Here is a 50,139-nt window from a genome sequence, read left to right on the forward strand (position 1 = left end):
ACCAGGGTTTCCGTCCTGTGCCTTCTCCGGCGAGGACTGCGAACCCTTACCGGAGCTATCCGGCGCAACAACATCGGGCGGTGCTGGCGCCACTACAGGGCACGACTGCTGGGCGGTGATCCGCACATCGTGCATAATCTGCTGGGCATCCTTACGCGACTGTGTTGCGATGCCGCTCTTAAGCTGGGTCTGGGTGTATTCGGGCAGCGCCTCGAGTGGAATCTTCGATTCGGTGTCCACACTCGACATCTTGATAGGGCCAAGGTCCTGGGAAATACCCTTAAACATCGCGACCTTACCCTGGTGGACCCCCACGTAATACTGGGTTTGGGTCCAGGCGTACCCCAAGTAGCCGCCCGTGAGCAGGATCAGCACCAAAACAACGAGCGTGGTAGGCAAAACCCACGCGAACCGACGCCGTGGCGGCTCCTCATCAAGTGCCGCGAGCGCCAGTTGGCGTTCACGCTCGGAGGAGCGATGCTGAAGTAGCGCGGCCGCGCGACGCTCACCGGAACGCTGCGTGACAATCGGGATCTGTCCCGACTCGGTCGCCAGCTGCGCGGCGCCAACGAGTTCGTGCGGGCGGTTAGCCATCGCGTGACGCAACAACGCCTGATTAGCGGCGAGGTCACCGCCGCGAGCGACCTCGATCTGACCCGTGTCAGGGGTTGGGACCTCTATGTTGCTGAACTCTTCCGACAGTGGTTTGTCAGCATCGTCCACGATGTCCACAACAGCGACAGTGACGTTATCTGGTGAACCGAGCTCGAGGGTCCGCTCAACCAAGCGGTCCGCGGCTTCCCGCGGGGTCGCGGCGCTACGAACGATCTCCTCGGTTTCTTCCTCGGAAACCACGGCGTTCACGCCGTCGGAGCACAGCATCCAGCGTTCCCCGGCGGTAGCGGGGATTACAGACATATCGAGTTCGGGGGAAGCATCAGAGTCCCCCAAAACACGCATGATCACGTTGCGATGCGGGTGGATTTTCGCTTCGTCTTCGGTGATGCGCCCCTCAGCGAGGAGCTTTTCGACGAACGTGTGGTCCTTGGTGATCTGTTCCCACTCGCCGTCACGCAACCGGTATGCGCGTGAATCGCCGATGTGGGCGAGGTGAAGTTTGGAACCTTCCAGCAAGATAGCGCTGACGGTGGTTCCCATACCGGAGAGTTTGGGGTTTTGTTCAACGAGTTCGTTGAGGATGATGTTCGCTGACTGGATCTCGTCAGCGAGGATCGTGTTGGGTTCCTCGACATCGGGCCGGTCCAGGTGCACGAGGTCCAACACGGTCGATGCGGAGGCGACGTCACCGCCTACGTGGCCGCCCATACCGTCAGCGACGACCGCGAAGTGACGGCCCGCGTATCCGGAGTCGTCATTTTTGCGGCGTACACAGCCCACATCGGAGTGGGCGGCAAAGTCGAAATATAGGGCCATTATGGGCGCAGCTCCATCACGGTTTTGCCGATGCGGATGCGTTGGCCGACCTCGATTGGCTGGGCGCGGGTCAGCTGCACTTCATCCACGTAGGTTCCGTTGGTTGATCCGAGGTCTTCGAGGAACCAGCGGGTTCCTTGCGGGAACAATCGGGCGTGTCGGGATGATGCGTAGTCGTCCATCAGCACGAGGCTCGCTTCCTGCGCGCGGCCGAGCAGGATAGGGCTGGCAGCTAGACGTACTGACGTGCCGGCCCCGGGGCCTTCAACAACAACGAGGGCGTGGGCGATGTTGCGGGGCGCCTGTGAGGGCTGGCTGGGCATACCGGCGCCTGGTCCGGATGATCCGGACGGGCCTGCTGGGGCGCCGGCTGGCTGTATGCGTGCACGCTTTCCTACCCCGAGGTCTCGGCGCATCGACATCACGATGATGAGGACCAAGATCCAGAGGAATACGAGGAAAGAGATACGCAGTAGCGTCACTACCAAGGGGACCATGCGGTTAGCTCATTCCTTCGGGGGCGTCCTGCCAGGAGAAGGTCAGGCGGGCGTGACCGATCGAGATGATCGTTCCGTCGAGTAGCTCTTCGTCGCCTTCGATGCGGGATCCGTTGACGTAGGTTCCGTTGGTGGAGCCGAGGTCGCGGATGAATACACGGTTTCCGCGGCGCACGATTTCGGCGTGCCGGCGGGAGGCTCCTTGGTCGTTGATGTGGAGTCCGGCATCGCCTGCGCGGCCCATGACGACGCTGTCGCCGCTTAGGGCGTAACGGCTGCCGTCGATTTCGATGACGGGTGTCCGGTTGCCGGTGGGACGGATGTGTTGGGTGCTGGCTTGTTGTTCCGCGGAGCTCAGTTGTGGGCGCGCAGATGGGCGGGGCTGTGGCGTGCTTGGTGCTTTGGTTCCGCCGAGGGAGGCATCGACTTCGATCTGTGTTGGCTGGATCGATTCGTCTTTGCGGAAGGTTACGGTTACGGCGTCGCGTAGTGAATAGTCCTGGCGTTGCGCGTGTTCGAGTGCGACGTCAGCGAGTTCTTGCGCTAGCGCGGTACCCCATTCGCGTGCCTGGTCGAACGCGTCGGCGCCGAGCCGGACTGTGAAGGAGTGCGGTGCGACGGTGCGGCCTTCTGAGATCGAGAAAGATTCGTCATCCATGGTGTTACGGATTAGATTGGCGATCTCTACGGGTTTGATGGTCCCGTTGGAGTTGCCGCGGAATGCGCGTGAAACGAGGCGCTCGAGTCCTTTTTCGAATCCTCTGACAATTCCCACAACGAACCTCCTCTCAACTGTGTTTGCTGTGTGCTCGCGGTTCACGAGGCGCTACGGTGTGTCCCGTGTTCTGCCGTGATTCTGGTTTTCAGGCACGGCGGATGTGGGGCACATCGTTCTCCGATCTTACCTAAAGCACCTGTTCATGCCTCAACCTGTCTGAAATCAGTGAAGTTTCCGCGCGTTACAGCCGCCCCAATGTGGCACTAAATGCGGCACTGTGACGGGGTTGCGGATGTGTCGATTATGAAATCTAGGCATCCTCAGTTAAGCTTTTCTCTGTTGTCTTTCACATGATGTGTTCACATCGAGCGTGGAGGGAACGAATAAGTTTACGCGCGAGTGGCGGAATTGGTAGACGCGCTGGCTTCAGGTGCCAGTGCCCGCAAGGGCGTGGGGGTTCAAGTCCCCCCTCGCGCACGTTTTCTGAGCGGTGTTGTAACGCAGACCGAATAGGTCTGGTTACAACACCGCTCTTTTCGTTTCTGCTCTTTTTTAGGCTGCTTGGTTGCACTGCTTATACGCGGCCTGCTTGCGCTCCCTTCCGGTAGATCACGCGCCAAATTCACCTTCCTCGAATCGACTACGAGCTATCCCTGTTTGCAACTACGGCGCATCGAACATTATATTTAGGCATGCCATCATGATGCGCTCTGGGCGGGGCACATCAACAGTCCTAGTGGGTGGAAATCCCTTCACCCACTTACTGACATTGGAAGGTTGCCTCTCTTGAAGCACATCAAGAAACTCCTCTCTATAATCGCGATCACCGTACTTGCCACATTCGGGCTCACAGCATGCTCTGACAGCGGTTCCAACACCGAGGCGGGCGGTGACGGCAAATCGATCAAGGTTTACGCGACCACCGGATACCTCGCTGATGCGGTCAAGAACATCGCGCCCGATGCTGAAGTCACGACCATGGTCGGCCCCGGCGGCGACCCACACACCTACCAGCCGTCCACCAAAGACATCGAGACCATCCAGAAATCAGATCTCGTGTTCTGGAACGGCCTACACCTGGAAGCCCAGATGACGGACCTGCTCACAAGCCTCGGTGACAAGCAGGTGGCCGTGGGGGAGAGCCTCCCCAAGAACCTCTTGCTGGACTGGCCTGAAACTGATGATCAGGGAAATGCGTTGCATGACCCGCACATATGGAACAGCCCTGACGCGTGGTCGCTCGTTGTGAAGAACGTCGCCGATAAGTTCGCCGAAGTGGACCCGGACAACGCCGAAAAATACAAGGCGAACGCCGACAAGTACCTCAAGGAGATCGATGCAGCGGTAGATGAGGCACGCGGCCTTCTAGCAGAGGGCAAAATCAACCCCCGCATCCTGGTTACTGGTCATGACGCTTTCAACTACTTCGGTAAAACCTTCGACCTTGATGTTCACGCGACCGACTTCGTCTCCAGCGAAGCGAAACTCAGCGCCTCTGAGCTGGCGAAACTCGCGAAGTTCATCGCCGATAAAAAGGTCCCGGTGATCTTCCAGGACAACCAAGCTAACCCCCAGGCGATCACGAGCCTTAAAGAAGCTGTCCGCTCCCATGGCTGGCACGTCAAGGTCTCCAACCAGGAGCTGTACGCAGACTCCCTGGGCGCTGAGGCACCCATGGACACCTACATCGGTGCCCTCAAACACAATGCCCGCGCTATCGCTGACGCCCTGAAAACCTCAGGAGAGTAGACGTGACCAACCTGAGCGATCCACGCGGGCCTGCCGCAACACCAGATCCACAAGAGGGTAGCCCTCTTCACGGCGCCGCCACGCCTGCGTGCCGTACCCATAACCTCTCGGTTGCCTACGATGCGGTGCCGGTTCTACGCAACGTTGACTTCACGGTCCCGCAGGGGGTTGTGATGGGAATCGTTGGCCCGAACGGCGCAGGGAAATCAACCCTCATCAAAGCGATGCTCGGGCTCGTGAAGCCGTTGACTGGCACGTCCGAGTTCTTCGGTAAACCGCTGGCGCGTGCGCGCAAACGGGTTGGTTATATGCCTCAAACTACGAGTGTCGATTGGGATTTCCCGACCACGGTGCTCGATGTGGTCACGATGGGCACGTACGGATCGCTCGGTTGGATTCGTCGGCCAGGTAAGAAGGAACGCGCCCGCGCTGTCGCTGCCCTCGAACAGACGGGGATCGCTGATCTGTCTTCGCGGCAGATCGGTGAGCTTTCCGGAGGGCAGCGACAGCGCGTGTTCCTCGCCCGCACACTCGTGCAGGCCCCCGACCTGTACTTCATGGACGAACCGTTCCAAGGCATCGACGCGAAAAGCCAACAAGCTATCGTCTCGGTTCTGCACACCCTCAGAGAGCAAGGCAGGACCGTTGTGATCGTGCACCACGACCTCGCAACCGTACGCCAATACTGCGACTACGTGACCCTACTGAACCGGCGCGTGATCGCCTCCGGCCCGGCCGAACAAGCCTTCACGCGGGAGAACATCCGCATCGCTTATGAGGTTTCAGTAACGGATGAAGCGTTCCTGGAGTCCGCGTCGTGAGCCTTATCGAATTCTTCAGCAATCACACCTACCGGATGGTGTTCTTCGGCACCATGACCATCGGGCTTGTCGCGGGCGCGCTCGGTTCCTTCGCTTATCTGCGTAAACAGTCGCTCATCAGCGATGTGATCTCTCATGCCGCTCTGCCAGGCACGCTGCTCGCGTTCCTCACCGCGGTCGGCGTGCTGGGCGCTGACGGCCGCAACATGCTTGGCCTGATCCTCGGCGCAGTCATCGTAGGCACCATCGCGGTGCTGATCGCCAACGGCATCAGCCGCATCTCCAAGATCCGTATCGACACCGCGATGGCGATATCTCTCACCGTTTTCTTCGGTGGCGGGATGCTTTTGATGCGCATCATCGCCAACGGCGCCTACCCAGGCAAAGGCGGCATCCAAGACTACCTGTTTGGTAACGCCTCCGTGGTCACCGTCGCGGACCTGGTAACCAGCATCAGCATCGGGGTGATCGTGCTCGCCCTCGTGGTGGTGTTCTGGAAAGAATTCACGCTACGGACCTTCGACCCGGACCACTCCACGGTGCTCGGGTTCCGGGCCCGCACCATCGACACCCTCATGTTCGCGACCATCGTCATCGCGACCGTGATCGGCGTCAAAGCCGTGGGTCTAGTGCTCATGGTTGCTTTCGTGGTCACCCCACCTGCAGCGGCTAGACAATGGACTAGGACCCTGCCCGGCATGGTAACGCTCTCGGCCGTGATCGGTGGCGTCGGCAGCGGGGTAGGGGCATACCTGTCGATTGTGCTCGGCAAAGTTCCAACCGGGCCGCTCATCGTTCTCACACTGTTTACGATCTTCCTGTTTTCGCTCTTGTTCGCGCCACGGCGCAGCATCATCACTCGTGCCGTTTCTCGCGCCCGTGCACGCGCGAGCCTTAAACAGGAACTGATCGAGGAAGGCGGGCACGCATGAGCTTCTTACTCGGGACCATGTTGCTTGCGGTAGTGACCGCGCTCGCCTGCGCACTGCCCGGCGTTTTCGTTGTGTTGAGGCGAAACTCGATGCTCGTGGACGCCATCAGCCACTCGATTTTCCCCGGGATCATCTTCGGATATTTCCTCACCCGCAACTTCAACTCGCCTTTGTTGATCCTCGCGGCTGCACTGGCAGGGTTAGCTGTAGTCTTGGGAAGCGAATGGCTCGCCCGCACCGGCTTACTGTCCGGTGACGCCCCGCAAGGTCTGATCTTCCCCGCCCTGTTCAGTGCCGGCGTGATCTTGGTGACCCTCGAATTCGCGAACATCCACCTTGATACCCACGCGGTTCTGGCAGGCGACCTCAACATCGCGGCCTGGCAGCCCCTCATCATCGCAGGAACACACTTAGGGCCTGCCTACCTCTATGTGATGCTGGGTGTTCTGCTGATCAACATCGTGTTCCTTATGTTGTTCTATTCAAAGCTCAAGGTCACAACCTTCGATCCCCAGTTCGCAACCAGCCTCGGCATCCGCTCCGGGCTCATGAATACTGCGTTCATGTTCCTCGTCTCCGTCACCGTGACTGCCGCGTTCAACGCAGCCGGCGCGATCCTGGTTATCGCCCTCGTGGTTGTTCCGCCCGCGACAGCTTACCTGCTCACCACCCGTTTACCGGCAATGATCGCGCTCACTGTGCTCATCGCCATCGTGGGCGCGCTGGCTGGGTTCTGGATAGCGTATGTGCTCGATGCTGCAACAAGTGCGGGTATGTCGCTGTTCTATGGGCTTGTGTTCGGTGCTGTGCTGTTAGCTACAAGGCTTCTACCCAAACGGCATCAGAAGCAGCACGCCCTAGCATGAGCCGTTCGGTTTGCCCCTCAACAAGAAGCTCCACGGTTTCTGAATAAGGCGCGCTCGGGTGCACTTCGAGCAGCGTGCCGAAATGTATGCCGTTTTCTGCAAAGAACTGCAGCAGTTGCGGATCATCGTCAGAGATCCGCTCGACCCGAGCTTTCGAGCCCGCCGCGAGCGTGGTGAGGAGCGTTGCGTTGGGGCGTGCCACATCGCCGTCGGTCGTTGGGATCGGATCGCCATGCGGATCACGAGCAGGGTGGCCCAAGAATTCGTCGAGGCGCTCGATCATGAAATCAGACACCGCGTGTTCGAGTGTCTCGGCCTCATCGTGCACTTGATCCCATCGGTATCCAAGGGTTTCTAGCAGGAACGTCTCGATCAGACGATGCCGGCGTACCATCGCAATCGCGTGCGCGCGCCCCGTATCCGTCAACGTCACTTCGCCGTACGGCGCATGATCAAGAAGACCTTGTTCGGTGAGTTTGCGCACCGCATCCGATACCGAGGACAGCCTCAGCCCCATCCGATCCGAAATCAGTTTCGGCGTGACCGGGGCATCTGACCACTCACCGAGGTACCACACGGTTTTCAGATAGTCCTGGGTGCTCGCAGACAACTCAGAAACAGACATAGCGAACAGTCTAGCTGTCCAAAGACCTGCGAAGGCCTACGCTTAAGGTATCGAGGCAGCGTCCAAGATGAGTCTGTATATGAGGAGTAAGGGTGTCGCCGGGACAGGTTAATAAGCCGCATAGCGATCCGTTGATGAGGCAATACGATATTTCGACGCTGGGCGCGTTGAAGTCTCCGCGGAAGCTGGTGCGCGAGGTTTTGGCAGGTCTCGTGGTGGCGTTGGCTTTGATCCCGGAGGCGATCTCATTCTCGATCATCGCGGGCGTGGACCCTGCGGTGGGCCTGTTTTCTTCTTTCATCATGGCGGTCGTGATCGCGATCGCCGGTGGCCGTACCGCGATGATTTCCGCCGCTACGGGGGCTGTCGCGTTGGTGATTGCGCCGCTGATGCGGGATTACGGTTTTGACTACTTCATTGCCTGCGTCTTATTGGCCGGAGTTTTCCAGGTTGTTTTCGCGCTCCTGGGTGTATCGAAGCTGATCCGGTTTGTGCCGCGTGCGGTGATGGTCGGGTTCGTGAACGCGTTAGCGATCCTTGTGTTCATGGCGCAGATGCCGCAACTGATTGATGTGCCGTGGGTTGTGTATCCGCTTCTGGCGGCAGGGATCGTGATTCTGTGGCTTTTCCCCAAGATCACCGGCGCTGTTCCGCCGCCACTGGTAGCGGTGGTCGTGATTACCGCTGTGGTGATGATCTTCGATATCAAGGTTCCGACGGTTGGCGACCAGGGCGAGTTACCGCATGGGTTACCGCAGCTGTTCATCCTGAATGTTCCACTCACGTGGGAGACCCTGCAGATCATCGCCCCGTATGCCGCGGCGATGGCTTTGGTGGGTCTCATGGAGTCATTGTTGACGGCCCAGCTGGTTGACAACATCACCGGTACTTCTTCAGATAAGAAGCGTGAATCCTGGGGTCAGGGTCTCGCCAACATCACGTCCGGATTCTTCGGCGGTATGGGTGGTTGCGCGATGATCGGGCAGACCATGATCAACGTCAAAGTGTCAGGTGCACGCACACGTATCTCTACATTCTGTGCCGGCGCGTTCCTGTTGGTTCTGGTTCTGGTATTCGATCAGTGGGTGGCGCAGATCCCGATGGCGGCATTGGTTGCGGTCATGATCATGGTGTGTATCGCCACGTTTGATTGGCACTCGATTCAGCCACGTACGCTGCGCACTCTCCCGAAGTCAGAGACGGTAGTCATGCTGGTGACGGTCGCTGTGGTTTTGATGACTTCGAACCTTGCGATCGGCGTGATCGTGGGTGTTTTGACTGCCGCTGTGGTGTTCGTGCGTCAGGTTGCTCACGTGGTGCGGGCCGAGCGGGAACTGCAGGACGAGGAAGGCAACGTCCTTTCTGCGGATACACCAGCGGATCAGGTGGCCCAAGCCGTCTATAAGGTGCGTGGGGCGTTGTTCTTCGGTTCGAGTAACGATTTCACGACGATGTTCCGGTACGGCGAGGACCCGGACCTCGTGTGCTTGGACTTGTCTCAAGCGCAGGTCTGGGATGCGTCATCGGTCGCCGCGCTCGACAGCGTTGAGGCAACATATGCCGAACAGGGAAAGCGTCTGGTGATTGCGGGCATGAGTGAGAAGAGCCGCCGGATCCATGACCGTTTGAGCGGTGAGCTAGGGGAGAGCTAGCTGTCGCGAATTCGCGCGGTGTTCACGTGATATTTACGTCCTATCTGCGCTCGGATTATTCCCCGCAGGTCCGATTAACGTACGCTGTCGGACGTAGTACGGGACTACTTTTTGCGCGACGAATAACGTGTGAAAGGTAGTAGCGTCATCATTTTGGTATGAACTCTAAGGAGAGATTGTGAAAGCTTTCACCAATACTCGTCGCCCAGGCGCCCGCCTCATCGCTGGCCTGTCCATGGTGGGCCTTGCAGGCGCGCTGCTGACCGGTTGCTCGGGTGATAACAACCCAGATGGCAAGCTGTGCGATGACGCCACCAAGGCGCTCAAGGATGCTGGCATCGAAAAGCCTACTGAAGTCCTGCAGATCGAGGACAGCGCTAAGATGTCCAAGCTCGGCCAGGATCTCAAAGCAGCAGCTGAAAACAGCAAATCGGACCTTGCAGAACCTGTCAACCTCTTAGGTAAGTCAGCCGAGCTCGCCGCTAAGGTGAAAGAAGACCCATCGAACGCTGATCAGCTCAAGTCTGAAATGGATGAGATCGGTGAACAGCTCCGGGACGAGGATAACGGAGAGAAGGCTAAGGAACTCTCTAAGAAGTGCGACGCCTTCAAGAACTAGTGGAACCTAGCGCAGGCTAGGTGACATGCTCCCCGTTGGCTGGACTGAGAAATCAGTACCTGGCTAGCGGGGAGCATCTTTATGCGATCCGTGCTGAGATGAGTAGAGATCAGTTTTGAGTAGGGCTGAGTTGCCTAGGAAGTTGAGGAATGGATCATCGCCGCACGTTCTAACGCACGCAGTGCCCAGCATTCTGGTGCACGCCTCATCGCAGGGTTATCGGTTGCTGGTCTTGTGACTGCCTTCCTCGCTGGATGCTCGGCTAAGGACCCAGATGAGGCCTTGTGCGAAGACATGGTCAAAGCAGTAAACGCGACCGGTGCCAGAAGTTCCGACGAGCTCGAGGACAGCGACAAGAAACTTAAGGCCGGGAGGAACCTTCAGATAGCGGCTCACAATAACAAGGGTTCGCAGTACTCAGATGCTCTGGAACTTTATGGTCGCTTCACAGAGGCTGAAGCCAAGGCGGATCACGAGAGCTCGAACCCTGAATATCGTGAAGAGAAATGGGTGCTTGAAGTCAGGATGAATGAAGAGCGCACAGAGGAAAAGGTGGACGAGTTCTACAAGAAGTGTCTGGCCTTCCGGGACGAGTAAACAACTGAGCGTGCATGACCACTTCAATATGAAAGTTGATGGTCGCCACACTAAAGTGCCCTGTTATTGGTGTGAAGTAACAACTAGCATCGTTTTTAAGCAGGAAGCAGGGAGAAGGTCATGAAAACACGTTCTAGTGCACCCAGTACCCATCGCCCAGGCATTCATCTCATCGCGGGCTTGTCCGCACTTGGCCTTGCGGCCGGGCTTCTGACTGGTTGCTCGAACAAGGACCCCGATGAGGGTCTGTGTGAAGAGGCGACCAAGGCACTCGAGTCCGTTGGCTTGGACAACGGGAACGATATCCCGAACCTCGAGAAGGCTGAGAAAGTGAGTCAGCTCGGCGAAGGGTTCGTTGATGCAGCCGAGAAGTATGACGATTCTGAGTACGCTGAACCCATTGAAGTCGTAGGCAAGATGGCGGTTACTTCCGCCAAGCTTGACCAAGACCGCGAGAATCAGGAACTTCAAGCGGAGTTATACAACCTGTCGCAGCAGGCCGCCCAGCCAGAGCTAGGGGAGAAGGCTAAGAAGTTCGCTGAGAACTGCCCTGCCTTCGATGAGGACTAGCTACCAGCGTTGTTCCCCCCCAAAGCGTTGTTCCCTGAGTAGGAACTTAAGGAGTAGATTATGAAAGCACGTTTCAACACACGCGGCACCAAGCACCCAGGTGCCCGCCTCATCGCTGGCTTGTCCGCACTTGGCCTTGCGGCCGGGCTTCTGACCGGTTGCTCAAACAAGGACCCCGACGAGGCCCTGTGTGAAGACTTCTCTCAGGCGCTGAAGAATGCAAACATCGAAAGTTTCAGTGACTTCATGCGCATCTCAGACTCCGAAAAGCTGGCTCAGTTCGGCCAGGACCTCAAAGGTGCCGCTGAGAAGAACAGTACGTCGGAGCTGTCCGATCCGATCTACCTGCTTGCCAAGATGATTGACGTTCAGGTCAAGATCTCAGAAGACATGTCGAACACTGAAGCTCAGGCTCAGATGCGTGAACTCGGGGAACGAGCCACAGACCCAGCGATGGACGATAAAGCCAAACAGTTCGCTGAGAAATGCCCTGTCTTCGAAGAGGGACGCGAGTAGTTCCCGCAACGGGCCAACGTTTTTCTTGTTTAGGACTGTTCTCACACGTGTTCTGCGGTTAGTATCAGTTCAAGACTGACCTGAAACAGATACGGAGTACACCATGGGCACCTTCATCGTCGGCGTTGACGGCTCGCAGACTGCATTCAAAGCTGCATCCCGCGCAGCGCATGTAGCGGCACGAACTGGCGACACCCTCGTTGTGGTTTCGGCTCACTCCAAAGACAACACTGAGGTTGTCAACATCGGTACCGACACCTGGGTTCTCGACGACGCCGACCTCGCAGGTGACCTTGCTCGCCGCGTGGCAGACCGACTCCTCGAAAACGAGCCCGACCTCAAAGTAGAGACCGCCGCGATGTTCGGCAAGCCCGTGGATGCCTTGATCAAGGCCGCTAAAGAACACAAGGCTGACGTGATCTTCGTAGGTAACGTAGGCACTCACGGCCTGGGCCGTGTGCTCGGCTCCGTAGCCACCGGCATCGTGCACAACGCACCGTGTGACGTCTACGTTGTCCGTACCTCCGGAAACTAGTATCCCGCACCCTTCTGAGATGCCCGCGCAGCTGAACCGCCTGCGTCTGTGGTGTGCACCTGGAACCAGCCCTGACAAGTGGCTTAAGCGTTTTGGTGACGCACGCCCTGATGTTTCGGTCCAGCTGACCGCGGGCACCTCTGATTCTGAGGCAATCGAGGCGCTACTGAACTTCCGCTCGGACGTCGCTTTGGTGCGCCACAGTGTTGACGAGGTCCTCACCCGCCGCGAGTTCCCCCGGGGCGTCCGCCTGCACGCGGTGAGGCTCTACGACGAGGATGTTGCGGTTGTAACGGCCCGCGAGCATGACGCGGAATACTGGGATGAACACGATTCAATCCCGCTAGAGGAAGCCGCGGCGTGGGCGCGTCTTGACCCTGCCGATTACCCAGATGATGTTGCGGGCCAGCGCATGATGGTCGAGGTCGCTGCCTCGGGTGCTGGCGCGGTAGCTGAGCTACCTTTTCCGTTGGCGCGCATGCTCTCCCGCAAGGACGTTGTGGTGCGCCGCCTGCAGGCAGAACCTCGAACACGCGTCTCCGTTGTATGGGTGCACCCGGACGCGGTCCCAACAGTGAGTAACGGGGATTGGAGCCTGGCTGAGCGCGAGACGCGCGAGGCTGTGATCCAAGACTTTGTTGGAGTGCTCAGAGGCCGCAGGGCAGGGTCATCCCGCGGATCAACATCATCTCGCGGATCAACCCAGACTTCCCAGCAAGAGAGCTCTTCGCAACAGAGTTCTTCTCGGCGGTCTTTTTCTCAACAGAGATCTCTAAAGAGCCGGGCTTTACGAAGAAATACAGCTAGTTCTCGAAAATTACGTAGGAAGCGCTAATTTTCCACATATACGATAAATCCACGCGCTTGCTCATGTGGGCTTAATGGTGACCCTGAAAACGCGTGCTTATTCCGAATAAATCCATCTAACAAATTTCGTTCGTCAAAATGGGAGCGATATTTGCCCAAGGTATGTGGGAAATAAGTCAGGTCGGATAGTGACACCTATCAGCATCAAATGACTGGCGGCTCATAGCTATCCGTGACCTCACACAAGAAAAACATCAGGAGAATTCAACCAAATGGCCACAGCTGACCATGACAATCTGAAACAGACCATCAATGAGGGCATAGGATCTTCCTCGCACGTTCTGCGCAACACGGTTGTCGCGAACCTTGGACGGCGCATCGTTCATGGCGAGATCGGCGCTGGCTCACGCTTCACGCTCGATGACATCCAGGACCATTTCGACGTGTCCCGCACGGTGGCACGCGACGCGATGCGCATCCTGGAATCTATGGGCCTGATGTACGCCAAGCGCCGCGTGGGCCTCATTGTTACCGGCCTGGAGCACTGGCGTGTGCACGACCCGCAGGTCATCACGTGGCGATTGTCCGGCCCAGACGGTGACACTCAGTTCCGTGAGCTGACGGAGCTGCGCCGCGCAATCGAGCCGATGGCGGCTGCTGGTGCCGCGATCCACGCCCCACGCGAAGTCAAGAACGACATCATTGCGTTGGCAGGCCAGTTGCGTGACACCGCTGCATCGAATGACATGGAAGCGTTCGTGCGCACGGACACCGAGTTCCATGAGCTGATTTACCGTTACAGCGGAAACTCATTGTTCCGCATGTCTGGGCATGTGATCCAGCAGATCATGCGCCGCAGCTTGACCGTCAACGGTGAGCTTGTGTCTCCGAGTGAAGCGGTGCTGGATCAGCATGACGCTCTCGCTCTTGCGATCTCTTCCGGTAGTGCTGAGCGCGCTCGTGAGGCGAGCGAATGGATTACGAGCGAAGCCAACCGCACCGCGCACACTGAGCGTGAGGCCGCCTAGCAGCCTTGCTACCGCGACACCCTTCTAGGTATTACTTTCTAAAGGTGACAATGGGCACACTTCGGTGCACCCTGGTAATAGTCAGGAAGAATCGATTGCTCATCCGGCAGAAGGTGAACCATGGAATTTGGGGAGTTCTCAACAGTAAACGTTTCTGAGCGTGGAAGCGCTTTGCTTGTGAGCATCAACAGGCCGCGGGCGATGAATGCGCTCTCGACCCAGGTGGTCGCTGATCTCGATGCCGTGGTCACCACGTGCTCCCAGTTGCTGGAAACAGCGCCTGAGTCCGGGTGGCCGTTCCGTGCTGTAGTTATCACCGGCGAGGGTGAGAAGGCTTTCGCGGCAGGGGCGGACATCGTTGAGATGAGCGAGTACGGCTCAGAAGAAGCACGCGCCTACGCCGAGTCGATGCATCAGGTCACGCTCGCGTTGGAGGCGTTGCCGGTTCCGGTGATCGCTGCGGTGAACGGTCACGCGCTCGGTGGCGGCTGCGAGCTGGCGTTGGCGTGCGATTGGATCATCGCGTCTGAGAACGCCTCGTTCGGCCAACCTGAGATCACGTTGGGGATCATCCCGGGTTTCGGCGGCTGTGTGCGTTTGCCGCGCCGCGTCCCGTTGGGTGTGGCTCGCGAGATGATCCTGACGGGTAACCCGTTGCGCGCACAGCGTGCTCTGGAGGTCGGCCTGGTCAACTGCGTGTGCCCAGATAAGGATGCGCTGCTTGAGTGCGCTGATGAGCTGGTTGCTTCGGTTGCACAGCGCTCCCCGGTTGCTGTTGCCCAAGCTAAGCTAACGATGGCCAAGGCGGATGCGCTCACGGTCCGTGATGGTTTGGATGTTGAGTTGGGCGCGTTCTCTGCCGTGTTCGGTTCTGAGGATTCGCGTGTAGGGCGGCAGGCTTTCGTGGATAAGCAGACCGCTCAGTTCCCGGGTCGGTAACCAAGACGGTGAGTGATGGTTACAGGGATACTGGCATGTTGGTGATCGGTGAGGCGCTCGTCGATATTCTTCAAAAGACTGACGGCAGCGTTGCGGCGTACACAGGCGGTTCGCCGCTGAACGTCGCTATGGGTTTGGCCCGTTACGGGGCCCAGGTGACGTTTGCGACGCGTCTGGGTGATGACGATGCCGCGCACGTTGTTTTGGAGACGTTGGCGCGTGAGGGTGTTGAGGTTTTCACTCCGCCTTTGCGTGGAGCCACGACTGTTGCGCGCGGCCAGGTTGGGTCCGATGGTCAGGCGGATTATCTTTTTGAGTCACTCACGTGGGATCTAGGCCCGGCTGATGATGAGTTGGCTGCGTTGGCGACTGACGCGTCGGTGGTTCATTCGGGCTCGCTTGCGGTTTCGTTGGATCCGGGGCGCTTCGCCGTGTTGAACGCGATGCGGGCGGCCCGTGGGCGTGCGTTGGTGACGTTTGATCCGAATGTGCGCCCTGATACGGCGGGGACCCGTGAGGTCGAGGCTGAGCGCATCGAGGAGGTTGTTGCGCTGGCTGATGTGGTGCGGGCCTCTGACGAGGATTTGGAGTGGCTGTATCCGCAATGCCCTGCTGTTGATACCGCACGCAGGTGGCTTTCGATGGGCCCTTCGCTTGTTGTGGTGACGAGCGGGGGCAGTGACGCGTTGGCTATGACTCACGAGCATCTTGTGACGCGTGCGGCTCACTCGGTTGATGTGGTGGACACGGTGGGTGCAGGGGACGCTGTGATGGCTGCGTTGATTTCTGCCTTGGTGGATGCCGGTTGTGGCGGTATTGGTGCGGCTGAGCGGGTGCAGGGCTTGTCTGAGGGGCAGGTTTCGCGTCTGTTGGATGTCGCGTTGGCGGCGGGTGCGTTGGCGGTTGAGTCTGAGGGGCCTGATGGGCCCTCGCGTGAGCAGCTTTTGAGTGTTGTTGGTCCGGTGGCGGATGGCGGCAGGGAGGGGGTGTTGCTGTGAAGCTTTTGGCAACTGACCTGGATGGGACGGTTGTGCGTCGTGATGGGACGATGTCTGACCGTACTGTTGAGGCTTTGCACGCCGCGCGTGCCGCGGGTGTGCACGTGGTTTTGGTGACGGGGCGGCCGTTGCGGTGGCTTGGGCCGGTGCGTGAGCGTTTGGGTGATCTGGGGCCGGTGATCGCCTATAACGGCGCTGTTTTGTTCGATGATTCGCGTGGCGTGGTGGTGGATGCTGCGGAGATTGATGCGGCTGCGATGCGTGAGGCGCGGGAGCGGATTCTGTGTGCGGCTCCGGATGCATTGTTCGCGGCAGAGACGTTGGAGGGGATTGTTGCGGAGCCGGGGTTCATTCCAGCTCAGGCTCGCGCGGGTTTTGTTGATGCGGGCGCGCGTGTTTCGGATTCGGGTCTGGATTTCGATGCGGCGGTTGCTCAACGTACTGTGAAGCTTTTGGCTAAGCGACCCTCAGGTAAGGCATCCGAATTCGCGGCGGTTGTGGGGCGTGCCGTGGATGATGTTGTGACGATGACGCATTCAGCGTTTGATGTCGCGTTGCTTGAGATGTCAGCCCCGGGGGTTGATAAGGCGGCACGTTTGCGTGATTTCGCGGCGTCTTTGGGGGTTGCGCGTGAGGATGTGTGGGCGTTTGGGGATATGCCTAATGACATCCCGATGCTCGCGTGGGCTGGCACGGGTGTTGCGGTGGGCCCGGATTACCAGGTGGTGGCCGATGCCGCGGATCGTGTGGTTGGCCCAGTGCACGAGGACTCGGTTGCTGTTGAGATTGAACGGGTCCTGAAACGCTTAGCTTAGAGCCGACCGGCGCCCGTGGCGGCGCCCGTTCCTGCTAGCCCCGTTCCTACTAGCGTTGTTCCTGCTGCTTCCGTTCCCGCCATCACCGTTCACGCCGGCGCTGTTTGCGCGGGTATCGTTCCTGCCAGCGCCATTCCTGCCAGCACCGTTTGCGCGGGCGCTGTTTCCATTGGCGCGGTGGTTGTGGTGGCGTGGGTCTGAATCGACCGCGTAGTGCAGGAGTGCGCGGAGTTCGCCTGCGTATTTCGTTTGGGTTTCAGGCGGGGCGTCACGCATGAGCTCCATGAGCGCCAGATAGTTCCGCACGTGCGCAAGCAGGGTTGCTGGGATGAGGTAGTCCAGCAGGTTCTCTGGTGAAACAGGGGAGTCCGCGGCGAGTGGGGTGATGTAGTTGACCAGCAGGGAGCGCATCGGTTCCTGGAGTGGTTCTGTGCGTAGCACGTTGCCGAGTTCCAGCGCGATCCCTGCGATCGCGAGCAGCGGGTTGGTGAAGGTTGCCCCGCTCCAGCCAACGAACATGATGGGGTTGCGGTGGGAGTCCGGTAGCAGGATGCTTCTGCTTTCCGGGTTGAGCTGGTTATAGACCAGGGGGAGCTTGGTTGAGGCGAGCGCGGCGGAGGCGTCCTTGAGGTGACGTGATTCACGCCGGAGGAAGTCCAGGGTTGTGGGCTCGATCCATAGCGGGTGGTAGTCCGGCATGCTCTCGTGGATGTCGAGCGCGTCCGTGTACAGGTCTGGCCAGGAATCATCGGTGTAGGCGAGCGCTCCGAGGTTCATGAGGCGGTCCTGGCTGGTGGCCGTGGCCTGGTGCAGATCCGATGCCTCTGTCAGTACCCGTCCAATGAGTTTGGTGGCTGCTTCGGCATCTTTAGGGCTCAGTGCGGAGCTGCGGCGCTTGCCGTGTTGCCGTTGCGGCATGAGGTCGGAGAGCGGGGTTCCGATGCCGGGGGTCAGGATCCAGCCTTGTTCGGGCTCAACCGCGATGGGGACCGGGACGTGGCCTTTCGTGACGGCGGCCAGATGCGCGGACAGCGTCGCTTCCGCGGCTCGCGCGGGAGCGGTGGCCTTGAAATAGATGGTCCCCTCGGGTGTATCGATGCTGTAGACGGCCGCCGCGAGGGTTGCTGTGACAGGTTTGAGGCGGGCTACACACTCGATACCGAGGGTGTCGAGGGCACGCTGAATCCAGCCGCGGGCAGTGTCTTTCCACCCTGCGGCTTTCCAGGTGTCTTCCCATTCACTCATATCTGTACCATCTTAGGTTGGCCCGGCCTTCTTGTGTACCTCTCGGATCTACTAGCCTAGCTTGCCTGGCTGGGCGCCTTGAGGCTCGTCTACGTGGGTGGGGACGGTCTTACGCCACAACGCAATTCCTCGCATCACGTGATAAATCAGCAGGGTTGCGATGGTTCCCAACGCGATCCCGTCCAGTGTCAGGCCCGCGATCATCAGGACGTTATCGCCGCCGTTGAGTGCGATCGCGATGATGAGGCCCGCGCCCGCGGTCATGAGGTTGATCGGGTTGCCGAAATCCACTTGGTTTTGAACCCAGATGCGGGCACCCATGATCCCGATCATCCCGTAGAGCACGATGCCTGCCCCGCCGAGCACACCCGGAGGGATGGTTGCGATGACGGCCCCGAATTTAGGCATGAAAGACAACACGATGGCCACGAAACCAGCGATCCAGTACGCCGCGGTGGAATACACGCGTGAGGAAGCCATGACGCCGATGTTCTCTGCATAGGTCGTGGTGCCCGAGCCGCCAGCCGAGCCTGCGAGCATGGTCGCAATACCATCACCCATCAGGGTTTTACCGTTGAGGTGATCGTAGCTTTTGCCGGTCATGACGCCCACGGTGCGGACGTGGCCCACGTTCTCCGCGATCAGGACGAATAAAACCGGCAGGAACAGCAGGATCACGTGAAGATCAAACGTCGGGGTGTGGAACGCTGGCAGACCAACCCACGCGGCCTCCTTGACGGGAGTGAAGTCGATCTCGCCCTGAGGCAGTGCCACGAGATAGCCGATCACGATGCCCAACAGGATCGACAACCGCCCCAACATCCCGCGGAACAGAACCGAACAGATCACGACCGCGGCCATCGTGCTGAAGGTCGTGAGCGTGTATTCCTTCATTTTCGGCACGGTCGAACCGGCAAGGTTAAGCCCGATGAGCGCGACGATCGTACCCATGACCGCCGGCGGCATGAGCGCGTGGATCCAGCCCGTGCCGGTACGGTTGACGATTACGCCGACCAAGAACAAGACGAAACCCGTGACAAACACACCACCGAGTGCCGCACCGAAGTTGTCCCGGCCAGGCCCCATCGCAGCGCTGACCGGCGCGATGAACGCGAACGAAGAGCCGAGATAACTCGGGATCCGGTTACCCGTAACCAACAAGAAAATAATGGTTCCAAGCCCAGAGAACAACAGTGTTGTAGTGACAGGGAAGCCCGTGAGAGCCGGAACCAGAACCGTGGCTCCAAACATCGCCATGACATGCTGAACACCGATGCCGATAGTCTGCGGCCAGTGGAGGCGCTCGTCCGGGGCAACAGCTGTATTCGGTGAAACCGTGCGGCCATCGCCGTGCACAGTCCAACTGAACACAGGCTTGCTTTTCTTGGGCATGGAACTTCCTGAATGGCGCCAAAAATGGCACCGTTAAAACATGTGGGGCTGAACGAGTATCTTACTCTTCAGTACGCCAAGAAACTAACTCGTAACTCAGATGTCCTTGGCCGGCCGATACCCACCCCATAGGATCGAAATATGATGGCCACCAATCAGACTCCCGAGAACGCCGCCCGCATCCGTACCGCCCCAGACGACGCGGAGAACCGCGGGATCCAGGAGACCGTGGCGCACCTGCGCGAAGGCGCGCTCTCCCGGATCGCTCACGTGCGTCGCTTCAGGATCGCTCAACTCGATGCTCTCGAGGCGATGCTCGCTGAAAACCGCGAGGAACTACTCGAAGCGCTCGCGCAAGACCTCGGTAAGTCTGAAACCGAATCCTCCGTGGCCGAGCTGCAGGTTGTTGAAGGCGAAATCGCGCACGCCCGCCGCCACCTCGATGACTGGATGATGCGCCGCAAAGTATCTTCACCCATCGCGCTCGCGCCAGCATCAGCCACCGTGATGCCGAGGCCTAAAGGGCTCGTGCTCATCATCTCGCCGTGGAACTACCCCGTGAACCTCACGCTCGCCCCACTCGTGGCAGCGCTCGCGGCGGGCTGCTGTGCCGTGATCAAGCCGAGCGAACTCGCGCCAGCCACAGCAGAAATCCTGACTGAACTGATCCCTAAGTATCTTGACCACCGCACCGTGGCCGTCATCAACGGTGGGGCAGAGGAAACCCAAGAGCTACTGAAGGAACAGTGGGACCACATTTTCTTCACCGGCTCAGAAAAAGTGGGGCGCATCGTCTACCGTGCCGCGGCCGAACAAATGACCCCGTGCACACTCGAACTCGGGGGCAAGAGCCCCGTAGTGGTTGTGGACGGCAACATCAAGACCGCGGCACGCCGCATCGCCTACGGCAAGTTCATGAACGCCGGGCAGACGTGCGTGGCACCGGACTACATCCTCGCGGTGGGTTCACGTGTGAGCCGGGCGCTGGAAAAAGAACTGCCGGCCGCGATCCAGCAGTTCTACGGGACAGACCCGCAACAATCCCCGGACTATCCACGCATCATCACCACGCGCCACGCAGAACGCCTTAAAGGCTTCCTCGACCAAGGCCGCGTGGTCACCGGCGGAACCGCCGATATTGAAGACCGCTACATCGCCCCGACCGTGCTTGCCGATGTTGAGCCGGACCAGCCCGTGATGCAAGAAGAGATCTTCGGGCCCATCCTGCCGATCATCACGGTGGAAACCTTCGATGACGCCCTCGACTTCATCGAAGACAGGCCAGACCCGCTGGCCGCCTACCTGTTCTCAGGCAAGGCAGGGCTCCAGCGGATCTTCGAAGACTACGTGCGCGCAGGCGGGGTGTGCATCAACGCGACCGTGATCCAACTAGCGATCCCGTCCCTACCATTCGGCGGCATCGGAGCCTCCGGGATCGGTCAGTACCACGGCAAAGCCGGCTTCGACGAGTTCAGCCAAGACCGCCCAACCCTCTCCAAGCCGCTGCGCTTCGATACCCTGCGGGTTGCCTACCCGCCATATAAGGGAACCAAATCGAAGCTCCTCAAAGAGCTGCTATAGGGAGCTAGATCAGGCCGGCTGAAGCCAACTCACGCTGCATGAGAGCCGCGATGCACAACAGGTGGACCTCCGAACCCATCCGGCCAATCAACTGAGCCGACATCGAGAACCCATCAGGGGTCCACCCCACCGGAACCGTCACGGCCGGAACCCCAGCCACGTTCACCATCGACGTGTACGGGGTATACAGGCACTGTAAGCGGTAATCCGTCTCGGCATCGTTGTCGATGAAATAACCGAGCGGCGGCGGGGTTTCAGCCATCGCAGGAGTCACCACGACATCGAAGGAACCCCACGCGGTGGACATCGAACCACCGATCTCCAGAAGCCGCTCGTTGGCCCGTTCTTGTTCGTTCTCTGAGCGGGCCTGCGCCTCGGCGCGGAACGATGCCGCCAACTCGCCCAGCTTGTCCTCATACGGGATCGGAGTGCGCCCCAACCAGGCCGTCCACACCTTCCGGAAAGTTTCGTCATAATCACTCGGGGCCTGCCACGGGGACTCCTCGACATCGGCACCCAGGCGTTCCAGAACCGCGCAAGCCCGCGCAAACGCGGCCTCAGCGGCAGCAGAAATCTCAACCGGCAACGCGGAATCGAAAGCGCTGGTGCGCGTGAAACCCACATGCAACCCAGCCAGGCCCTCCGAATGGTCCAACGCAGCTTCTACGGAATCCAGCGCCGGGGTAGCGGAATGGCCAGCGGCCAGCCGCGAACGGTCAAAAAGCAATCCATCCAGCATCAACGCGGCATCCCGTGCATCTCGACCCAACGGGCCAGTGACCGATAGCTTCGGAGCACCCCAACGGTCGATCGGTGACGCCGCACCGGTTTCATCCGTGATGTCTTCGACCATCGCGCCGCGGCCCAACTTCAGACCAATCAGCCCGGTGGCTGAAGCCGGAATGCGAACCGAACCCCCACCATCACTACCCGGAGCGACCGGCATCAAACCGCCAGCAACTGCCGCCGCAGACCCACCCGAAGAACCGCCCGGAGTCCGGGAAACATCCAAAGGATTCTTAGCCGGCGGAAGGATCGGGTTCTCCGAATGGCACGAAAGCAGAAACTCCGGAACCGAGGTCTTAGCAAACAGATTCGCCCCAGCTGAACGCAAACGCGCAGCATGTAGCCCATCCTCGCCCGCCACTACATGGTCCATCGCGGCGGAACCATACGTAGTAGGCAGACCGGCAATATCGAGGCCATCCTTCAACCCCATCGGCAAGCCAAGCAACGGCGGAACCCGCTTACCCAGGGAAGCCGCTGAGGTCGCTGAAGACGATGACGCTGAGTCACCGCCCGTAGAGTCACTGCCGCTGGAGTTAGCGCCGTCGGCCGGGATGCCGGATGAGTCCCGGTAACCAGCCAGCGCATCGTCGGCTTCACGCGCTTGCGCCAGCAACATGTCCTCATCCCACGTCACGACAGCGTTCAGGTCAGGGTTCTTAGACCGCACCCGTTCAGCAACATCGTGGGCAAGCTCACCCGCGGAAACTTCGCCCGCAAGCAAGCTGTTTCTCAACTGGACGGCCAACGGCAAACCATCATCAACCCTGCGCGGAACACCAGACAACGCTTCTGGAATCTCAAAACTCATACACCCATGATGCCAACCCATATCCACCACGTCACACGAACGCCACGAAAACTAACACCACCCTGAAAACAAATCGCACAGAGAGACTCGATACAGTGAGAAATCTGTAGGCTGGGAACCACCGGCACCCGGACACACAGTTTCCGGGGCACGCAACACAGCTACCGGGACACCGTCAGCAAGGAGCACAGCATGTCAGACCTCTTCGAAAACGTCAGCGTCAGCGACGTCCCAGATGGTGCAGCCATCCTCGATGTCCGCGAACAAGACGAATGGGACGCAGGGCATATCGTCGGGGCACGCCACCTCCCACTCAGCGAACTCATGCAGCGTTACGAAGAGCTCGATCCGGATGAGGACCTCTACATCGTGTGCCGCACCGGTGGCCGTTCGATGCAGGCTTGCGGCTGGCTCGCGAACCAGGGCTACAGCGTCTTCAACATCGCTGGTGGGTCCGGCGCATGGCTTGATGCCGGCAAACCCATCGAAAGCGACAACGGAGAAACCCCGCGCATCAAATAGGGCAGCGCCGGATATGAGACAACACTGTGCATGCCTACCAAACTGTGCATGCATACCAAACTGTGTATGTCCACCAAGGCATACACAGGCGTTGTATGTCGGATTGCTTATATAAGGACAGAGTGAGCGTGAAATACACCTATCTGGGACCAGCCGGAACCTTCTGCGAACAAGCCCTCCTGACACTGCCGGGGCCCGCCGCGGAACCGGAACACAACCGGATCCCGGCCACCAACGTGGACGCAGCACTCCAGCTGGTTCGCACAGGTGAGGTTGATGCGGCCGTTGTGCCGATCGAAAACTCCGTTGAGGGCGGGGTCTCCGCGACCCTCGATGCGATCGCCGCAGGGGATTCGCTCCACATCGTCGCAGAAGCCGTGATCCCCGTGACCTTCCAGCTCGCCGCATTGCCAGAAATCAACGCCCTCGACCAGATCCGCACCATCTCAACCCACGGCCACGCGTGGGCCCAATGCCGGCAATGGGCGCAGAACGCGATCCCGGAGGTCAACTTTCTGCCCGCATCATCCACCGCGGCAGGCGCGCTCGGCCTCCTCGAAGACAACCCCGCCTACCAAGCGGCAATCTGCTCACCCTTGGTCGCCCAACGCCACAACCTCAACGTCCTAGCTGAAGGCATCGAAGACAACCAAGGCGCGGTCACCCGCTTCGTCATGGTCCAAAAACCCGGCCGCATCCCAGGGCCGACCGGGTCCGATAAGTCCACCATCGTCGTCGAACTCACCCACGACCGCCCCGGCGGCCTGCGTGAAATCCTCGACCACTTCGCAACCCGCGGCGTGAACCTCACCCGCATCGAATCCCGCCCCACAGGCCTGGGACTTGGCCAATACTTCTTCTCGATCGACCTCGAAGGCCACATCAGCGAACCCCGCGTCGTAGAAGTGCTCCACGGCCTCCACCGCATCAGCACCTACATCCGCTTCCTCGGCTCCTACCCATCCGCAACCCCGATAGTCGTCAACGTTCCACCACACGCAACCCCCGAGGCCTATCAAGCCGCCGACGCCTGGCTCAACGACATCCTGACAAGCGGCAACCAGGCCGATGCCACCCAAACAGACGGCAACCAGGCGAGGTAGTCGCCTAACTACGCAGAGAATTCAGGGCCTTACGGAAACCGCGCGGCAGCATCGCAAGCAAATCCCCACCAGGAGCACACCGATCCACAGGGCGCGGAACCCGCAAAGTCAGCGCATGCTTGACAACCTCAGTCGTCATGGTCGTGACCTTACCCACCGGGTCACCATCAATCTGAGCCATCACCGGCTTCAAAGGACGCACCGAAATCTTCCGCATCTGAACATGCGCCATCAACCGGGTGCGCAAACGCTTATGCCACAACGTCTTCACACCCACAATCGACCACCCCAACGCAGTACGCGGCCTATACAACACAACATCCTGCACACCATCAGACATCGAAGCACCCGGCGCGAACTCGATACCACCCTGAATGTAGCCAGCGTTCGCCATCACAATCGTGCGGAAATCAACCGTCTCCCACGCACCATCATCAATCCGCACACGAGCCTCCTTAGGGAAACCCGCTAACCGCTGCAAACCAGCCGCAACATAAGCCCCCGGACCAATCAGCCTCTTCAACCGGGAATTCGTGTTCGACATGACCTCCGCATCGATCCCCACACCAGCAGCGACCAAACTCAACTGCGAATCCACAGACTTATCCGGGCCCACCAACTCAACCCGCAAGGCATCCACCCGATACGTCTCCCCCAACAACGCCGTACGGATAGCGCCTGAAACATCGTCCGGATCAATACCCACATTCCGGGCCAACAAATTACCCGTCCCCAACGGCAAAACAGCTAACTCAACATCGCCACGCCCCACCAAATACTCAGCGACCAACCGAACCGTACCGTCACCGCCACCAACAACAATCAGATCAGCGCCCGTAGCCAACGCCTCCGCAGCCTGCCCAGCCCCCGGATCATCCTCCGTCGTCTCAAAAAACAAAGGCTCCGCAATACCCTCCGCCAGCGCAACCTCACGGAACTCATCGCGGATGGCCTCCAAACCGGGCTTACCGCCATTCAAAATCACCGCAGGCTGAACCAACGAACCCACCAAAACCTTCCACTACAACAACCACAAACAGACACAAACGTGCCGTCCCCATAGATTACCGACCAAGCCACCATCCTGTGAACCACATAAGACACAACAAACCCGTCAAGAAGACCGTGACAGGTAGGCTTATAACCATGATCGACTTGAAAGACCTGGCCGAAAACCCAGAGAAATACCGTGCATCCCAACGCGCCCGCGAAGCCGACGAACAACTCGTCGATCGCGTTCTCACGGCCGACGCCGAACGCCGCAGCGCGCTCGCCGAGTTCGAAACACTGAGAGCAGAACAAAAAGCGTTCGGCAAAAAAGTCGCCCAAGCCACAGGCGAAGAAAAACAAGCCCTCCTCGAAGGCGTGAAACAACTCGCAGGCCAAGTCAAAACAGCAGAAGCCGCCGCCAACACAGCCCAAGAACAGCGCGATACGATCGCCGCATCGTTCCCCAACCTCATCATCGACGGCATCCCAACCGGCGGCGAAGACGACTACACCGTCCTCAAAACCGTAGGAACCCCACGCGACTTTAGCGCCGAAGGATTCGAGCCACGCGACCACCTCGAACTCGGTGAAATTCTCGGGGCCATCGACATGGAACGCGGCGCGAAAGTATCCGGCTCCCGCTTCTACTTCCTCAAAGGAGTAGGCGCACGCCTTGAAATGGCGCTCATCAACATGGGCATGGACCTCGCGCTACGCAACGGCTTCGAGCCGATCATCACCCCAACTCTCGTACGCCCACAAACCATGCGCGGTACCGGCTTCGACGTCGAACACGACGACGAAATCTACCGGCTCGAAAAAGACGACCTCTACCTCGTCGGAACATCCGAAGTCGCACTCGCCGGCTACCATGCCGACGAAATCCTCGACCTCACCGCCGGCCCCCTCAAATACGCCGGCTACTCCACCTGCTACCGCCGCGAAGCCGGCTCCGCAGGCAAAGACACCCGCGGCATCATCCGCGTACACCAGTTCAACAAACTCGAAATGTTCGTCTACTGCCAGCAAGAACAAGCAGAAGAACTCCACGAACAACTGCTCGCCTGGGAAGAAGAAATACTGCAGTCCCTCGGGCTCGCTTACCGCGTCATCGACACCGCGGCAGGCGACCTCGGAACCAGTGCGGCACGCAAATTCGACTGCGAAGCCTGGGTACCAACCCAAGGAACCTACCGCGAACTGACCTCCACATCGAACTGCACCACATTCCAGGCCCGCCGCCTCAACATCCGCGAACGCGTCACCGACGCCGAAGGCAAGAACAAAGGCACCCGCTCCGTAGCAACACTGAACGGGACGCTGGCAACCACCCGCTGGATCGTCGCGATCCTCGAAACCCACCAGAACGCCGACGGCTCCGTGACCATCCCAGAAGTCCTGCGCCCATACATGGGCGGAATGGAAAAACTCGAACCCATCCAGCGCTGAAGAACCCATCCAGCGCTGAAGACGCACCATCACCTTGAGGGCCCGCCCAATAACGAAACCCCGCTGAAAGAGCAGGTTGAAATGAGTGAGCTTGAGATGACAAAGGTTGAGACAATCGAGACTGGGAACCCTGAGCACAGTCGGTACATGATCTGCCTGGATGTAGACGGCACCATCGTTAACCATTCAGGTGAACTCTTCGAACCGGTCCGTGAGGCCGTCCACGCAGTGAGGCGGGCGGGCCACGAAGTGATCATCGCTACCGGCCGCTCGCTTCCAGCAACCTTGCCGGTCGCGGAAGCCTTAGGCATCGATAAAGGCCACGTGATCTCCTCCAACGGCGGGGTCACAGCGCAACTCGACCCCACGTATTCGCGCGGGTTCTCCGTTGTCGACCGGAGAACCTTCGACCCGGAACCCGCACTGAGGGCCCTCCAGGAAGCCCTGCCGGTAGCGAAGTTCGCCATCGAAACAGACACCGGAGACTTCCTCTCAACCGAACGTTTCCAAGACGCCAGCTTCGGCGTCCAAGCCCGCGGTGTGAGCCTAGAGGAGATGATGCAAGCCGATGCGGTGCGGCTCGTCGTGTTCTCAACCGACTCAACCGCTGAGGACTTCGGCCGCGCCGTCGAAGGCATCGGCCTATCCGGGGTGACCTATGCGGTCGGCTGGTCCGCGTGGCTCGACATCGCAGCCCACGGCGTCACGAAAGGCTCCGCACTCGAAGCGCTACGTTCACGGCTTGGCTTCCCGATCGAAAAGACCGTGGCGGTCGGGGACGGCCGCAACGACATCGAAATGCTCGCCTGGGCCGGACGCGGCGTGGCTATGGGCCAAGCAGTCGAAGAAGTCCGCGCCGCCGCCGGTGAAGTCACAGGCCATGTGGACGAGCACGGGCTCGCCGACGTCCTCAACTCGCTGCTTTAGTCCTCGACTTCGGCGATGGCGCCGCGGACAGCGGCCTCCAGCCGCTTCGCCGCATGCCCCGTATGCCCGGGTGCCCACGGAGCCACCAGCTCCAGATGGCGCGCGAAACGTGCGTTATCAAACGGAACGAGTGCGACGTCGTCGTTGGCCATGTGCTGCGCAAGGAGCGGGATCAAACCCACCGCAAGCCCTGCCCCTACCAGGCCAAGCAGGGATGGAAGATCATCGGTGCGTAGCGTGGAAACATTGAGCTGGAGCCCGGCGTCAGAGAACACGTCCATGACCACCTGATCCATAGGGTCACCCTCTTTGGTGCCTAAAGCCCACTTCTCTTGAGCCAACGGAACCAGGTCTTGAGCGCGGACAAGACTCAGCCCAGCCGCCCAATGGTCTGTGGGGACCGCGAGTAAAAGTTCGTCCTCATACAGCGGAATACGTAGGGCGCGCGGCCCAAGCGAAAGCGGATAGCCGTCCACCGCGTAAATGATCGCGGCATCCAAGGCCCGGCGGTTGATGCGCTGGATCAAGTCCGGGCTTTCCTCCAAGGTTGGCTCGACCTCGAAACCCAGCTGCTCAGCGCTACGAACAATCGAGGGCAGAAGCCGCGCCGCCGCGGTAGGGAAGAGGCCCAACGTGAGGCGAGTACGGCCCAGACGAGCAAGATCCCGGGTGTCGCGCAGCGCGGAATCAGACAACGCGAGGATCTCCGCGGCGCGCTCCGCCATGAGCTCACCCGCATGTGTGAGCCGTGTACCGCGCGTATCGCGCACCGTGAGCGGGGCACCCACAGCGCGGTCAAGATTACCCAGGTGATGATCAACCGTGGGCTGCGACCAGCCCAAAGCCCGCGCCGCCTTAGCCACCGAGCCGTGACGAGCTATCGCATTCAGGGCCTGCAACTGCCGCGTATCGAGCATGAACCTGCCTCTATCGTCTTTGGAAGTGAGAGTGGAGCGCCCTAAAGCTGGGTCACCTAGAGCTTGCTGAGTTTGGAATGTGGCGACCCTAGAGCTGGCTGACCCTAGAACTGGTTAAACCGAGGGCCGGCTCCATACTGAGTATAGAGGGATATAGAAAAATGACCCGTTCACAGCATAGATTTCGCATGTTTTCATAGAGGTTATGCTCAAGGAAACCTTTATGCGCAAGCCGGGATCTGACCTCCAGAAGACCGCCCGCGAGGTTGGCGACATCGCCCGCGGAAACCCAGCACAGCATCGTGCCCCGTTCGGCCATGCCCTCCTTGAGTATGCCCAGCGCGACACCCTCCAGGTCATGGTGCCCGGCCATGCGTGTGATGCTGAGCGTTCGTATCCGGAGCTCGTGGACTTCATGGGCGCCCAAGGTGTAGCGCTCGATGTTCCACCGATGACCGACGGCATCGACCTAGGCGAAAACACCCCGCTCGATGAGGCGCTCGAGCTCGCCGCTGAGGCGTGGGGTGCCTCCCGCACGTGGTTCATGACCAACGGCGCGTCCCAGGCCAACCGCACCGCCGCGATCGCGGTGCGAGCGCTCGGTGAGCGCGTCATGGTTCAGCGTGCTATGCATTCGAGCTTCACCGACGGGATTCTGCTGGCGGGGCTCATGCCGTCTTTCGTTGTCCCGAACGTTGATTCACGCAACGGCGTCACGCACGGCTTGACCCCTGAAGCGCTCGATGAGGCGCTCACTTCACAGGCCCAGGCCGGTGAGAAGGTCGATAGCGTCTATGTGGTTTCGCCGAGCTATTTCGGTGCGGTTGCCGATGTCGAGGGGCTCGCTGAGGTTGCGCACGCACACGATGCAGCACTCATCGTGGATGGCGCGTGGGGCCCGCACTTCGGTTTCCACCCGGATCTGCCCGGCTCGCCGGTGGCGCTCGGTGCGGACCTCGTGATTTCTTCGACGCATAAGCTCGTTGGTTCGCTCACCCAATCAGCGATGCTGCATTTGGGGCACGGGCCGTTGGCGCGAAAGCTCGAGCCGTTCGTTGAACGCGCGTACACGATGACCGGCTCGACCTCGGCCTCCAACATCCTGAAGGGCTCTCTGGATGTGGCCCGCCAAGGCCTCATCAACGGCCGTGACCGCATCGAGAGCGCCTTGCGTGGTGCCGAACAGCTACGCGAGGCGCTACGTGAGGATGATCGTTTCCGTGTTCTTTCTGATGATTTCGGTGATTTCGCGGACATCCATGAGATCGATACGCTCCGCATCCCCGTGGATGTATCCCGTTTGGGGCATACGGGCCATTGGGTGCGTCAGCGGCTCATCGCGGACCACGACGTCTACTGCGAAATGTCCACTGCCACGACCATCGTCATCATCTTCGGTGCCCTGGCTACCCCTGCGGTTGACCGGACCCTCGAGGCGCTGCGTGCTGTAGCTGATGCCGCGCAGAACCCGAATGTCGACGCCGATTCCGCTGACATCCCGGTTGCTTCCGGTAACTCGGTGGTTGCGGCAACGGACGCTTGGGAAGCAACCACCCCAGGCCATGCAGTTGACGCGCTCAGCGGTACCGCGGAACAGCCCGGTACCGAGGAGCGTTTCCCCGAGCTGCCGAAAGCCGGAACTATGCGGCTGCTGCCGCGCGATGCCTACTTCGCGGACGCTTTCGACGTGGTTTCAGCTCAGGACGCGGTGGGCCGGATCAGCGCGGACACCCTGGCCGCTTACCCGCCGGGTATCCCGAACGTTCTGCCGGGGGAGGAAATCACGCAAGAGATCGTCTCGTTCCTGCAGGCCGTAGCGACCTCGCCCACCGGATACGTGCGCGGTGCGCAAGACGCGAAAGTAACGACCTTCCGCGTAGTCGCAGAATAGGGCCAGCCGTGTAGCCCCGCTGTTGCCGGCTCAGCCGCTGCTGACCCACCCGCATGTTAGACGAGGGTCTCTGCGAGCCGTAACAGGAGCTCAGCTGAGGCGCGGCCCGCTACTTCTTCGCGCCAGCGGGCGCGCGCTATGGTCTGCGATACCGCTTGAACGGTGACCCCTAAAGCCTCGGCTACGGCCTTCTGTTGGCCACGCACACCAGGGAGAAGTAAGTCAATGACCGCCCAGTCGGCGGCCGAGCGGCGTGAGATCACGTCCCCTAAGAGGACGAGCGCGCCCTCAGCGGCGGCAGCGGTTTCCGGCGCGGTGGGCAGCCCATCGAGCGCTATACCCGCCGGTCCGGCCTCAACCGCGACGGGCACCGTGGCCCGCACCGTACGTTCAACGGCCACCCGGGACCGAGCCGCCGCGGCATCGTGTGCATCAACCCCGGCAATACCGACCCCCACCCGGAACACGGCACCGTCGGGGCCGGGCCGCAACCCCGTCAGAACAGCCAACACCACATCGGCGGGGTCAGCGATAAGGCCCGCGGCCTCATCGCCCACGGTCCGGTCGAAACCATCCGCGGCATCGCCCACCGACCGTTTAAGTGACTGCAGCAGAACACCCACGCCATCGCCGACGTCGCGGGTGTTCTGCTGCGTCAAAGTCACATGGAACAGAGGTGCTCAGCCCTTGAAACGTTCGATGGACTCCTGAAGTTCCTTCTCGGCGGCCTCACGGTCAGCCCATCCCTCAACCTTGACCCACTTGCCAGGCTCAAGATCCTTATAACGAGTGAAGAAGTGCTCGATCTCCTGGCGCAAGAACTCGCCCAGGTCCTCAACGGACTGGATGTGATCGAAACGAGGATCAGACGGAACGCACACAACCTTCGCGTCCTTACCGCCGTCATCAGTCATGTTCAAAACGCCGATCGGGCGAGCCTCAACCACAACACCTGGGTGCAAATCCACGCCTGGGATGTAAACCAAAGCATCCAGCGGGTCGCCGTCCAAACCGAGGGTGTTGTCAAAGAACCCGTAGTGGGTTGGGTACTGCATAGGGGTGAACAGGACGCGATCCAAGTGGATGCGGCCGGTTTCGTGGTCCACCTCGTACTTGACACGGGAGCCGGCAGGGATTTCGATGGTCACATCATGCTTCATGTGTGCACTCCTTTAAGTGGTGGGTAAATGGTGGGGTGTCCCGCGCGTTGCCGGCGCGCGGGCGTTCTCTGTTTAAGGGTAACTGACGTGAGCTAAGTAGAATTTCATTGATGACCAATGCTTCCCGACCCGCGCGTCGCTTCCTTGTCCCTGTAGTTGTGGCCCTGTTGTTGGTGGCCGCAACCCAGGTGGTGTCTGCGTTTTTTGGGCGGCCGGATGATCCGGCCGCGACCGCCGAGGTTCCTCAGTTGCCGGCCCCGGCGTTCAGTACGTCGGGGCCGGCCCCGGATGCCGCGGTGCTGCAACGCAAGGTCGATGCAGCACTTGAGGACAGCCCGGGCACGGTTGAGGTATCAGTGGTCGATGCGGTCACAGGCAAGCAGGTCGCTCACGTTGGTGAGGGGGAGGCGTTGATCCCGGCGTCTTCCTTGAAGGTTCTGACAGGTACCGCGGTGGTGTCCACGCTGGGGCTGGAGGATCAGTGGGTCACGCGGACCGTTCTGGACAAGCGGGGCTCCGGGGCGCCTGTCGTGTGGCTGGTTGCTGGTGGCGATGTGATGCTCAACCCGGGCGCAAGTGATGCGAAGGCCGTGAATGGTCGCGCAGGTTTGAAGACGTTGGCTGAACAGACCGCTAAAGAACTCAAGGCCTCCGGGGCGCTTGATGAAGCGGATGGTTCGCTCAAAGTAGGTGTGGATACCCGGATGTTCACAGGCCCAGCGTTGAACCCTGACTGGGCAGATGATCTGGTTTCAACCAACAACGTCACCGAGATCGCCCCGATCGCCCTTTACGCGGGCCGCTCTGAAGCCTCACACACCTCCCCGGTGGTCCGGAACCCGGACGAACATGCTTTAGAGGTGTTCACCGACCACCTGCAGTCTGCCGTGAAGTCAGGGAAGAAAAGCGTTGAGGTCAAGCAGGCGTCTGGGAAAACTAAACCGGGCTTTGACGCCGTAGACCCGTTTGAGCCCGGCAGCGTCGAAGGTCAGCTCGCGGCCGTGCATTCAGCGACGGTGCGTGAACAACTCGCCTACGGCGAAGCGCATTCAGACAACGTGATCCTCGAAACATACGGCCGCCTCGTGGGGATCAAACGCGGGCATGAAGGCTCGACTCAAGGCGCCATCGAGGGCGTTAAACAAGCCCTCGAAGAACTCGGCGTAGAAACAAACGAGCTCGTGATGCGAGACACCAGCGGGCTCTCAGACAAAAACCGCGTCCAAGCAGGCACGCTCGCCGACGTCATGGCGCTGACCCTCAACGATGGCTCGGCAACCCAGCCCGCCCGTCGTGATCTAGCGTTCGTGCCATCCTTGCTACCGCGCGCGGGCGTCAACGGAACCATGGAAACCCGCCTGGATGGGAAGAAGACCAAGGCGCTCGTGCTCGCGAAAACCGGCACGCTCGCAGACGTCATATCCCTCACCGGCGTCGTCACCACCAAGGAAGGCCGCCCACTCGGGTTCTCCATCATTTTCAACGACGTCGAAGGCAACCTGGACGCCGCACGCGCCTCAGCCGACGCCGTGGCCACCGCGCTCGCCGACTGCGGTTGCCAATAGAGCGCGGCTGCCAATAGAGCGTCACCATGAACGAAACCCGGCCACGATGAGTAGCGAACGCATCCCACCCGCAGTATTCAGGCGGATTCAGCGTGCCCGCGAGGCGCTACGCCAGCGGCTGCCGGGCGGGCTGAATTATGTGCTCGCGGTGTCTGGTGGCGCGGATTCGCTCGCGCTCGCCGCGGTGTGCGGGCAGATGCGTCGCGACGGGGACTTGACTGGTCGGCTCACCGCTGTGGTTGTGGACCATCAGTTGCAGGCCGGAAGCGCTGCCGCCGCGGAAGGGGCGGCGCGCGCATGCCGCGTTTTGGGTGTGGAGCAGGTGGTGGTCCGCCGTGTTGAGGTGCCGGGTAAAGGCACAGAGAACGATGCGCGGGAGGCCCGGTATCGCGAGCTTGAACTGGTGCGTGAAGAGGTTGGGGCCGAGTTCGTTCTGACCGCCCACACCGCCAACGATCAGGCTGAACAGGTGCTGCTCGCACTCGCGCGGGGTTCAGGCACACGCGCTATAGCTGGGATCCCGGACCGGCGGGGACGGTTCCTGCGGCCGTTCCTGGAGGTGTGGCGCGAGGATACCGAGGCGGTGTGTGAGGCTTATGGGGTCCAGCCGTGGGAAGACCCCACGAACACGGACCCCGAATTCGCGCTACGGAACAAGGTCCGGCTCGAACTGCTACCAGAATTCACGCGAGTGCTGGGCGATGGCGCGCTCACCAACCTTGTCCGCACCGCAATCCAAGCCCGCCACGATGCCGAGCACCTCGATAACGAAGCCGAAGCCGCACTCCAAACGTGCGCACTGACCGAAACCCCAGAAGTCCTCGACGGGCCCCGCGCATCAGGGCGGGCACCGATGCAGTGGGACCTCGACCGTTACCTGCTGAAAAACGCGCCGCAAGCCATCCGCACCCGCGTATTGCGTTTCGCCGCGCAAACCGTAGGGGGGCGTGCCCCCACCGCAGAACGCACAGCGGCACTTGAACGCCTTACCGCGGGCGAAGGATCCGCGGGCCCCATCGAGCTCGACGGCTACGTCAGCGCCCACCGCATCAAAACCACACCTAACCACAGCGTGATCCGGTTCATCGGGCGGCCGCCGGCGGGCGCATCGGACGCATAAATCTGAGCACAAATCCTGCAGAGAGCACTATCGTGTGCAAACATGGAGGGAAGCGGCTTTCTATATCGCTAGCCGCCGGCCGCCACATCGTGTAAAAAGGGGAAGTCCGTGAAGCCAGATCACGTCGCCGATGACCTAAAAAACGTACTCATGTCGCGTGAGGAAATCGATCAGGTGGTTCGCGACCTGGCCGCAAGAATCGACGAGGACTACAAGGGCCGCGACCTGCTGCTCGTCGGCGTCCTCAAAGGTGCCGTGATGATCATGGCTGATCTTTCCCGCGAGTTGAAGATGAACGTCTCGATGGATTGGATGGCGGTGTCCTCCTACGGATCCGGCACGCAGTCCTCGGGTGTCGTACGGATCCTCAAGGACCTCGACACTGACCTCATGGGCCGCGACGTGCTCATCGTTGAGGACATCATCGACTCCGGTTTGACGCTCTCGTGGCTTGTCTCCAACCTGAAGTCGCGCGGGCCGCGTTCCCTGGAGATCTGCACGTTCCTGCGCAAGCCTGACGCGATCAAGGTCGATATCGACGTCAAGTATGTGGGCCGCGACATCCCGAACGAGTTCGTGGTCGGTTACGGCCTAGATTTCGCAGAGAAGTACCGCAACCTCGATGCGCTCGGCACGCTCGCTCCGCACGTGTACCAAAGCGAGTAGTACCTCGGGTTGATTCTGGCGCGGTAGGCGACAGGTAATCTAGAACGTTAGAAGTATGTAAGCGGGTTCGCAGCTCCCCTTTGAACAGCCGGCCGTGTTGAAGAACAGCCGGTTTTGACGGGTGGGGTAGGGGCTGTGGCTAAGAGGAAGGCGCGTCAGCGCATCAATGGACAAGACGACTCAGCCTAAGAAGAAGCTGTATCAAACCTGGTATTTCTGGGTCATTCTGGGTGTTGTTGGACTCATGGTTGGTATGTCCGTTCTGTTGAGCGGGCAGCGCAACGAGGTCCCGACCTCGGTTGGTCTGAAGCTTCTTGAGGACAACAAGGTCACGCGTGTTGATCTGAATGATGACGGCAACCGGGTTGAACTGAAAACCACGGAACCGGTCAAGCATGAGGGCCGTGACCTTGGTAAGAAGGTCACGTTCAAGTATTCGGTGACCCGCGGCCCGGAGGTCGCTAAGGCGATTGCGGCCGCGGAGCCAGAGAATGGTTTCGAGGACCGCCCGCAGACCAGTAACTGGTTCTTGTCCACGTTGGGTCTGTTGTTGCCGATGATCATCATCCTCGGCTTGTTCTTGTTCCTGATGTCGCGCGCCCAAGGTGGTTCCGGCAAGATCATGCAGTTCGGTAAGTCCCGAGCGAAGATGATCAATAAGGACATGCCGGAGGTCACGTTCAAGGATGTGGCTGGCGCGGATGAGGCTGTTGAGGAGCTCCGGGAGATCCAGGAGTTCTTGCAGCATCCGCAGAAGTTCGCTTCAGTTGGGGCGAAGATCCCGCGCGGTGTTTTGCTGTATGGCCCTCCGGGTACCGGTAAGACGTTGCTTGCTAAGGCTGTTGCCGGTGAGGCTGGGGTTCCGTTCTTCTCGATTTCGGGTTCCGATTTCGTTGAGATGTTCGTTGGTGTGGGTGCCTCCCGCGTGCGTGACTTGTTCGAGCAGGCTAAGAGTTCTTCGCCGTCGATCATTTTTGTTGATGAGATCGATGCGGTGGGCCGCCAGCGTGGTGCCGGCATCGGTGGCGGTAACGATGAGCGTGAACAGACGCTGAACCAGTTGCTGGTTGAGATGGATGGTTTCGATGCGAACACCAACGTCATCTTGATTGCGGCGACGAACCGTCCGGATGTTTTGGATCCGGCCTTGTTGCGTCCGGGCCGTTTTGACCGTCAGGTGCCTGTTGAGGCGCCGGATCTTGCGGGACGTAAGAAGATCCTTGAGGTGCATGCGCGCAATAAGCCGCTGGTTGATGGGATTGACCTTGAGGCTGTCGCGAAGAAGACACCGGGGTACACGGGTGCTGATCTTGCGAACGTTTTGAATGAGGCCGCGCTGTTGACGGCGCGTTCCAACGCTCATTTGATTGATGATCGAGCGATCGATGAGGCGATTGACCGTGTGATGGCGGGCCCGCAGAAGCGTACGCGTTTGATGCGTGAGCATGAGCGCCAGGTGACGGCTTATCACGAGGGTGGCCACGCATTGGTTGCGGCTGCTTTGAGGCATTCGGCTCCGGTCACCAAGATCACGATTCTTCCGCGTGGCCGTGCGTTGGGCTACACGATGGTTGTGCCGACGGAGGACCGTTATTCGATAACCCGCCAGGAGTTGTTGGATCAGCTCGCGTATGCGTTGGGTGGCCGCGTTGCGGAGGAGGTCGTGTTCAACGATCCGTCAACGGGTGCCTCGAACGACATCCAGAAGGCCACCGAGACGGCCCGGAAGATGGTGACCCAGTACGGCATGAGTTCCGAAGTGGGTGTTGTGCAGCTGGGTACCGGTAGCGGCGAACCGTTCCTGGGCCGTGAAGCCGGGCAGACCCGCGACTATTCCGAGGGCATGGCTGAGGTTGTGGACAAGGAAGTCCGTCAACTTCTGGATAACGCTCACGCTGAGGCGTATCAGATTCTGACTCAGAACCGGCACGTCCTGGATCGCTTGGCTAAGGAACTTTTGGACCGTGAAACCTTGAACCAGGCGGAGGTCGCAGAGATTTTCCATGATCTGGTGAAGCTTCCGGAACGTGAGCAGTGGCTGTTCGATGAAGCGCGCCCTGGCCAGGACCTCCCACCGGTACGTGGTGAACGTGACATCAAGCGCGACCCGCAGGGTAAGGGTACCGAGCCGAAACCTGGAGAAGGTGTCACGGTTGTGGACCCTCCGGCTGGGGGAACTGAACTGCCGGGAGGGGAACCGCAAGGGCCAGGAACATAAGACCAGGCACGTAGCCGCGGGGGCGTTTTGCCCTCGCGGCGTAATTGTGTACGCGTGTGCGGACGGAATGTTGCTGGAGGCTTTCCGAGCTAGAACCTGCAGGCTGGTCTGATCTAAGATCAAACTGATCTGTCTCCGAAGCCACGTTAGGTTGTCATGAACACCTCCGATTACTCCTCAATGACTGAGGAAGACGTCAGAAATAATCCCCAACTGGATCAGACTACGCTGATGAATGTGGCGCAGTCGCGCCCGGATCTGCGCGCGGCGGTGCGCCAGCACCCTAACTGCTATCCAGGCCTCGCGGAATGGATCGATAGCCAGTCAGCTGGCGGGCAGCAGCCACAGCAGAACCAGTCCCAGCAGAACCAGTACCAGTACCAGTACGGTCAGCAGCAGCCGCAACAGAGCCAGCCTGCGCAAGGCTATGCGGCCCAGGGTTATGGAGCGCAGGGCAACGGGGCTCAGGGTTATGGGGCTCAGAATCCGTCGCAGCAGTCGGGGTATAACGCCGGCTATGGTCAGCAGGCTCAGCAGTACGGTCAGCCACAGCAGTATGGGCAGCCTCAATCGCAGCAGTACGGGCAGAACCAGTACGGCCAGAATCAGTACCAGCAGGGTCAGTACCAGCAGTATCCGGCGCAGCAGCAGTCGGGCTACAACCCTGGCTATGGTCAGCAGGCTCAGCAGTACGGTCAGCCACAGCAGTATGGACAGACTCAGTCCCAGCAGTACGGGCAGAACCAGTACGGCCAGCCACAGTATGGGCAGCCACGTCCGGGCGTTGTGTTTCCGAAGGAGTGGACAGGGTGGCTTCCTGTCATCATCGCGGGCTTGGCTGTTCTTGCTTTCATTGCGATCTTCTTGCCGGCTGTCAGCGCGAAGAGTAGGTTCGGTAGCCACACCGGTTCGCTTCTTGATGCCCCGGCCGGCGTCAAGGTGCTTGCGATCATTTCGATGATCTTGGTGATCGCGGCCGCAGCTGTGCCGGCCGTGGCGTTCTTTGTCCGAAGGAAACCGCTGCCATTGATCTATCCGATTGCGGGGATCGCGGCAGGCGCTTTGGGCATCATCACCTACATCGTCATGTTCATCCAGGTCGGCGCCGAGGCGAACAAAGCGCGTAAGCAGCTTGAAGAGTATGGCTATTCCCTGGAGGACACGGGCACTTCGGTAGGCCCAGCGTTCGGCACGTTCTTCGGTCTGGTTGTTTTCGGCCTACTCCTTGCGGCGGGTGTTGTTGCGCTTCTCATGGAGCTGAAGGGTAAGGGCATCAGCGCGAATCTGCAGCCAGCTTTCGCAGGCGGCTCGAACGGGGCAGGCTGGAATCAGCAGCCGTACCAGAACAACCAGTACGGTGGCTACGCCCAGCAGTCGCAGCACCCACAGCAGGGCCAGCACGGTCAGCAACAGCAGCAGCAACATACTGGCGAACAGCAGTCTGGCCAACAACAGTCAGACCAGTCGCAGGATGATCAGCAACAGGGCGAGCCGCAGCGGGGTGAACAGGCACAGGGAGTCCAGCAGCAGGACAGTGGCCAAGCGCAGGGTCAGCGGGCGGCTTGGCAGTCGCCGGACCAGCAGCCTCAGAACGTCGAGGCCAAGCTTCCGGACTCTGAAGAGTCTGCTCAGAGTGAGGCGAAGGTTTCGGAGACCGCGGTTTCGGAGCCGGTTGCGTCCGAGCCTGAATCTGTTGCTACTGGCGAGCCGGTATCCGAGACACCTGAAGAGGTTAGCGAGGCGCCAACGCAGGCTGCAGATGCTGAGCCTGTCGATGAACCAGTTGTAGCCCCGGTTGAGGAACCAGTTGTAGCGCCGGCTGAGGAGCCTGCCAAGGAAGAGAGCCAGGAGGCGCCGACTGAGGCCTCGGGTGAGACGGTGCCGGCGGGGGCGTCGGCAGTTGAGCTGCAGCAACTTGCCGCGACTAAGCCTCAATTGTGGGAGCAGATCCGTCAGCACCCTAACTGCTATCCAGCGTTGGCGGAGTGGATTAAGCAGGCACAGAGCACAAACTGACCTGCTCAGAAGTAGTTAGCAGAATGCCCCAGGAGGCAAGATGCCTCCTGGGGCATTCTCTTGTTAACGATCCATACTTCTCAGCGCATACTTTTCAACGCATTCTTGCCACAAGCTTGGTGGCGGAATGTGGTCATGGTCACTTAACCTGGGTTAGCCTTAGACCAGGTTAAACCGCCAGTAGCTTCACAAAACACAAAGAAACAGTTGATTACTTCAAGGTAGGTCGCCATGAGCACCCCTGATTTTTCTTCAATGACTGAGGCAGACGTTCGTGACAATCCTCAGTTGGATCAACATACGTTGATGAATCTGGCGCAGTCGCGTCCCGATCTGCGGGCGGTAGTGCGTCAGCATCCCAACTGTTATCAGGGACTCGCGGAATGGATCGACGCCCAATCAGGCGGTGGGCACCAGCCACAGCAGTATGCCCCGACGCAGTACGGTCAGCCTGGTGCGGGCGTTGTGCTTCCGAAGGGATGGTCGGAGTGGCTTCCGGTAATCATTGCAGGCCTAGCTGTTCTCGGTCTCGTTGCATTGTTTTTGCCCTTGGTGAGCGTACGGGTTGATATCCACTCAAGTTCTGTCGGTTTCTTCTCGGGGGGCAATTTAATTAAGGAAGCTAAATTAGTTCCGCATGAGGCGACGATACTTGCGATCATCTCTATGGTCCTGGTGATCGTTTCCGCGGCTGTGTCGGTCGCGGCATTCTTCGCTCGTAGAAGAGCGTTGTTATCGACCTACCCGATTGTGGGGATCGTGGCGGGCGCTATGGGCCTCACCGCGTACATCGTGGGGATTGCTGGAGTGAACGGCAAGCTCAGCGAAATACGCAGATTTGCTGAAGCACTTGGAGCATCCTGGGAAACTGAAGACACCATGATTGGTCTAGGTTTCGGTTCATTCTTTGGTCTGGTTGTGTTTGGCCTGCTCCTGGTGGTGAGCGTTCTCGTGCTTATTATGGAGCTGAAAGGCCGGGATCTCAGAGCGAATATTCGGCCAGCTGTGTTCGTGCCGGGGTCGGCAGCTCAAGAATTACCAGCTGAGGCAGCGGGTCAGACGGTGCCTGCTGGGGCGAAGCGAGGGGCTGTAGCGATGCCGTTCATGGTGGCCGGTCTCGCCGCCCTGGCATTCGCGACCATGTTCATTCCAGCTTATGTTCTTAACATCGAGGGCCACGGAGGGCCTGCCTTTGTGTGGAGGCTTGAGGATCCGGTCTTGATCCTGGCGGTCATTTCTATGGCTCTGTCGCTTGTTTCAGCAACCCTTTCCGCCATAGCAATATTTATTCGCGTCAAGCCGCTCCAGGTGACCGGCGCGATTAGCGGGGCTATTGCCGGGGTTGCAGGTGTCGCAACTTATATTGTGTTTTTCCCTCATCTGGCGATGATGAACGATAGGTTGAAAGATCTCGAATATTCCAAGTATTCATTTGCTGCTGCCCCTGGCGCTTTCATCGGCCTGACCGTTTTTTCCATCTTGCTTATAGGCGGAAGCATCGCTGCTGTTCATGCATTCAGGAGTCGTGGTCGTTCGGGGGGATTGGCTAAGTCTCGATAGAGGTTCCGCTGATGTGGGCGGCGACGGGGACGTGGAGTGTGATGCTCCACGTCCCCGTCGTATTTAAGGGCGTAAAAGACTGTTCGAGGCTCACCGTTCGCGTGTACGATAGATCACAGTTGCGAATACAGAATGCAGTGTTCGCATATCGAACTAATCTGTGATCTTTTATCCCAATGACTTTCACCGCAATGGAGCCAGAATGCAGTTTCACCACAACGGCTATGTGACCGGAGACCCCCTTATCAAGGAAGCCGCAGGAGTCGGCATCGACCGTAGTGAAGACCTGCCGGAGGTTATGGACGTACTGATCGTGGGTGAAGGTCCCGCCGGTATGACTACCGCAGCGCAACTCTCGGTCTTCTCGCAGCTCGAGGTGCGCCTCATCGAACGCCGCGAACACGAACTCCAGGTCGGCCAGGCAGACGGCATCCAGGCCCGCTCCGTCGAAACCTTCCAAGCCTTCGGGTTCGCAAACCGTGTGATCGATGAGGCCTACCATCTCCGCGAAATGGCGTTCTGGAAGCCAGACCCAGAAAACCCAAAGAACATCGTCCGTGCGGCACTCGCCCCGGATGACCCGCACGGTGTCTCCGAATTCCCGCACCTGATCATCAACCAGGCCCGCATCATGCAGTACTTCGGTGAGTTCATGCGTAACCAGCCTTCCCGCATGAAACCGAACTACGGCATCGAATACGTCTCCCACGAACGCGACGACTCCCAGGAATACCCGCTGCTCGTCAACCTGCGTTACACCTTCGGTGAGAAGGCCGGCGAAGAGTTCTCGGTCCGCACCAAGTACCTCGTCGGCGCTGACGGTGCGCGTTCACAGATCCGCCGCGACATCGGCGCAACCCGCGTAGGCCAACAAGCCGCACACGCGTGGGGAGTCGTGGACTCCATCGTCGAAACCGACTTCCCAGACTGGCGCACCAAGTGCGCGATCCAGTCCCATGACGGCGGCTCGATCCTCCACATTCCACGCGAAGGTGGCGCGATGTCGCGCATGTACGTCGACCTCGGCGAAACCGCCGCAGATGACGACGGCAAGGTTCGCCAGACCCCGCTCGATGAGATCGTGCGTCACGCCAACGAGATCCTCCACCCGTACACGGTTGAGGTGAAAGACGTCGCATGGTGGTCGGTTTATGAGGTCGGCCACCGCGTCACCGACCGCTTCGATGACGTCCCAGTGGAAGAAGCCGGGAACAAGATGCCGCGCGTATTCATCCTCGGTGACGCATGCCACACTCACTCCGCTAAAGCCGGTCAGGGCATGAACGTCTCGATGCAGGACGCATTCAACCTCGGTTGGAAGCTCGCGCACGCCCTGCTCGGTACCGCTCCGTTGGAGATCCTCTCGACCTACACGGGCGAGCGTCAGGTGATCGCGCAGAACCTCATCGACTTCGACATGGAATGGTCCTCGATGATGGCGCGTAAGCCAGAGGAGTTCGAAAACCCGAGCGACCTCGAGGACTTCTACGTCCGTACCGCCGAGTTCCCGGCAGGTTTCATGACCGAATACGAGCCGTCCATGGTGTGCGGTGACACCAAACACCAAGAGCTCGCTGCCGGTTTCCCGGTCGGTAAGCGCTTCAAGTCGGCGTGGGCTACCCGCCGTTGTGACGGAGTCCGTTTGCATCTGGGCCACCTTGCAGAAGCCGATGGCCGCTGGCGTATCTATGTGTTCGCTGACGGTGCGCACCCAACCGAGCACTCCGCGGTGGATGATCTCGCAGCATGGCTCAAAGACGACGAAGCATCGCCGCTGGTTGGCAGCGAGCTGGGTGGACGCCCACGTCACGAATGGTTCGACGTCAAGGTGATCTACCAGCAGTCCCACGAGGAGTTCGAGGTCTTCGACGCACCAGAGGTGTTCCGTCCACGCTACGGCGACTTCGGCATCATGCAGTGGGAGAACGTCTTCGCCTCGGCTCTTGGTTCGGCTGACCGTGAACGTCAGGAAATGAACCCTGTCGCTTTGAGCCGCGACATCTACGATGCGCGCGAGCTTTCGCGTGACGGCGTGATTGTTGTTGTGCGCCCTGACCAGTACGTTGCCCAGGTCCTGCCGCTGGATGCCACGGATGAGCTGAGCGAGTTTTTCAAGGGCGTCCTCTCGGAGTCCTAAGGAAGCCACGGAAGATAGAGCCAGGTTGTCTTTGTGACGGTTGATGCTGAGGGCCGTGCGGGGGCGTCTGCGGCGGGTTCGCAGACGCTCTCGCGCGGCCTGAGTTTGTTGGAGACCATCGCTGAGTATGAGCAGGGCCTCACGATCCCGCAATTGTGTGAACGGGTCGGTTTGCACCGTTCGATCGTCTACCGGTTGCTGCGTACGCTAGAGGCGCACAACATGGTGGTGCGGGGCGCCGATGGTGTTGTGACGTTGGGCCCTAACTTATTGGTTTTGGCGCGTTCAGTGAGCCGTGATGTTCAGGCTGCCGCGTTGCCGGAGCTAACGAGGTTGTCTCAAGGTCTGCAGATGACGGCGTTCATTGCTGTTTTGACGCAGGATCAAGTGGTGACATTGGTTTCGGTTGAGCCGAAGGTCGATGGTGCCACGCTGGTTCAACGTCCGGGTTCCGCCCATCCGTTGGACGCTGGCGCCCCGGGGGCCGCCATCCGGGCGCAGCTGGGGACTGCGGAGTTGGCGGCGCGTGGTTTAGCGCATCCGGAGTTGCTTGGGGATGCCGCCGCACCGTATACCAAGAGCCGTTCGCAGGTTTTGACTGGCGTGAGTTCGATCGCGGTCCCGTTGCGGGTCCCGGGCTATGCGGCGGCGTCGCTCGCGGTGGTGTTTGTGGGTAGTGAGGACGATGCGGGGGTCGCTTCCGCGTTGCACCTGTCGGCTTCGGTGATTGAGGCTGAGCTGTTGTAGGTCGGTAGGCTGTGATCATGTCGAACGTGGACTCTAATGGTTTTGGTGTGACGGGCAAGGGCCCTGACGCTGTCCCCGGTGACGCTGGGCTCGTCGGCGCTGTTGCTGGTGACGTTGAGCTTGGCGAGGTTGAGCAGGGTTGGACGGAGCAGGGTCGTGTTGATCAGGCTCGGATTGAGCGTGCTGTCCGCGAGATCCTGTTGGCGGTCGGTGAGGATCCGGACCGGGATGGTTTGGTGGATACGCCGGCGCGTGTGGCCCGAGCGTATGCCGAGGTTTTCTCGGGCCTGCATATGGATCCGGCTGACGTGTTGTCTGCGTCCTTCGATATTGATCATTCGGAGATGGTCTTGGTCAAGGACATCCCGTTCTATTCAACGTGTGAGCATCACCTAGTTCCGTTTCATGGGCGGGCTCATATCGGTTATATCCCGGGTGTTTCAGGCAAGGTCACGGGGTTGTCGAAGCTGGCCCGGCTGGTTGATCTATTTGCTCGGCGTCCGCAGGTTCAGGAGCGTTTGACTACGCAGATTGTGGAGGCATTGGAGGATCATCTGCAGCCGCGTGGGGCGATTGTGGTGATTGAGGCGGAGCATTTGTGTATGTCGATGCGGGGCGTTCGTAAGCCTGGGTCGACGACCACGACTTCGGCTGTGCGTGGTCAGTTGCGTGAGTCGGCTACGCGTGCTGAGGCGATGGGCCTGATTATGGGGCATGGCCGGTAGCTTTTTCGGCTGGCGGGTAGGCTAGTGGTGTGCGGCCGTGTGCCGCGTGTTCGTTGCGTCTCGTCTGGAAGGTCGGTTGATGTTCAACCTCGCTGCAACCCCTGGTACTGGCCCTAATACGTCTGCTTTGGCTGTGATTCGTGCGAAGTCGCGTGAGGATGCGTGGGCTGATTTGCCGCGTGATCGTTGCTTGGTGATGGGTATTTTGAATGTCACTGAGGATTCGTTTTCGGATGGCGGCCGTTTCCTGAATGTTGATGCGGCGATTGCGCATGGTCTTGAGATGATGCGTGCCGGCGCTGACATTATTGATGTTGGTGGTGAGTCGACGCGTCCGGGCGCTGATTTTGTGGATCCTGAGGTTGAGGCTGCTCGGGTTGTGCCTGTTGTGAAGGGCCTGGTTGCTGCGGGCGCTGTGGTTTCGGTTGATACGACGCATGCTTCGACTGCGCGTGAGGTGTGGGAAGCTGGCGCGCATCTGATTAATGATGTTTCTGGTCAGACGTTTGAACCGGATATGGCTCAGGTTGTTGCCGAGTTGGGTGCTCGGGTTGTGCTGACGCATCGCCGTGGGGATCAGAAGACGATGGTGGATCACGCTGAGTATGGCGATGTTGTGGCTGAGGTTGTTTCGGAACTGGTCGAGGTGCGGGATCAGTTTGTTGCCGCGGGTGTGGCGCGGGAGAACATTATTTTGGATCCGGGCGTGGGTTTCGCTAAGAACGCCGAGCATGATTGGGCTGTTTTGAATGCGACGGATCGTTTTGTGGCGTTGGGTCATGACGTTTTGATTGGTACGTCGCGTAAGCGTTTCTTGGGGCGGTTGCTGGAGGAGCGTAAGCGCCCGCATGAGGTTGCTGACCGTGACGCGGCAACGCATGCGACGAGCACTTTGGCTGCCGCCGAGGGTGCGTGGGCTGTGCGTGTTCATGATGTTGCCGGTACCCGCGATGCGGTTGAGGTTGCGCGTGCGTGGGTGAACCCTGCTGAGGCGGTTAAGGCGTGAGGCCTTTCCAGTGGGATGGTCATGACGTCATCACGATCAACGGGATTTCTGCGACGGGTTTTCATGGTGTTTTTGATCATGAGAAGCGTGAGGGCCAGAGGTTCGTTGTCGATGTGAAGGTTGCGACGTCCTTCCGGGTCTCGGCCGCATCGGATGATGTTTCGGACACCCTGGATTATGGGTCGATGGGCCAAGCCGTTGTCGATGAGGTTCAGGGCGGGCCATACAACTTGATTGAGAAGCTGGCTTCGGTGATTGTTGACCGTTTGATGCGGGACTTTTCTCCGCTCGCGGTGCAGGTCACGGTGCATAAGCCCGAGGCACCGATCCCGGTGCCGTTTGGCGATGTGGCTGTGACGATGAGCCGTAGCCGTTCATAACGTTGGAGGCTGTAATGTCGCAGGGTTCTGAACCGTATGAAGCAGACGGTGGCCCGCTCCCGGAGGTTTTGACGCGCGAGCCGGGTTTCCCGGTGGTTGCGGTGATCGCGTTGGGCGCTAATTTGGGTGACGTTGTTGAGACGTTGGCGTTGGCGCGCGCTGAGATCGCGGCGTTGGATGGGGTCACAGTCACGGGTGAGTCGCTGATGGTGTTGACGGATCCGGTGGGCGGCCCCGAGGGACAGCCGGAATACCTGAACCAGGTGATCGAGGTTTCAACAACGCTGGCGCCGGCGACGTTGCTGGAACAGTTGCAACGTATTGAGGCTGAGCACGGCCGTACTCGTGAGGTGCGGTGGGGTGCCCGGACCTTGGATTTGGACATCATCACGTTCGGCTCTGTTGTGAGCGATCACCCGGTCTTGACCCTGCCGCATCCGCGCGCGCTGGAGCGCGGGTTTGTGGTGATCCCGTGGTCGTGGATGGACCCGGGCGCGTTTGTGGGTTCGGAGTCCGTGTTCCGTGTTGCGCGTGAACTTGAGCCTTTAGGCGGGGTGCGCCCGTACATGGATCCCGCGCATCGGCTACCGGACTCGCGCGATGACCGTGAGGCCACCGCAACCGCTCCGAGCAATGGTGGGGCGTCCGCATCGTGATTAAACTACGCGTTGTGCCGATGCTGGGTGGATGGCTTGTGTTCGCGGCCCTCGGGTTGTTGACCTCGACGCTGCTTGCCGTTGTGAGCGCGGACCTGTGGGCTATGGGGCGGGCGTCCTCGGTCGCGTTGGTTGCGGTGGCTGTTGTCGCGTTAGTTCTGGGTTTGTGGGTGTTTTTATCGCGCACGCGGCGCACTGATCGCCGGATTGACCCGTTGGCGGCGGTGCGTGTTGTGGTGTTTGCGCAAGCCTCGGCGTTGGTGGGGTTGGCGGCATCGGGTTTCCACGCCGGCGTTGTGATCGATGTAGTGGTGAATGGTGTTGTGGGGTCACCGATTTTCTTCCGCGCGCTCTTTGCGGCGGCGGCCGGTCTGATCGTGGCAGCGGTGGGGCTGGTAGTGCAGCGGTTATGCACCGTGGACTCAGACGATGACGACGATGCCGCCCCGACGGAAGGAGCCGCAGATGCAGCACAATAACGATGCGGCGCAGGGTGGCTCGCCGGCGCAGACTGGGTGGGTTGCGGATCACGAGTGGATTCCGGTGGATCCGCGGTTGGCGCGGGTTCAGCATCTTTCGAATATTTTCACGGTTCTGTGTCTGGGGGCGGCGGGGTGTGCGCCGTGGATCTTGAAGCGCCTGGGTGTGTTCGATGCCTCGACGTGGCTCGTGTGGGCGGGCTGGATCGTGGCTGGCTACACGCTGGTGAGCGGGGTTGTTCAAGCGTTCCTGATCGGGCCGCGCGTACGCAGCATGGGGTGGATGCTGCGGGAGAACGATTTCACGTACCGGGTGGGGATCGTGTTCCGCCGGGTTGTGGTGGTGCCGTATGGCCGGCTTCAATATGTTGATCTGAAGTCGGGGCCTCTGATGCGCGGGTTCGGTTTGTGCCAGGTCTCCTTCAAGACGGCCGCAGCAGAAGGCTCGCCGGACATCCCTGGCCTGACTCAAGCTGATGGCGAGCGTCTACGTGATGAGCTCGCGGCGCGGGGTGAGCAGAAGCTCGCCGGGATTTAGGGGGCGTTGTGTCAAACGTGCCTGAAACGGTTGAGTGGAAGCGGGTTCATAAGGCGACCCCGTTGGTGCGCGGGTGGATCATTTTCGCGCTGTTGGCATTCAATTTTGTGCGCAGTTGGGCCGAATCGTTTGTCAGCGGTAGCCCCTCCGGCGGCGATGGCGGGCGCGAGGGCGAAGGTGAGGGCGAGGGGTCTTCGGACTTTTTCGGCCTGTTCTCCGATGACACGTGGGTGATGTGGGCGTGGCTCGCGGTCATCATCGGCACGATCGTGTATTCGTGGTTCGCGTGGCGGGCCATGGGGTACCGGATCACAGCGAACCGTGTCGAAGTTCGGCAGGGCATCTTCATGAAGAACGTGCGCCACGCCCGCATCGACCGGATACAAAGCATCGACATCAACCGCCCCATTCTGGCCCGTATTTTCGGTCTCGCTGAGCTGGAATTCCATGTAGCCGATGCGCAAGAAGCAGCCGCGAAACTCCAGTACGTGACCTACCGGCAGGCCCAACAGTTACGCGAGGACATCCTGCGTGCCGCCCGCGGCGAGCAACAACCCGTGGCTCCGGTACAGACAGAGGGGAGCGCAGTACAGACCGAGACTGCCCCGGCATCTGCCGAGGTAACAGCGGCAAAGATCCAGGCAACGGGAGTAACCGCCGAGGCAACTGCAGCATCGGAGGTAGTGCGTCCTCTCGTCAAAGTTCGCATGAGTCGGCTCGTGGCCGCGGCCCTGCTGAAGAACGTGGTTTTCGGTGCCGTGGTGATTATCGGGTATGTGGTGAGTGCGGTCGAGACGTCCTCGTTCACGCAGCCGCTCGTGGTTTTCGGCCCGCTACTCATAGCGTGGGGTGGCCTCGTGTTCTCGATGATCAACACCAACGGCGGCTTCGTTGTCAGCGCGGGGCAGGACGGGCTGGTGCTGACACGCGGCTACACCGAATCAAGCAACACCACAGTCCCCCCGGAACGCGTGCACGCGCTGGGGCTCCAACAGCCTCTGCTGTGGAAACTCACCGGCTGGTGGCGGGTTGTCGCGAACGTCCCCTCCGATGGAGCCTCCGCAGAGAAAAGCAACGTCTTGCTACCGGTGGGCACGTTCCAGGAGGCGCTCGCCGTAGTTGCGGCGTTGATCCCGAACCCGGGGACGGACCGGACCGGACCGCTCGTTGTGGCTGCCGCGGAACGCCCTGGGGAGGAACCGGAGTTTGTGGTGAGCCCACGCAAGGCGCGCTGGCTGTCCCCGATCGCGGGGTCGCGGCAGGCGTTCGCGCTCACGCAGACGATGCTGATCATCACCTCAGGCCGTCTGGTGAAGAAGGTCGCGTTTGTTCCGCATCAACGCACCCAAGGGGTTGCTTTGAGGCAAGGGCCGTTCGCTAGGGCGGCTGGTGTTGCGACTCTCACGGTGGCTACGGCTGCGGGGCCGGTCAACACAAAGATCTACGATGTTGCGGAGAAGACCGCGGACACTTTCGTTTTCAGGCAGTGTGAGCGGGCCGCCGCCCTGGCGGGCTGGGCAGACAAGAACCACTGGGGTGAGGTGCGGTGAGTTTTTCCTCCTTAGGCTCGGCTTCTTTGGGCGCGCATGCCCCGCGTTTAGGCATCGGGATTATCGGTGCGGGCCGCGTAGGCCCTGTGGTTGCTGCCGCGTGGAGGTCCGTGGGCCACCAGATCGTGGGGATCTCGGTCACGGATGAACGTTCCGCCGACCGGGCCGAGGCGATCCTGCCAGGCGTCCCCCACACGAGCACCGCTGATGTCCTCGAACGCAGCGAAGCCGTCGTGTTCGCCCTGGATGCCGCGACCATCCAGCAAGAGGTCGCATCCGCGGCCGCTGCTGGCCGCTTCCAGATGGGTCAGCTCGTGCTCCACACATCACCGGCGGTAGGCATCGACGTCCTGACTCCAGCCGCGGAAGCTGGCGCCATCCCGTTAGCGATCCACCCACTGCTGCGGTTCACGGGCACAAGCATGGACGCCACCGCGCTGAACGGGGCGCGCGCAGCCGTCTCTGCGCCGAAGCTCATGGTCCCGGTCGCGCTGGCGCTCGCCGTGGAGCTGGGTTGTGAACCCTTTGTGCTCGATGAGGATGACCGCGATCTGTATGCCGCGGCCGTCGCTGTGGCTACGGAGCCGGTCTCTGCGTCGCTTGCGTATGCGTGGGATGCGTTGAACAGCGTGGGTGTTGAAGATCCGAGCGCGGCCCTGGGACCGTTGGTGCGCTCCTCTGTTGATGCGGCGATAGCGAGCGGTTCGAGCGCGGGCACAAGTTTTGCTCGCACGCTGAGCCCGGAGGCCGTGGCGTCCGCGCGTCGTGGCTGGTCAGGGCCCGATGCGCCAGTTGGGGCGCACGGCTTCTATGTTGCGATGGCCACAGCGGCCATCACTCGAGCTGTTGGCCGTGGTGAAATAACCGACGCTCAAGCCGCCGCGGTGCTGGATGCGCTACAGAGCGAATAGCTGTTTTGTAGGGCGAACGAGTGATCCCGGGCACGAATTCGAAGGAATTTCGGTGACGGTGGCCACAAATTTTTACGAGTTTTCAGTGGTGCAGCACACCTTGAACCAGCAGGTTCCGCGGAATCATGCGGTTTTCGGTGCTGGTTGGAGCTCTGGAGGGGTTCATCGCCGATTTGCATGTTGTTCTGAACTCCCGTAATGTTTTCTCTTGTCGCCGCGAACGGCTCCGACTGAAAAAGATCGTGAGAGCACTGAGGCGACCAACCCACTGAAAATCACCAAGAAATTGGTTGGTATTCAGTGCGCCCTTCGGAGCGGACTATAGATAACTGTAGCGAGCTGGTTGGGTGTTTGTTGTTTGAGAACTCAATAG

48 protein-coding genes and 1 tRNA gene (1 of these 49 only partly in view) are annotated in these 50,139 nt (G+C 60.1%); 38 read left to right on the forward strand and 11 right to left on the reverse strand.

Translation table 11 applies throughout. The annotated features are described in order from the left end of the window. The 3 genes in view from HMPREF3160_RS05690 to HMPREF3160_RS05700 are tightly spaced (at most 4 nt apart) and all read right to left on the reverse strand, a layout consistent with a single transcriptional unit that may run on beyond the window. On the reverse strand, window positions 1–1,434 hold the 5' portion of the coding sequence (locus HMPREF3160_RS05690; protein WP_070507534.1) for a PP2C family protein-serine/threonine phosphatase. It extends 48 nt beyond the left edge of the window; 1,434 of the gene's 1,482 nt are visible here — the first part of the coding sequence; the start codon lies at window positions 1,432–1,434; the stop codon falls past the left edge of the window. Next, window positions 1,434–1,931, reverse strand: a complete 498-nt coding sequence (locus HMPREF3160_RS05695; RefSeq protein WP_070507536.1) for an FHA domain-containing protein FhaB/FipA — start codon at window positions 1,929–1,931, stop codon at window positions 1,434–1,436. The genes HMPREF3160_RS05690 and HMPREF3160_RS05695 overlap by 1 nt, the downstream gene beginning before the upstream one ends. Window positions 1,932–1,935: 4 nt before the next feature. Continuing rightward, entirely contained in the window at window positions 1,936–2,706 is a 771-nt protein-coding gene (locus HMPREF3160_RS05700) for an FhaA domain-containing protein (protein WP_070507537.1), read from the reverse strand. Between the two features lie 336 nt (window positions 2,707–3,042). Here HMPREF3160_RS05700 and HMPREF3160_RS05705 point away from each other — a divergent pair. The 5 genes from HMPREF3160_RS05705 (at window position 3,043) to HMPREF3160_RS05725 (ending at window position 7,017) form a co-directional block, all read left to right on the forward strand. Further along, a tRNA-Leu gene (locus tag HMPREF3160_RS05705) sits at window positions 3,043–3,126 on the forward strand. A 309-nt stretch (window positions 3,127–3,435) separates the two neighbouring features. After that, window positions 3,436–4,398 (forward strand): metal ABC transporter substrate-binding protein, encoded by a 963-nt coding sequence (locus tag HMPREF3160_RS05710; RefSeq protein ID WP_198020643.1) that lies wholly within the window; start codon window positions 3,436–3,438, stop codon window positions 4,396–4,398. A gap of 2 nt (window positions 4,399–4,400) precedes the next feature. Next, the gene (locus HMPREF3160_RS05715; protein WP_232219274.1) at window positions 4,401–5,219 is read left to right on the forward strand and encodes a metal ABC transporter ATP-binding protein; all 819 of its coding nucleotides are present in this window, start codon (window positions 4,401–4,403) and stop codon (window positions 5,217–5,219) included. Next, window positions 5,216–6,151, forward strand: a complete 936-nt coding sequence (locus tag HMPREF3160_RS05720) for a metal ABC transporter permease (protein WP_035756052.1) — start codon at window positions 5,216–5,218, stop codon at window positions 6,149–6,151. The genes HMPREF3160_RS05715 and HMPREF3160_RS05720 overlap by 4 nt, the downstream gene beginning before the upstream one ends. Beyond that, window positions 6,148–7,017 (forward strand): metal ABC transporter permease, encoded by an 870-nt coding sequence (locus tag HMPREF3160_RS05725; RefSeq protein ID WP_035756049.1) that lies wholly within the window; start codon window positions 6,148–6,150, stop codon window positions 7,015–7,017. The genes HMPREF3160_RS05720 and HMPREF3160_RS05725 overlap by 4 nt, the downstream gene beginning before the upstream one ends. On the opposite strand, the gene HMPREF3160_RS05730 is transcribed toward HMPREF3160_RS05725, so the two are convergent. After that, window positions 6,968–7,642 (reverse strand): metal-dependent transcriptional regulator, encoded by a 675-nt coding sequence (locus HMPREF3160_RS05730; RefSeq protein WP_035756047.1) that lies wholly within the window; start codon window positions 7,640–7,642, stop codon window positions 6,968–6,970. The two genes, HMPREF3160_RS05725 and HMPREF3160_RS05730, sit on opposite strands and share 50 nt — an antisense overlap. Window positions 7,643–7,776: 134 nt before the next feature. On the opposite strand from HMPREF3160_RS05730, the gene HMPREF3160_RS05735 reads away from it, so the two are divergent. From HMPREF3160_RS05735 to HMPREF3160_RS05785, 11 genes are all read left to right on the forward strand, one after another. Continuing rightward, complete coding sequence (locus HMPREF3160_RS05735; RefSeq protein ID WP_070507589.1) at window positions 7,777–9,294, forward strand: SulP family inorganic anion transporter; 1,518 nt, start codon at window positions 7,777–7,779, stop codon at window positions 9,292–9,294. Between the two features lie 178 nt (window positions 9,295–9,472). Continuing rightward, a complete protein-coding gene (locus HMPREF3160_RS05740) occupies window positions 9,473–9,913 on the forward strand; it encodes a prolipoprotein diacylglyceryl transferase (protein ID WP_035756045.1) in 441 nt (146 codons plus the stop codon). A gap of 234 nt (window positions 9,914–10,147) precedes the next feature. Beyond that, the gene (locus tag HMPREF3160_RS05745; RefSeq protein WP_035756043.1) at window positions 10,148–10,510 is read left to right on the forward strand and encodes a hypothetical protein; all 363 of its coding nucleotides are present in this window, start codon (window positions 10,148–10,150) and stop codon (window positions 10,508–10,510) included. 120 nt (window positions 10,511–10,630) lie between these two features. Further along, complete coding sequence (locus HMPREF3160_RS05750; protein WP_035756042.1) at window positions 10,631–11,080, forward strand: hypothetical protein; 450 nt, start codon at window positions 10,631–10,633, stop codon at window positions 11,078–11,080. Between the two features lie 60 nt (window positions 11,081–11,140). After that, window positions 11,141–11,596: a hypothetical protein gene (locus HMPREF3160_RS05755; RefSeq protein WP_035756040.1), complete on the forward strand. Its 456-nt coding sequence runs from the start codon at window positions 11,141–11,143 to the stop codon at window positions 11,594–11,596. 103 nt (window positions 11,597–11,699) lie between these two features. After that, on the forward strand, window positions 11,700–12,131 hold the full coding sequence (locus tag HMPREF3160_RS05760) for a universal stress protein (RefSeq protein ID WP_035756037.1): 432 nt from the start codon (window positions 11,700–11,702) through the stop codon (window positions 12,129–12,131). Window positions 12,132–12,150: 19 nt separating this feature from the next. Continuing rightward, entirely contained in the window at window positions 12,151–12,966 is an 816-nt protein-coding gene (locus HMPREF3160_RS05765; RefSeq protein ID WP_070507539.1) for a LysR substrate-binding domain-containing protein, read from the forward strand. A gap of 244 nt (window positions 12,967–13,210) precedes the next feature. Continuing rightward, on the forward strand, window positions 13,211–13,966 hold the full coding sequence (locus HMPREF3160_RS05770; RefSeq protein ID WP_070507541.1) for a FadR/GntR family transcriptional regulator: 756 nt from the start codon (window positions 13,211–13,213) through the stop codon (window positions 13,964–13,966). A gap of 120 nt (window positions 13,967–14,086) precedes the next feature. Beyond that, the gene (locus tag HMPREF3160_RS05775; protein ID WP_070507542.1) at window positions 14,087–14,905 is read left to right on the forward strand and encodes an enoyl-CoA hydratase/isomerase family protein; all 819 of its coding nucleotides are present in this window, start codon (window positions 14,087–14,089) and stop codon (window positions 14,903–14,905) included. A gap of 35 nt (window positions 14,906–14,940) precedes the next feature. Continuing rightward, window positions 14,941–15,903 carry a carbohydrate kinase family protein gene (locus HMPREF3160_RS05780; protein WP_070507543.1) on the forward strand — a complete coding sequence of 321 codons (963 nt, stop codon included), beginning with the start codon at window positions 14,941–14,943 and terminating at the stop codon, window positions 15,901–15,903. Continuing rightward, window positions 15,900–16,718 (forward strand): HAD family hydrolase, encoded by an 819-nt coding sequence (locus HMPREF3160_RS05785; RefSeq protein WP_070507544.1) that lies wholly within the window; start codon window positions 15,900–15,902, stop codon window positions 16,716–16,718. Before HMPREF3160_RS05780 ends, HMPREF3160_RS05785 begins: the two co-directional genes overlap by 4 nt. On the opposite strand, the gene HMPREF3160_RS05790 is transcribed toward HMPREF3160_RS05785, so the two are convergent. Both HMPREF3160_RS05790 and HMPREF3160_RS05795 read right to left on the reverse strand, forming a co-directional pair. Next, complete coding sequence (locus HMPREF3160_RS05790; protein ID WP_070507545.1) at window positions 16,710–17,963, reverse strand: hypothetical protein; 1,254 nt, start codon at window positions 17,961–17,963, stop codon at window positions 16,710–16,712. The genes HMPREF3160_RS05785 and HMPREF3160_RS05790 overlap by 9 nt on opposite strands. A gap of 51 nt (window positions 17,964–18,014) precedes the next feature. Continuing rightward, complete coding sequence (locus HMPREF3160_RS05795; RefSeq protein WP_070507547.1) at window positions 18,015–19,355, reverse strand: uracil-xanthine permease family protein; 1,341 nt, start codon at window positions 19,353–19,355, stop codon at window positions 18,015–18,017. A gap of 141 nt (window positions 19,356–19,496) precedes the next feature. Here HMPREF3160_RS05795 and HMPREF3160_RS05800 point away from each other — a divergent pair, with 141 nt between their 5' ends. Beyond that, window positions 19,497–20,936: an aldehyde dehydrogenase family protein gene (locus HMPREF3160_RS05800; RefSeq protein ID WP_070507549.1), complete on the forward strand. Its 1,440-nt coding sequence runs from the start codon at window positions 19,497–19,499 to the stop codon at window positions 20,934–20,936. 4 nt (window positions 20,937–20,940) lie between these two features. On the opposite strand, the gene HMPREF3160_RS05805 is transcribed toward HMPREF3160_RS05800, so the two are convergent. Next, complete coding sequence (locus tag HMPREF3160_RS05805) at window positions 20,941–22,533, reverse strand: amidase (RefSeq protein ID WP_176744708.1); 1,593 nt, start codon at window positions 22,531–22,533, stop codon at window positions 20,941–20,943. A 192-nt stretch (window positions 22,534–22,725) separates the two neighbouring features. Here HMPREF3160_RS05805 and HMPREF3160_RS05810 point away from each other — a divergent pair, with 192 nt between their 5' ends. Next, entirely contained in the window at window positions 22,726–23,055 is a 330-nt protein-coding gene (locus tag HMPREF3160_RS05810; RefSeq protein ID WP_035756021.1) for a rhodanese-like domain-containing protein, read from the forward strand. Between the two features lie 128 nt (window positions 23,056–23,183). Further along, entirely contained in the window at window positions 23,184–24,158 is a 975-nt protein-coding gene (gene pheA / locus HMPREF3160_RS05815; RefSeq protein WP_232219276.1) for a prephenate dehydratase, read from the forward strand. A 4-nt stretch (window positions 24,159–24,162) separates the two neighbouring features. Here pheA and HMPREF3160_RS05820 read toward each other — a convergent pair whose 3' ends face one another. Beyond that, complete coding sequence (locus HMPREF3160_RS05820; RefSeq protein ID WP_070491343.1) at window positions 24,163–25,167, reverse strand: diacylglycerol/lipid kinase family protein; 1,005 nt, start codon at window positions 25,165–25,167, stop codon at window positions 24,163–24,165. A gap of 137 nt (window positions 25,168–25,304) precedes the next feature. Here HMPREF3160_RS05820 and serS point away from each other — a divergent pair, with 137 nt between their 5' ends. Continuing rightward, on the forward strand, window positions 25,305–26,597 hold the full coding sequence (gene serS, locus HMPREF3160_RS05825) for a serine--tRNA ligase (RefSeq protein WP_070507551.1): 1,293 nt from the start codon (window positions 25,305–25,307) through the stop codon (window positions 26,595–26,597). Window positions 26,598–26,693: 96 nt separating this feature from the next. Continuing rightward, window positions 26,694–27,524, forward strand: coding sequence for an HAD family hydrolase (locus HMPREF3160_RS05830; protein ID WP_070507593.1), 831 nt, complete (start codon window positions 26,694–26,696; stop codon window positions 27,522–27,524). Here HMPREF3160_RS05830 and HMPREF3160_RS05835 read toward each other — a convergent pair. Next, window positions 27,521–28,441: a LysR family transcriptional regulator gene (locus HMPREF3160_RS05835; protein WP_070507553.1), complete on the reverse strand. Its 921-nt coding sequence runs from the start codon at window positions 28,439–28,441 to the stop codon at window positions 27,521–27,523. The genes HMPREF3160_RS05830 and HMPREF3160_RS05835 overlap by 4 nt on opposite strands. A gap of 223 nt (window positions 28,442–28,664) precedes the next feature. On the opposite strand from HMPREF3160_RS05835, the gene HMPREF3160_RS05840 reads away from it, so the two are divergent. After that, complete coding sequence (locus tag HMPREF3160_RS05840) at window positions 28,665–30,332, forward strand: aminotransferase class I/II-fold pyridoxal phosphate-dependent enzyme (RefSeq protein WP_083285477.1); 1,668 nt, start codon at window positions 28,665–28,667, stop codon at window positions 30,330–30,332. A 56-nt stretch (window positions 30,333–30,388) separates the two neighbouring features. On the opposite strand, the gene HMPREF3160_RS05845 is transcribed toward HMPREF3160_RS05840, so the two are convergent. Both HMPREF3160_RS05845 and ppa read right to left on the reverse strand, forming a co-directional pair. After that, window positions 30,389–30,991, reverse strand: a complete 603-nt coding sequence (locus HMPREF3160_RS05845; RefSeq protein ID WP_141739848.1) for a hypothetical protein — start codon at window positions 30,989–30,991, stop codon at window positions 30,389–30,391. Window positions 30,992–31,012: 21 nt separating this feature from the next. Continuing rightward, window positions 31,013–31,492 (reverse strand): inorganic diphosphatase, encoded by a 480-nt coding sequence (ppa, locus tag HMPREF3160_RS05850; RefSeq protein ID WP_070507555.1) that lies wholly within the window; start codon window positions 31,490–31,492, stop codon window positions 31,013–31,015. A 110-nt stretch (window positions 31,493–31,602) separates the two neighbouring features. On the opposite strand from ppa, the gene HMPREF3160_RS05855 reads away from it, so the two are divergent. From HMPREF3160_RS05855 to HMPREF3160_RS05930, 16 genes are all read left to right on the forward strand, one after another. Then, the gene (locus tag HMPREF3160_RS05855; RefSeq protein ID WP_070507557.1) at window positions 31,603–33,057 is read left to right on the forward strand and encodes a D-alanyl-D-alanine carboxypeptidase/D-alanyl-D-alanine-endopeptidase; all 1,455 of its coding nucleotides are present in this window, start codon (window positions 31,603–31,605) and stop codon (window positions 33,055–33,057) included. Window positions 33,058–33,103: 46 nt separating this feature from the next. Further along, complete coding sequence (gene tilS / locus HMPREF3160_RS05860) at window positions 33,104–34,177, forward strand: tRNA lysidine(34) synthetase TilS (protein WP_070507559.1); 1,074 nt, start codon at window positions 33,104–33,106, stop codon at window positions 34,175–34,177. Between the two features lie 150 nt (window positions 34,178–34,327). Further along, complete coding sequence (gene hpt / locus HMPREF3160_RS05865) at window positions 34,328–34,843, forward strand: hypoxanthine phosphoribosyltransferase (protein ID WP_052048441.1); 516 nt, start codon at window positions 34,328–34,330, stop codon at window positions 34,841–34,843. A 166-nt stretch (window positions 34,844–35,009) separates the two neighbouring features. Continuing rightward, window positions 35,010–37,061 carry an ATP-dependent zinc metalloprotease FtsH gene (gene ftsH, locus HMPREF3160_RS05870; protein ID WP_052048426.1) on the forward strand — a complete coding sequence of 684 codons (2,052 nt, stop codon included), beginning with the start codon at window positions 35,010–35,012 and terminating at the stop codon, window positions 37,059–37,061. 156 nt (window positions 37,062–37,217) lie between these two features. Beyond that, a complete protein-coding gene (locus HMPREF3160_RS05875; RefSeq protein WP_141739849.1) occupies window positions 37,218–39,077 on the forward strand; it encodes a variant leucine-rich repeat-containing protein in 1,860 nt (619 codons plus the stop codon). A 231-nt stretch (window positions 39,078–39,308) separates the two neighbouring features. After that, window positions 39,309–40,637 carry a variant leucine-rich repeat-containing protein gene (locus tag HMPREF3160_RS05880; RefSeq protein ID WP_035756003.1) on the forward strand — a complete coding sequence of 443 codons (1,329 nt, stop codon included), beginning with the start codon at window positions 39,309–39,311 and terminating at the stop codon, window positions 40,635–40,637. A 202-nt stretch (window positions 40,638–40,839) separates the two neighbouring features. Beyond that, on the forward strand, window positions 40,840–42,774 hold the full coding sequence (locus tag HMPREF3160_RS05885) for an FAD-dependent monooxygenase (protein ID WP_035756002.1): 1,935 nt from the start codon (window positions 40,840–40,842) through the stop codon (window positions 42,772–42,774). 33 nt (window positions 42,775–42,807) lie between these two features. Further along, window positions 42,808–43,521, forward strand: coding sequence for an IclR family transcriptional regulator (locus tag HMPREF3160_RS05890; protein WP_070507562.1), 714 nt, complete (start codon window positions 42,808–42,810; stop codon window positions 43,519–43,521). Between the two features lie 17 nt (window positions 43,522–43,538). Then, on the forward strand, window positions 43,539–44,246 hold the full coding sequence (gene folE, locus HMPREF3160_RS05895) for a GTP cyclohydrolase I FolE (protein WP_083285478.1): 708 nt from the start codon (window positions 43,539–43,541) through the stop codon (window positions 44,244–44,246). 79 nt (window positions 44,247–44,325) lie between these two features. Continuing rightward, on the forward strand, window positions 44,326–45,252 hold the full coding sequence (gene folP / locus HMPREF3160_RS05900) for a dihydropteroate synthase (RefSeq protein ID WP_070507564.1): 927 nt from the start codon (window positions 44,326–44,328) through the stop codon (window positions 45,250–45,252). Beyond that, a complete protein-coding gene (folB, locus tag HMPREF3160_RS05905; RefSeq protein WP_070507566.1) occupies window positions 45,249–45,632 on the forward strand; it encodes a dihydroneopterin aldolase in 384 nt (127 codons plus the stop codon). The genes folP and folB overlap by 4 nt, the downstream gene beginning before the upstream one ends. A gap of 14 nt (window positions 45,633–45,646) precedes the next feature. Then, window positions 45,647–46,288, forward strand: coding sequence for a 2-amino-4-hydroxy-6-hydroxymethyldihydropteridine diphosphokinase (gene folK / locus HMPREF3160_RS05910; RefSeq protein WP_070507568.1), 642 nt, complete (start codon window positions 45,647–45,649; stop codon window positions 46,286–46,288). After that, on the forward strand, window positions 46,285–46,767 hold the full coding sequence (locus HMPREF3160_RS05915; protein ID WP_070507570.1) for a DUF3180 family protein: 483 nt from the start codon (window positions 46,285–46,287) through the stop codon (window positions 46,765–46,767). Before folK ends, HMPREF3160_RS05915 begins: the two co-directional genes overlap by 4 nt. Then, window positions 46,754–47,305 carry a PH domain-containing protein gene (locus HMPREF3160_RS05920; protein WP_176744709.1) on the forward strand — a complete coding sequence of 184 codons (552 nt, stop codon included), beginning with the start codon at window positions 46,754–46,756 and terminating at the stop codon, window positions 47,303–47,305. The genes HMPREF3160_RS05915 and HMPREF3160_RS05920 overlap by 14 nt, the downstream gene beginning before the upstream one ends. A gap of 8 nt (window positions 47,306–47,313) precedes the next feature. Continuing rightward, window positions 47,314–48,855 (forward strand): PH domain-containing protein, encoded by a 1,542-nt coding sequence (locus tag HMPREF3160_RS05925; protein ID WP_070507571.1) that lies wholly within the window; start codon window positions 47,314–47,316, stop codon window positions 48,853–48,855. Next, window positions 48,852–49,766 (forward strand): DUF2520 domain-containing protein, encoded by a 915-nt coding sequence (locus tag HMPREF3160_RS05930; RefSeq protein WP_256174061.1) that lies wholly within the window; start codon window positions 48,852–48,854, stop codon window positions 49,764–49,766. Before HMPREF3160_RS05925 ends, HMPREF3160_RS05930 begins: the two co-directional genes overlap by 4 nt. The last annotated feature ends 373 nt before the right edge of the window (window positions 49,767–50,139 follow it).

This window comes from Arthrobacter sp. HMSC06H05 (assembly GCF_001807395.1).
GTDB lineage: Bacteria > Actinomycetota > Actinomycetes > Actinomycetales > Micrococcaceae > Pseudoglutamicibacter > Pseudoglutamicibacter albus.

Excerpts from the sequence above, each read along its gene's own strand:
- HMPREF3160_RS05920 (WP_176744709.1), top strand. The coding sequence starts at position 46,754 with ATGCAGCACAATAACGATGCGGCGCAGGGTGGCTCGCCGGCGCAGACT.
- serS (WP_070507551.1), top strand. The coding sequence starts at position 25,305 with ATGATCGACTTGAAAGACCTGGCCGAAAACCCAGAGAAATACCGTGCA.
- folK (WP_070507568.1), top strand. The coding sequence starts at position 45,647 with ATGTCGCAGGGTTCTGAACCGTATGAAGCAGACGGTGGCCCGCTCCCG.
- HMPREF3160_RS05770 (WP_070507541.1), top strand. The coding sequence starts at position 13,211 with ATGGCCACAGCTGACCATGACAATCTGAAACAGACCATCAATGAGGGC.
- tilS (WP_070507559.1), top strand. The coding sequence starts at position 33,104 with ATGAGTAGCGAACGCATCCCACCCGCAGTATTCAGGCGGATTCAGCGT.
- HMPREF3160_RS05805 (WP_176744708.1), bottom strand. The coding sequence starts at position 22,533 with ATGAGTTTTGAGATTCCAGAAGCGTTGTCTGGTGTTCCGCGCAGGGTT.
- ppa (WP_070507555.1), bottom strand. The coding sequence starts at position 31,492 with ATGAAGCATGATGTGACCATCGAAATCCCTGCCGGCTCCCGTGTCAAG.
- HMPREF3160_RS05780 (WP_070507543.1), top strand. The coding sequence starts at position 14,941 with ATGTTGGTGATCGGTGAGGCGCTCGTCGATATTCTTCAAAAGACTGAC.
- HMPREF3160_RS05765 (WP_070507539.1), top strand. The coding sequence starts at position 12,151 with ATGCCCGCGCAGCTGAACCGCCTGCGTCTGTGGTGTGCACCTGGAACC.
- folP (WP_070507564.1), top strand. The coding sequence starts at position 44,326 with ATGTTCAACCTCGCTGCAACCCCTGGTACTGGCCCTAATACGTCTGCT.
- HMPREF3160_RS05840 (WP_083285477.1), top strand. The coding sequence starts at position 28,665 with ATGCGCAAGCCGGGATCTGACCTCCAGAAGACCGCCCGCGAGGTTGGC.
- hpt (WP_052048441.1), top strand. The coding sequence starts at position 34,328 with ATGTCGCGTGAGGAAATCGATCAGGTGGTTCGCGACCTGGCCGCAAGA.
- HMPREF3160_RS05760 (WP_035756037.1), top strand. The coding sequence starts at position 11,700 with ATGGGCACCTTCATCGTCGGCGTTGACGGCTCGCAGACTGCATTCAAA.
- HMPREF3160_RS05855 (WP_070507557.1), top strand. The coding sequence starts at position 31,603 with ATGACCAATGCTTCCCGACCCGCGCGTCGCTTCCTTGTCCCTGTAGTT.
- HMPREF3160_RS05795 (WP_070507547.1), bottom strand. The coding sequence starts at position 19,355 with ATGCCCAAGAAAAGCAAGCCTGTGTTCAGTTGGACTGTGCACGGCGAT.
- HMPREF3160_RS05830 (WP_070507593.1), top strand. The coding sequence starts at position 26,694 with ATGACAAAGGTTGAGACAATCGAGACTGGGAACCCTGAGCACAGTCGG.
- HMPREF3160_RS05875 (WP_141739849.1), top strand. The coding sequence starts at position 37,218 with ATGAACACCTCCGATTACTCCTCAATGACTGAGGAAGACGTCAGAAAT.
- HMPREF3160_RS05810 (WP_035756021.1), top strand. The coding sequence starts at position 22,726 with ATGTCAGACCTCTTCGAAAACGTCAGCGTCAGCGACGTCCCAGATGGT.
- HMPREF3160_RS05730 (WP_035756047.1), bottom strand. The coding sequence starts at position 7,642 with ATGTCTGTTTCTGAGTTGTCTGCGAGCACCCAGGACTATCTGAAAACC.
- ftsH (WP_052048426.1), top strand. The coding sequence starts at position 35,010 with ATGGACAAGACGACTCAGCCTAAGAAGAAGCTGTATCAAACCTGGTAT.
- HMPREF3160_RS05775 (WP_070507542.1), top strand. The coding sequence starts at position 14,087 with ATGGAATTTGGGGAGTTCTCAACAGTAAACGTTTCTGAGCGTGGAAGC.
- HMPREF3160_RS05695 (WP_070507536.1), bottom strand. The coding sequence starts at position 1,931 with ATGGTCCCCTTGGTAGTGACGCTACTGCGTATCTCTTTCCTCGTATTC.
- HMPREF3160_RS05790 (WP_070507545.1), bottom strand. The coding sequence starts at position 17,963 with ATGAGTGAATGGGAAGACACCTGGAAAGCCGCAGGGTGGAAAGACACT.
- HMPREF3160_RS05835 (WP_070507553.1), bottom strand. The coding sequence starts at position 28,441 with ATGCTCGATACGCGGCAGTTGCAGGCCCTGAATGCGATAGCTCGTCAC.
- HMPREF3160_RS05735 (WP_070507589.1), top strand. The coding sequence starts at position 7,777 with ATGAGGCAATACGATATTTCGACGCTGGGCGCGTTGAAGTCTCCGCGG.
- folE (WP_083285478.1), top strand. The coding sequence starts at position 43,539 with ATGTCGAACGTGGACTCTAATGGTTTTGGTGTGACGGGCAAGGGCCCT.
- HMPREF3160_RS05885 (WP_035756002.1), top strand. The coding sequence starts at position 40,840 with ATGCAGTTTCACCACAACGGCTATGTGACCGGAGACCCCCTTATCAAG.
- HMPREF3160_RS05880 (WP_035756003.1), top strand. The coding sequence starts at position 39,309 with ATGAGCACCCCTGATTTTTCTTCAATGACTGAGGCAGACGTTCGTGAC.
- HMPREF3160_RS05750 (WP_035756042.1), top strand. The coding sequence starts at position 10,631 with ATGAAAACACGTTCTAGTGCACCCAGTACCCATCGCCCAGGCATTCAT.
- HMPREF3160_RS05725 (WP_035756049.1), top strand. The coding sequence starts at position 6,148 with ATGAGCTTCTTACTCGGGACCATGTTGCTTGCGGTAGTGACCGCGCTC.
- HMPREF3160_RS05800 (WP_070507549.1), top strand. The coding sequence starts at position 19,497 with ATGATGGCCACCAATCAGACTCCCGAGAACGCCGCCCGCATCCGTACC.
- HMPREF3160_RS05755 (WP_035756040.1), top strand. The coding sequence starts at position 11,141 with ATGAAAGCACGTTTCAACACACGCGGCACCAAGCACCCAGGTGCCCGC.